Here is a 55912-nt window from a genome sequence, read left to right on the forward strand (position 1 = left end):
TGGGGTGGCGGGTGGCCTGGGTGGTGGGTGGCCTGGGTGGTCGGTGGCCTGGGTGGTCGGTGAGGCCGGCGGCTGTTGCGGGGGCGCGGCGGTGGGCCGGTTCGCTCTGGGTCTGCGCCCGGCCCGGGATGCGTGTACGTCCTCGGCCCGCGTCGGCATCGTTCTCCGCGGGCGATCGCCGGCCGGTGTCGGGGCCGTCGGTCATGCGGAGCGGGCGCGTCCTCGACGACGTGCTCGGCATGGCCACGGGGTGGCGCGACCGTGCCCGGAGCCCGGGCCGGGCCGGGCCGGGCCGGGCCGGGCTACGGCATGGTGCGTGGCGCGTTCGTTCAGGCCGTGCCGCCCGGGCACGGCAGTTTCCCGCGTTCTCGGGGGTTCCCCGGCGTTCCCGGGCAGTCCCCCGCGCTCCCGGGCAGTCCCGCCTTCCCCGGTATCCCGCGTTATGGGGCATCCCGCGTTCCGGGCTGCCAGGTGTTCTGCCCCGGCAGGGACTCGTCCGTCGTCCCGTCGCCGGCCATGGTTGCGGCGCTGGGCGTCACACCGGGGTCGGCGCACAAGCCGCAGGGCGCATGCCGACGCGGCGGGGAAAACCTTCGCAGTATCCGGCGTTCGGGCCGTGCGGGGTTTGCGGGAGCGGGCCGCAGACGGCGGGCGGGCCTCTGCGGCATCCGGCGTTCCGGCCGGGGGCTGTGGGCGGGGGCGGGTGCGGGGTTGGGAGTGGGGTGAGGGGTGGGTTTGGGTGGGGCGGCGGGATGCGGGTTGAGGGTGGGTGCGCGTGTGATTGTCGTGCGGTGGCTGTGGCGGGATTGCGGTTGCCGGGGGCGGTTGTGAGGGGGCGGTTGTGGGGCCGTGGCCGCGGGGCGGGGGCGTTGCGGGGGTGGTCCTGGCGGGCGGCGCGGCGTTCAGTGCTGAGTCCGGTGGCGTCCTGGTCATCACGTGTGCGGTGCTGCGCCGGCCCGCCGCCGTGTCCGGCCATGGTCCCGGGGGGCCGCGCCGCGGCCGGCCGGGGTCCGGGCGGTCCGCCGGGCGCCGCGCTTCAGGGGTCGGGGGCTGCCGGGGCGGCAGGGGCCCGGCGTCTGAAGGCGCGGGTGGTTGCGGCGCTGCGCCGGCCCGTGCCGCCCGCAGGCACAGGCCGCCCCGGGCCTGCCCGCCGGGCCTCCTCCCCCGCCCGGCGGAAAAGGGCCGGAAGAGGGACGCGGAAGAGGGGTGTTCGGTGCTGCCGGGCGCTGCCGCCGCGCCCCCCTGCGGGGCCGGGCGGTGCCCTACGGGCGGGGCCGTCCGCCCGTAGGGCACCGCGGCGGGCAGCGGCCCGACCCCCGTAGGCGGCAGGCCACGCGCGGGCGCGAAAGAGACCGCGCGGCGCAGGGAGACCGACAGAGACGGGGAGAGCGGGCGGAGCACGGGCCGGGCCGCCGCACGAGGCGGCGCTTGCGGGCGGGCCGTCGGCCGGCCCGGGGGCTCCGGCGTCAGGTCCCGTGGCCCGCAGCGGGCGCGGGAAGGTGCTCCAGGCCCAGTTCGCGCAGGATCCGGGCCAGGTCGGCGGGGGCCGCTGCCAGACGCACCAAGGTTCCCGCGTCGTCGAGTTCAGCGACGTGCCAACTTCTGCGGACGTTCTCCTCGCCCCGGGCGCGCCGCACGTTCACCGCGGTGAGCCGCTCCACCGGGATGCGTCTGGCCGCGGTGCGCCCGGGGCCGGCGTGGGGTACCACCGCGGGAGGACCGTCGCCCAGGACGACGTGGGTGCCGAAGAAGTACGGGTTGTAGTCGGTCTGGTCCAGGAAACGGGCGGCCAAAAACGTCTCCCCGCACACCGGCGGCACCGGGACCCTTCCCCCCTCCCCCGGGCTACGGACCCGTGTGGCGCGCCAGGCGAGGGCGGACAGGACCAGGGTGAGGAGCAGGCCCGCCGCCCACCAGGCGGCCGGCGCGCGGGAGGAGAACAGGGTGGTCGGGTGGAGGTAGCACAGCGGCAGCAGCCACGCGGCGGTGGCCAGGAGCACGCCCGCGAACGGCAGGGCCGAGGGGAGCACTTCGTCCCCGGCCAGCCGGCGCCCGCGCCGGCGCACCAGGAGCAGGGCGCCCGGGTATCCCGCGCCCAGGGCCAGCCCGGCCGCGATGACGGCCACGTCACCGGGAGGCGTCATGTGCTCGCGCCACAGATGCCCGTCCCCCGCGACCTCCCTGACCTCCCCCCGCCACACGGTCACCTCGACCCGGTGGCCGGCCGTGAACCCCTGGGCGCCTTCGTAGGAGACCTGGACCCGCCGCACCGGCCGGCTGCCGGTGAAGTACAGCCAGCTGGCCCGCTTCCCGCCGTGCGGGTCGCTCCGCGCGATGACCGCCGGCACGGTGGTCAGACACCCGCCCCGCGCCGCGGCGGGCACCCCCTGGGCACACGGCACCGCCGCCTCCCACGCCCGCCGCTGCGCGTCGGTGCCCGGCACGAACGACGCGGCCAGACCCGCACCCGCGAGCAGCAGCACGAACAACGCCAGCAGCAGGCGCCGGCCCCGCCCGGCGGTGCGATAGGACACCACCGGCAGATGCGCCGATCGCGGCGTGCCGTACCGGCGGTGCAGCGCCCGCAGCTGTTCCACCTGCCTGTCGAACGCCGGGTCGTCCTCCCGGGCACTCTGCGGCAGCGGCAGGTGCACCGTGCCCCCGCCGCGCAACACCACATCCAGACGGCGCACATGACCGTGACGCACCCGCTGCAGACGCACCTGCAGATCCGCCACCTCACTCCACGGCACACTACGGCGGCGCAGCATCCGCGCGTGGACCCCGACCGCGTCGGCACGCACCCGGGCCGCCACCCACGGCAGCAGCAGCAGACCCAGCCCGATCACGCAGAAACCAGCGGCCAGCCACACCACGAACCACCCGCCCCGTTCCATGGGCAACAACCCGGCCGGCACCGCCCAGACACCCGTCACGACACCGAACACAGCGAAAAACCGGCCCGGACGGCTGGTGAACGGACGACAGGTCATCTCGGGCGCTTCACTCATGGAAACGATCCTGACACCGGGCCGCCACCGGAACAGGTACGCGCTACAGCAGCATCCAGGACACGGTCATTGCCGTGAAACGGAAAACAACCCCCCACCCACCAAGCCCAAAACAAGGCAAGGACTGCCATGAACCACCACCCGCACGAACACCCGCCCGGATACCGTCCAGCCCCGGGCACACGAAACCAACGAACCCCGAAGCGCGCCAGGAGAGCTGGACACCCGCAGGACACCGGAAACCGCCACGGGGACGGAGGACGGAGGACGGAGGACGCGTAGCGGACGACGGAGGGAAACGGCGACCGGAGACCGGAGACCGGAGACGCGTAGCGAGCAGCCCGGCGGCGGAGGACGCGCAGCGGACAACGAATGGCGACGGAGACCGACGAGGGCAGCGAGCGACGGGGCACGGCGAGCGACGGGCGGCGAGCGACGGGCACCGGGGACCCGGAGGACAGGCAGGGGGCCGGAGACCGGAGACCGGAGGCCGCCGGGGAGCGGAGACCGCCGGGAGGCGGCGCCCCCCCAGAGGCGGCCACCCCGCAGGGGCGGAGACCACCCGGAAGGGGGCGGAGACCGGAAGCCGGAAGACGGGCGGGAGCCCGGGAAGCGCCGAAGGCAGAAGACCGGAGGACACCGGGCACCAGGCCCCGGGACCAGAGAGGGCGGAGGACGCGTGGCGGACACCGGACGGCGGGCGGCAGACGGCAGATGGTGGAGGACGGGGCCGGAGGACACAGGACGCCGGAGACCGAGGAACGGGCAGCGGACACCGGAGGACACCGGAGGACGCCGGGGAAAGCCGACGGCGAAGGGCGCCCGGGCACCAGGCCCCGGGACCAGAGAGGGCGGAGGACGCGTGGCGGACAGCCGGCGCCGGTTCCCACTCCGGCCCTCAACGATGAACCACGACCACACATCCGCCGGCCCGATGACTCCTCACCACCCGGGGACGCCCCCTTCCCGGCCTACGCCCCCGGCCCTCCCCCACGTACCGTTCACAACCAGCCCACCCCCCGGCCCACCAACCCGAAAAACCGCCCACCCCCCGGGGGCGCAGCAGCCGGTACTGCACCTGCGGCTTCCAAAACTCGCCGGTCTCCGCGCCGGAACCCGTTCGTGCGGGCCCACGGGAAGGGCCCATGCTGCAGCAGGTCGCCGAGAGTGTACTGATCCACCAGAGTGAGTTGCTCGAGAACAACACCGTTGTCGTGCACGGCAGGGACGGCGTGCTACTCGTAGACGTCGGGATCACCGGCGCCGAAATGACCTGCCTGGCGAACGACCTACGTGAGCTGGGCCAGCCCGTGGTGGCAGGCTTCTCCACGCATCCAGATTGGGATCACCTGCTCTGGCATGCCGAACTCGGCCAAGCACCTCGTTACGGAACAGCCCGCTGCGCAGCCTTCATGCAGGACGTGTTGTCGAACGCCGACTGGAAGGCCGGCGTCGCCGAGAGCCTGCCGCCGTCGCAGCCACTTGTGGCCGGTAGCGCGAGAGATACCCATCTCAGCAGCTACATGGGCCACGGGACGCCCCCGACGGACACGTTCGACCAACAGCCGCCTGCCGTGAACGGTCAGCCGGGCATTACGGTGGGACACGAAGACCTCCCTGCAGTGCAGTCCTAGACAGCTCCACCACAGCGGAGGTCTTCGCCATTCATCAAGCCCCCAGTGTCAACAACGCTCGTGACCAATACATCTAGGGGGTGTCCGTAAAGTCGGTTGGTCGTCAGCCCGTTCGTGGTGCGCCGTCATGGAGTGACTGATCGAGCCTGGGGCGTGATCGGACCGTTGCTGGCTCCGCCTCGGACGGGTCGTCCAGTGCGGGACCGGCGCCAGGTTCTCGACGGGATCCTGTGGAAGCTGTCCACGGGTGCCGCCTGGCGGGACCTGCCGGAACGGTACAGGCCGTGGAAGACGGTCTGCGAACGGATCCGCCGCTGGTTGGCGGACGGAACCTGGGACCGGCTCCTGGCCCATGTCCAGCAGCACTCCGACGCGGTCGGCGAGGTCGACTGGTCGATCGTGTGCGTCGACTCGACGATCGTGCGTGCCCACCAGCACGCGGCCGGGGCCCGAAAAAGGGGGGCCTGGACCGGCGAAGCCCTCGGCCGGTTCCGCGGCGGGCTGAGCACGAAGATCCACCTCGCCCGCGACGGGCAGGGCCGACCGCTCGCGTTCACCATCACGGGCGGAAACGTCAACGACTGCACGCAGTTCGAGCCGGTCATGGCCCGCATCGCCATCAAGCGGAGCGGGCCCAAACGGCCTCGCACCCGGCCTGACCGGGTGGCCGGCGACAAGGGCTGCTCCTCCCGCACGATCCGGGCCTACCTGCGCAGACGCGGCATCGCGTGCACCATTCCCGAACGCATCGACCAGATCAGCGGACGCCGACGACGCGGCGAGACACTCTGCCACCTCGACCGCACCGTCTACCGCCGCCGCAACGTCGTCGAACGCTGCTTCAACCGGCTCAAGCAGCACAAAGCTCTCGCCACCCGCTACGACAAACGAGCCCGCCACTACAAAGCCCTGGCCACCCTCGCCTGCCTACGACTCTGGCTCCCCACCGACATGGCGGACACGCCCTCGAACGGCTGATCAGACCACCGGCGGCCCTGCCTCGATACGGTGCAGTACTGGAGGCAGGCGGTCCAGGTCGGGGCCGGTCTGGACCTGCCGCTCGTCCCACCAGGTGGCGCCGGCGTCGTGCAGCGGACCGATCACGTCCCTGGCCTTGGCCACGTCCGAGGGCGTGGCACCGCCGAGCACGAACTCGAAGGGGCGCTCGGCTCCAGTCGCACGTTGCTTGCGCACAAAGCCGACCAGATCCCGCACCTCGGCCACATCCGGCACATGACCATGCCTGGCCGTCTCGAAGAGCGGCACCGCGCCGTCCCACCGCGCTGCCCGCCGCATGGGCGGACGACGCGGCCAGAACCCCCCGATCCACACCGGTGGACCGGGCCGCTGCACAGTGGCGGGCAGCAGTGCCACGTCTTGGACCTCGTAGTGTCGGCCGTTGTGGTCCACCGGCTCGCCGGACCAGAAGCGACTCAACAGCTCCAGTCCCTCATCCAGCCGCTCGGCGAGGAGACGTGGCTCGGCAGCGTCGCCGAAGCTGCGGTATTCATCCTCAATCGGCCCGCCCAGACCCGCTGCAAAGATCACCCGGCCGCCGCTGAGGTGGTCCAGGGTGGCCACCTGACGAGCGAGCTGCTGCGGACGATAACGGGGGACCGGCGTCAGCAGGGTGCCCAGCCGGATCCGGGAGGTCGCCAGCGCGGCCGCGGTCAACAGCATCCAAGGGTCTCCGAAGGGACGCCCCTGATGTTGTCGATGCAGTACATGGTCCCAGACGAAGAGCCCGTCCCAGCCAGCCTGTTCCGCCGCAGCCGCCACGGTCGCCACGTTACGAGGGTCCGCAAAGTCACCGAAGTTGGGGATGTTGATGGAGAAGCGCATCCCAGCAGGATGCGCAGCCAGCCGCGAAGGAGCAATCAGATTCCTAGCCAGACGGCTTCACGGCAGGCCGCTACCTGGGGAATTACGTGACCACACCCCTGGGGAATTACGAGACCGTCGACACACCTGCCCCGTAGTCGTACTCCAGCAGTCGTCGCAGCTCGTACAGATGAAAGGTCTCCCATGCGGGTGGGCCCGCAGTGCCTTCGTTGCACCAGTTGCTGTAAGAGTTCCTACTGAGGTTGAACTCGTGGAGTCGTAGAGGCTGACGGTTCGTCGCCTCTGCGGTATCACCGAGGCATGCGGTATCCACAAGGGGGCGGGCTGACCGCCGAGCGACAGATGTTCCGCGAGGAGTTACGGCTGTAGGCGGCCGAGTGGTTCGCCCAGGGCGAGGCGAACTCGGTGATCGCCAGGGACCTGCGGGTCAGCGTCCGCTCCGTGCAGCGATGGCGGCAGACGTGGGACGAGGACGGCCCGCGGGCTCTGCGGTCACAGGGGCCGGCGTCGCTGCCGAGACTGAACGAGAAGCAGTTCGCCCAGCTGGAGGCCGGGCTGGCCAAGGGGCCTGCCGCACACGGCTGGGAGGACCAGCGATGGACGCTCGCGCGGATCAAGACGGTGATCGGACGGCGCTTCCATCTGACCTACACCATCCAGGGCGTGCGGAAACTGCTGGTACGCAACGGCTGGTCCTGCCAGATCCCGGCCCGACGCGCCATGGAGCGGGACGACGACGCGGTGGCCGGCTGGGTCAAGGAGGTGTGGCCGTGCGCGGAAGACTCGCGGCGGCCCGTGGAGCCTGGCTCGTCTTCGAGGACGAAGCCGGATTCTCCATGACGCCGCCGCAGGCGAAGACTTGGTCACAGCGCGGTCGTACCCCGGTGGTGCGGGTACGGGGCCGTTCCCGCAGACGCGTGTCCATTGCCGCGCTGACCTGCTACAAACCTGACCAGCAGACCCGGCTGATCTAACGGTGCCACGCCGGGACGACGGCCGCCGCGACGGACGCAAGAGCTTTTCCTGGCGCGACTACCGGGACCTGCTGATCGCCGCCCACCAACAGCTCAGGGGCCCGATCGTGCTCATCTGGGACAACCTCAACGTCCACAAAGCCGCCGACCTGCGAACGTTCGCCCAGGACCAGGACTGGCTGACCATCCACTACCCGCCGCCCTACGCACCCGACCTCAACCCCGTGGAAGGGATCTGGTCACTGCTGCGGCACGGCTGGCTCTCCAACGTCGCCTTCAGCACACCCGAACACCTCCTCCAGCGCATCCGCCGCGGCCTACGGCACATCCAATACCGCAGCGACCTCATAGACGGCTGCCTCGCCGAGACCGGTCTGATCACCCGACCCACCTGAACAGCCATGCGACATCACGAGTTCAACCGCAGTAGCCAGTGGTTGGTGATGGCGATGAGGTGCGTGGGCGATGGGCTCGAACGTCCACAGGGCGTCCATCGGGATCGCGAGCTGTCATCGTTCACTGCGTGGGCAGTGTCTCGATCTGTCCGACCGGCCACCCGGCGCCCAGAATTTGTTTGCGGACCTCACATAGTTGCGCGTGTGTTCCCACGCGCAGCCCCCATCCGGCATTGCTGAGGGGATCGAGATCAGTGGTGGGGGCGGTAGTGGTTTCGACGATCATCAGGTGGTCATCGCCGCCGACATCGATGACTGCGATCCGAGGATCCAAAGGGCGCCGCCAGGTCCCGTTGAAGATTGCCGCCGATCCCGTGGCTTGCGTCCCATCACCGGCAACTCCGCCGGCAGGCACAGCCACTGTTCGCCCGTCAGATCCCCACGAGCCATCCGAAGATCGTTCCCCAGGTCGAGCGAGGCCGGCAGGCCCGCGAGCACTTCGAGGAGACCAGCCCCGTCGCCCCGGCGATCCCCGCAATCGACCGGTCGGTGGAGTTCCTGGACCTGGTCACCGCCTGCCACTCCTTCGTCGCGGCGGCCGGCCGCGTCGTCCCCGGGCTGCGCGACCGCCAGCTCGGCGAGGACGAACGCACCATCGTCCACGAGAACGTCGCCCGCGTGAGGGGGGTGTTGACTGAACTAAGACCCGAATTTCCGCAGGTCAGTGACCTATTGAAAAGGTCTGCGTCAGTTGGTGCATGAGTGATGCTGACGGGCTGGTCCGTAACCCGGCGTCCTTCGTCGTGCCGCAGACCGGTCGACTGGAGGAGACCGGCGAAGTAGCTGAGCCGTACCGGCTGCTCGACTCCGAGGAACGGCTTGTCGTGCCGGCGGCGGTGTTCTTCGCCGACCTGCAGGCGGCATCGACGCCGTCGACGACGATCCGTTCGTACGGCATGGGCTTGCTGCGGTGGTACCGCTTCTTGTGGGCCGTGGATGTGCCCTGGAACCAGGCGATCAGGGTCGAAGCCCGGGACTTCTCCCGCCGGTTCCAGCTCGCTGGCAATCCCCTGCGCGTGCACTGGCGGCATCAGCGTAAGGCCACCGAGGCGGACGCCGTGCTTGCCCAACGCGGTCCGCGCCGCGCCGAACCAGGTACGCCGAACCCGGTGACCGGCAGGCCCGCGCCGAGCCGGAAGTACGCGGCCTCCACCAAGGCTCACAGCGAGACGGTGCTTCGGGCCTTCTACGACTTCCACCTCGAGGAGGGCACGGGGCCGATCGTCAATCCCTTCCCGTTGGACCGCTCCCGGCGCGCTGGCCGGGCCCACGCCCACCACAACCCGATGGATTCCTTCCGCTCCGAGCGGCAGGGCCGTTACCGGCCGAAAGTCCCCAAGCGCATCCCGCGGCGGACCCCGGACGAGCTGTTCAACGCCCTGTTCGCAGCGCTGAAGGACAACCGCGACCGGGCCCTGCTCGCTTCCTGGGTCTCCACCGGCGCCCGCGCCGAGGAACTCCTCACCAGCCGGGAGAAGGACGCCCTTCCCGGCCAGCAGCTCATCGGCGTGACGCGCAAGGGAACCCGCGCCTACCAGCAGCTTCCCGCCTCCACCGACGCGTTCGTCTGGCTGCGGCTGGCCCAGGAGGAAGCCTGGAGCAAGGGGACACCCCGCGGACGCAACCACACCCTGTGGTGGACACTGCGGCGTCCATGGCGGCCCGTGAACTACCACGCCGCCCGGGCCATGCTGAACCGCGCCAACGGCCTGCTCGGGTCGAACTGGACCCTGCACGACCTGCGGCACACCGCGGCCTATCGGATGGCCCGCGACCCGCAGATGTCGCTGACGGACGTGCAATGGGTCCTCGGACACGCACACCTGTCCACCACCGAGATCTATCTGGCCGCGAGCCAGGAGAAGGTCATCGAGCAGGTCCTCGCCCACCATGCCCGCCGGGAACGGCAGCCAGTGCAGCCGCCGACGCCGGCCCCCGGCCACAACGCCGCCAGTCTCGACGTGCTCTCCGGGCAGGCGGGATGACGACGACTACGACGACCGCGACGCCAGCCACCTCGCAGGGGAAGGTCATGGCGTTTCACGGGGCGGCACACAAAGCACTTCGGGAGACCTTCCCGCCCCGGTTGGTGCCGGACGCCTGGACGGCCACCGCCGAGTCCCGCGACCAGGTCATGGACCGGCTCCGCGATCTGTCCGCCGACTCTTCGAAGCACACCTGCTACCACCGGATACGCGGGGCCGAGCAGATCTTGCGCTGGCTGGAGACCTTCCCCGGGGCGACCTGGCAGCAGAGGTGGCGGAACAGCACGGCGGACGACCAGCTACGAGGCTGGATCGGCCTGCCCAGGGCCTGGCACGCCGACCACGGCGTCGGCGTCGCCTCCTACCTCCCCTCGGGGGCTCTGCACCTGATCTGCGGAGACGTGATCCGCCCCCGTCCGGACTGGCTGATGCACCTGCACTCGACCAACTTCCGCTCCCGGATCGAAGCGACCCGGGACCAGGACGGCTACGCAGAACTTGCGGCAGTCGCAGGTCCCGCATGGTCAGCCAGGGTGGGGCGGCCGGCATGTCACCAGATCGCGGTGCTGCTGGCAGCCAAGGGTCGCCGCATCCGCGACATCACCGTCGGTGACTGCCTTGGACTGCGAGCCACCGAATCCCGCGTCTACTCATGCGGCGGCACCGGTCGGTCGCTGTTCTACAGCTGGCTGAAGGGGCTCGGGCACTTGCCGCCGGACGCCCCGCACACCCTGCGGGACGTCACCCGGCACTCGGGACAGGTCAGCGTCGCGGACCTGGTGGGCCGCTACCACTTGCAGAACACCGCCGTCCGCGATCTGCTGGTCGACTACCTCGCCGAGCGCCGGCCCGCCCTGGACTTCTCCTCTCTGGAGAATCTGTCGCGGATCCTGGTCCCGGCACTTCTGGAGAACCTCGAAGACCTCCGGCCCGGCATCGACTCCCTCCGCCTCTCCGCGGAGACCGCAGCGGCCCGGAAAGAGCGCGTCCGCACTCGACCGCAAGCGCCAGCCGGATGGCACCTACGCCACCAGCCTGCGGCTGAACTACCTCGACTTCCTGACCGCGGTCCGTGCCTGCTACCTCGACATCACCCAGTGGGCCGTGGAAGAACCGGCCCGCCCTGTCCTTGAGGGAGGAAACGTTGCCGCGCAGGCGCTGCTATCCCGCCGACCTGGGAGGACGAATGGGCCCTGACCGAGCCCATGTTGCCGACACCGGCCTGCGAAACGAAGGCGGGCGGCCGTCCCGAGAAGCATCCTCGCCGGGAGATCGTGGACGCGATCCGCTATGTCGTGGAAACTGGCTGCAAGTGGCGGGCCCTGTCCAAGGACTTCCCGTCCTGGCGCACGTGTTACGGGTTCATGGCCCGCTGGGCCGCCTGCGGCGTCGTCGGCCAGATCCGTGACCAGCTCCGCAAGCGGATCCGCCGTGAGATGGGCCGGGCGCCTGGAGCGGTCGCCACCGTCATCGACTTCCAGTCGATCAAGGTCGCCGAGACCGTCGGCCAAGGACTCCCGCGGCTACGACGCCGGGAAGAAGATCAACGGCCGCAAGCGGCACCTGGTCGTGGATACCAAGGGCCTGCCGCTGTTCGTCGTGATCACTCCGGCCAGCTTGAGTTCGGCCGTCAGGCGCAGCAGGGCCACTGCGCCATCTTCGGCGGGCGTGGCCAGGAGCTGTTCGAGGAGGTCGGCGCATTCCTGAACGGTGCGGGCGGCTACGAGGGCGGGCAGGGCGGCCTCGATGTGGCGCTGGCAGTCGGCCTGGTAGAGGGCGGCGAACAGGCGCACGAGGTCGGTGACCGGGCGGTGTTGCAGGGCAGTGTGGACCATTTCGGTCGCGGTGGCCGGGCGGTGTTCGCTCAACCCGCTGATCTGCGCCGCCAGCACCGGCACCGGCACGGGATGCGTCCAGGGCGCGGGCGACGTCCGGGATCGGAGTGTGGCCTTCCGGCGCAGGCTGGTAGGCGTTGTTGCGGGCGAACGGCCAGGAGCCGAGGCTGTTGCGGCACAGGTTCTGCGGGCGAGGGCGGCGCTTGGCCTGCAGGCGCCGGGCGAGCTGGTCGAAGACGGCGTCCAAGTCGAGGAACTCGTTCGGGGAAGCGACGCCGCTTCGCAGCAGCTCGAGGAGTTCGCCGGTGAAGGCGGTGTGGGGCTCGCCGGGCGGGGACAGTGCCACAGCGGTCTCCGCCGCGGCCGCCATCAAATAGGTGCCGTCGATCTCAGCGAGTGCCGCGACCGACTCGGACTGCACACCGAAGGCACGGGCGCTGTAGCAGCAGTCGAGGATCACGATCCGGCGAGCGGCACCGCTCGTCTCGATGGACCGCTTGATCCACTCATAGGGTACGGCCGTGTCGAAGACGGAGTCCCGGTCACTGTCGGGGACAGCCAGGTGGGCGGTGAGACTCTGATGACCCTGGACGCCGTGGCCGCCGCCTACCGGCTGAAAATGGACTCCCAGGCCCACGAGGACACCTTCAACGCCGCCCGGCCCGAGGACGAAAAAAGTCACTGTATGGAAGGCAACGTGGATTCCGGTTGTCTCGCACGGCGCGGCAGACAGCACCTCAGGCCTGTACCTCGAAACGGTGACCGGTCACCTGGGCCGCTGGTCCCGCTACAACGAGGCTCCCGGCAACGTATTCGACACGCTCGTTACCTATCTCGAAGAGACTGCTGACGCGCTGGAAACCCCGGCACTGGCCACCGGAGACAGGCCCGGCCTGATCGGCGGGGCGCTGGTGTGGCGCAGAAGGGTGAGCCCCTCACTGAAGGACCAGTGGCGCCCCTTGGTCGGCTGACCACGCAAGGGAAGGGGGCCAGCCCGTCGGCCAGCCCCCCTTCCTGCTTCACATGTCGGCACTCACGTCACATCAGCCGATCTCGCGCCAAGCGCAAGTCGTCGTTGCCGACGTGCAGTGCTCGAAACCGGGAGGACTTACGAGAAACCCGTCACCGTCCAGCATCCGCCACGATGGGGCCGGAAACTTGCTGAACGCTTGCTGGTTCTGCCCTCCCGGTCACGTGCGCTGCGGCGTCGGTTCCACTTCGGCCTCGCGGTGGCCGCTGTTCCCGGGCTCGCGCGGCAGCACGCGGAGGTACAGCATCGCGGCTGCTGCCACCACTGCCGGCAGTGCCAGCAGCCACGTGCTGAACAGCAGGACCAGCAGTGTGAAGGCCACTGCGATCACTGCCAGCCACCACAGCGGTCGCCGACGCGGCAGAAGGGCAACGGCTGCGGCCATCCCCGCGGCGGTGACTGTGGCCAGGAACGCCGAGGTGATCTGCATCAGCAGGTCGAGTTCGGTTCCTGCCGCCGCGACCACCATGAGCAGGGCGCCGGTGAGGACGGCCTGGACCAGGAGGCTGCGCCGCGGCACACGGCCAGTTCCGGTGCCCTTGGCCAGCCATCCGGGCAATGCGCCGTCCCGTCCCAGGGCGGCGCCGAGGCGGGCTGCGCCGGCGACGAAGGTGTTGATGGCGCCGAAGGTCAGGCACACCGCCGCTGCCGCGGTCACGGTCCGGGCGCCCGGACCCACGCCCTGCTCGATCAGCAGCATCAGCGGAACGCTAGACCGGTCGGAGGTCTCGCCGAGCACCCCGACGGTCACCGTGGCCAACGTCAGGTAGAGGGTCCCGACGACGGCCAGGGTGGTGACCGTGGCGATCCGCAGGTGTCGCTGTGGGCGTGCGAATTCGGCCGAGAGGTGGCTGGCGGCCTCCCAGCCGCTGAAGGCGTAGAAGAGCACGACCGCAGCGGTGCCGACGGAGGTCCAGCCCTGCGGCATGAACGGGGAGAAGTTGCTCGACGACATGTCCGGTGCGGCGGTGACGATGGCGATGACCAGCAGGAGGACGAGCACGGTACACAGCAGCACCTGGATCCGTCCGGAGAGGTGCAGGCCCACGTAGTTGGCCGCGAAGGCGGCCGCGAGCAGGATGGTGGTTCCAAGCAGGGCGATCCCCCTCCCCAAGCCCAGCGCCTCGGCGACGTACTGTCCACCGATCATGGCGCCCGCCAGCACGCCTACGGGGACGGCGGCGTAGAACCACCATCCGACGCAGGCGGCGGCCCGTGCGCCGAAGGCCCGGGCCACGAACGTCGCGACACCGCCGCCGTCCGGATATCGGGCGCCCAGTGCCGCGAAGGACAGGGCCACGGGAACGCTCAGGAGCAGCAGCCCTGCCCAGGCGATCACCGAGGCAGGACCGGCCACGGCGGCTGCGAGAGCTGGCAGGGCGAGCACCCCCGGCCCCAGCACCCCGCCTATGTAGAGGGCCGTTCCCTCGCTCAACCCGAGTTTCGCTCCCTGCACGTTACTCCTCCCCTGTCATCGAATGCCGATGGAGATTCGGCAAGCAAGCCCTGACGTTAGGTTGTTGAGCGCCTTGTACGATCGACTGCCGAACTAACGCCGGAGGATGGGGAGTGCGGTACGTCGTGGACGAACTTGATTCGGCGATCGTGGCCCGGCTCCAGGCAGACGCACGGCAGACCAACAGGGAACTGGCCCGTTCGCTGGGGGTCGCACCGTCGACCTGTCTGGAGCGTGTCCGCCTGCTGCGCAAGAGGGGCGTGATCAACGAGTACACGGTGCAGGTGGACCTGCCGTCCCTCAACCGCAACGTGCAGGCACTGGTCGCACTCCAGGTACGCCCGCTGAACCGACAGGTGATTGAAGAGGTTCGGCGCTCGATGGACGCGCTGGACGAGGTGCTCGCCGTCTATGTTCTGACCGGCGGTGACGACTTGATCATTCATGTCGCCGTCCCGGACGTGGACCAGCTGCACAGCTTCCTCATCGACCGGCTCAGCGACCGGCGGGAGATCGTCAGCTTCCGCAGCTCGGTGATCTTCCAGCACGACCGGAAATTGGTCGTCCCACCGCTGCCGTGACACGTCGGAAGACACGCGGGAACACGGGAACCGGGGGGCGTGCGGGGCGCAGGGAGAAGACGGACCCGTACGCGACAGCTGCTCAGGGCGTGTTGCTGTGGGCGGACCGGGGTCTTGTCACTGCTTGACGGCGTGCAGGACGTACAGGCCACGAGGGCCGGCGGCGTGGCGCCGTACGTCAAGTCCGGCCGCGTGGCACTGATCGGTGAGCCACTGGGGAGACACACGGAGCTTGGGGTAGCTGCTGGTCTTCAGCTTCCAGCTGTCGGCATGGCGGGTGTGGACCAGGTCGTGAACCAGGACGGTGTCCTCGCCCTGGTAGTCGAGGAAGCAGGTGAGGATCCGGTCACCGGTGCTGCGGACCGGGATGAACCGCTCCGGACCGTGGAGTTCGCGGGTCAGGTCCCGGTAAGTGGCCACGAAGCTCCCCCCGGGGTGCAGTGCCTTGGCCACGTCCGTGATCAGTTTCTGCACGTCCTGGCTGCTGGGCAGGTGCGGGAGGGTGTCGCCCATGCACGCGACGACGGCGAGAGAGTCCGGGGAGGCGAGACCGGGCAGGGCCTCGCGGATGTCCTGGTGCACGGTGCGGACGGCCTGGTGGTGCCCGGAGCGCATGGCGAACTCCATCAGTTCTTCCAGGAGACGGGCGCTGGTGTCCACCGCGGTCACGGAAGCGAAACCGAGAGACGCCAGGGCGAGAGTCTGCGGGCCCGGGCCGCAGCCGAGGTCCACGGCGGCGGCTCCCTCCAGTACTGGTGCTGTCAGCCCCAACTCGCGGAAGAGGTCGGCTTGTGCCGCCGCTGCTTCCTCGATGTCGCCGCCAAGCATCCAGGTGTAGTGCTCGGCGAGCAGGCTTTCGTAATGATCGGCAGCGGTGGCCATACATGGCCTTTCATGAAACGGGTCGATCAGGTCGTGGAAGCTGGGTTCTCGTCCGTGTTCTGGAGAGCGGACACACCGTGCACGGCGGACTCGCCCGTCAGAACCCAGGCGGTGAGATCGCGGAGGTACACGTTGGCCAGGGCGTCCTCCAAAGCGCCCCCGAGAGCAGCCCGGTACATGGGCGTCACCGCCGCGTAACGCTGCCTGCCCGCCGACGTGATGCTGGTGGTGACCGTCCGCCCGTCATCGGCCCCGGACGATCGCTTCGCAAGTCCTCGCCCCTCCAACCGGCCGACCAGCCGCGTCACTGTGCTGTCCTTGAGCCCGATCCGATCGGCCAACTCCCCCATCCGCAGGGCGGGACCGGTCTCCGTACGACTCAGCGCACACAAGGCCCGGTATTCCGACAGCGGCAAGCCGTGCTCACGCTGCAAGGTATCGTCCAACTGCTTCTCCACACGCCCCAGCAGCCGCACCGCCATGCACCATCGGTCGTCCTGTGCATCGTCGGCGGGACGCGGCTCTCGGGAACTCTGTGGCTCAGACATCACGTCGCCACCCTATTTGCTTGGCGAAGCAAATACCAGCGACGTACTGTGCCGCGAAAGCCCAAACAACCCGCACAAGGATGCTCGATGAGCCACGCAACGGTGAACGGAGCCACGCTCCACTACGACGACCACGGTCCCGTGACCGGGCCGGCGGTTCTACTGATCCACGGGCACCCCTTCAACCGCACACTGTGGGCAGCGCAGAGCAAAGCCCTGGCCGCGGCCGGATACCGGGTCATTACCCCGGACCTGCGCGGATACGGCGACAGCGACGTCACTCCCGGAACGGTGTATCTGTCCGACTTCGCAGACGACCTCATCGGCCTCTTGGACCTGCTCACCATCGATCAGGCCGTGATCGGCGGCGTCTCGATGGGAGGGCAGATCGCCATGGAGATGCACCGCCGCTACGCCCGCCGCATACGTGCTCTCGTCCTGTCCGACACCTCGGCCCCCGCCGAGACACCCGACGGCAAGACATTCCGCAACCACCTGGCCGACCGCTTGCTCGCCGACGGCATGGCCGACTATGCGGACGACGTTATCGACAAGATGCTGGCCGCCTACAACGTCACCGCACTGCCAGCCGTCGCCACGCACGTCCTCGGCATGATGCGCGCCACCGACCCCCGTGGTGCCGCGGCCGCCCTGCGAGGCCGGGCCGAGCGCCCCGACTACCGCGACACGCTCGCCGCCGTGCGATGCCCGGTGCTGATCGTCGTCGGCGCCGATGACGTCTACACACCGGTCACCGACGCCGAAGCCATCAGCCGCCTCGCCCCGCACTCCGTACTGGACGTCATCGACGGTGCCGGGCACCTTCCGGGCGCTGAGCAGCCAGAATGCTTCAACCGCGTCCTGCTGGACTTCCTCCGGACACAGGCTCCTGGCCCGGCCTGACCGGAGGCCCCCGTTCCCCGCCACGCACCAGGAACATTGCACCGGAACTTTACGACGCCTGACCTGGGACTTGACCGCTTGGGATTGCTTTTCAGCGAAACTGCCGGGCCTCAACTCTTTCCTGGCCGGCCCCGGCGACTGTGCGGTCACCGCCGACTGCCGCCGGGTGCGGGCAGGCTGGTGACCTCGGCAATCGCCTCCGCTGAGGGATGGAAGTACTTCCGCACGTTCTCCGGCTTCTTGTGGCGGGACTTCGCCATGAGCATGGGAAGGCCGGCCCCGCCCTCGCCGAGGCGGGTGAGACCGGAGTGCCGGAACTCGTGCAGGTCCCAGCCCGTGCCCGCTACTCCGCCAACCGCAGTGTGAGCATCCAGCAGGGCGCGGGCCTGACCGTACGACAGCCGGACGAGCCCGGTGTCCGGGCAGACATCCCGCGCCGCAACGACCTTGCCGGGGCCCGGCTTGCGGTGGGTGACGAACACCGGCCCACGGGTCCGGCCCTTGATCAGCCGGGGCAGCAGGCGGGCGGTGCCGGCGTCCCAGAACACGGGCTCCAGCACGAACTCCTCGCGGCGCCGCGCCGCCGGGTGCGCGGCCGGGCCCCCTTGGCCATCACCGGGGCCCGCCGCCCGGCCAGGTCCAGCTCCTCGATGTTGACGCCGAGGATCTCCTCCGACCGTGCGACCGTCTCGTACAGCATCCGCCACAGCGTCTTCTCCCGCAGGTGCACGTCGCGGCGGGCGATCAGCCGGTCGGTGGCCATCTTCGCGCGGGCCGGGGTTTTTGAGTTCGGCGGGGCAACCGCTCCGCCCAGCCCGGCACACGCGGGCTGTCGTAACCGCGCTCGGCGCATCAGCCCAGCCAGGAGAGCACCGCCGACCGGCGGGCATTCCACGTGTTCACCGCCGAGCTGCCCCACGACAGCTCCAGGGTGCTGCCGTCTTCATCGTCGGCGACCACCGCCAGCGGCCGGTCCTCGCCGAGATGTTCGGCGGTCTTGCCGACCCCGATGCCGTACGAGCGGAGGGTATTCGGGTTGTCGAGAGAACCGAGGAACACGTCCGCCGCCGTGCGGACGGTCAACGCCTTCCCAGCGGGCAGCTGTACGACCGCAGGCACGGTCTCCTCCTTGCCGCAGATAATGGGGCCGCTTCGCGCACGGCCCCGCGGACGTCGTCACAGGCCACGCTCAGCGACGCTACAGGTAATAGGGCGTTATCTGTGGAACGACTTCAAACAGCGCCGTTCCCCGATACTCCGTCAGCCGCCAACCAGGGCCGACGAGCACTTAGCAGCACGATCTGGCACGGATGTTCCTCAGCCCCCGGCCCCGACTGACGTACCGGAACGACCACGCTGTCGGCCGGTCCCGCGGCGGATCGACCGCGAGAACTGGCCATGAGTCACGGCAAGCACCGTTGCCGCACCAAGGCCTCGCCGCAGGCCGGGCCGCGCACCCGGGCCGGCTGCCGGCCTGAGGGACGGCTGCCGCCCGGAAGCCGGATGAGGTGCCGGCCCGGACGCCGTCGGCGGGTGTCAGATCCACGAGACGGCTTCGGTGAGCTCGTCGTCGTAGAAGCCGAAGAAGAAGCCCATGGTGATCCGGTCGGAGCCGGAGACCTTCTCGATGGAGTGGTAGTAGGTGGGGTTGAGCAGGTAGACGTCCCCGGCCCGCGGCTTGAACTCGTGCGCGGGAGCGTCGCCCGTCACCGACTCGTCGTAGCCGAGACCGCCGACGATCTTGTAGCCGGTGTCCTCCTCCGACCACCGCTTGTGGTGGATGCGCAGCTCACCGCCCTCTTCGCACTCCTGGATGCACACCACGCAGCTGAGCTGGTGGCGCAGCCCGGCCAGGGCCAGCCCGGTGCCCGCGGCGTCGCGCATGATGTTGTCGTTGTGCAGCGGGGTGCGGATGCCGTCCGCGTAGATCCGTACGTTCTGCTGTGAGTAGCTGCGGCCGTCGGCCTCGGACTCGGTGTCGAACCGCTGCAGGCCCAGCACTTCGGCCAGCCGCCGGCGGGTCAGCGTGCCGAGGTCGACGCCGATGGACTCGGTGAACTCGTTGGCCTTCCGCGCCTCGGCGAAGTACGTGTCCGGCTCGTGCAGATGCTTGGCCAGGTACGGGCCGATGGTGGTGAGGGTGCCGTTGCTGTAGCGCGTGGTCGACGCCCGGCCGAAGACCGGCGCCAGCCGCTTCCGGTTCTCGTCGAACACGGACTCCGGCAGCAGATTGCGCAGCACCACGACGGCGACCGTGCCGTCGGCCAGGCGTCTGAGCAGGTCCGCGCCGTCCGTGTACCCGGCTGCCCCGTCGTTCTCGCCGCTCCCGTCGCGATCGACATCGATGACGATGCGACCCCATTGTTCGCTCACCTCAGTACCTCCTGTCGGTGTGGCTCATCAAGGGGCCGGCCTCCGGTCGTCCCGGATCGGAATATTGCCACATCTGTCAAATCTTGGCAAGTTACTGATGTCGACTTTCGTAGCGCGGGGTAACTGCAATAGACGAGGTGAATCCATGCTTGACGTGGCATCGAGTGGCCCTCGTGGTGGCGGCCAGGCGTGTTGTCGGGTGTGGAACGGAAACAGGACATTGCCAAGAATTGCCAGACGTTGCTACCGTCGGTGCATCAGTCGGGATGACGCGCCATCCGGAGACGACCGGCCACTGCCGCACCCGGAGCGAGTTGCTCTGCCGCCCAACGCAAGCTCGAACCAGTGAATGGGGTAGTTGTGTCTCTGTTGGCCGAAGCCATCACCCTGAGAGAGCGCGAGATCCGCTTCGGCGGCGTGCGCTACGGGTTCGCCGTCGGACACGGTCCGACCTCGCTGAGCGCCCTGACCCACAGACTTGCGGGTCTCGACGCCGACCGGTTCGTGATCGTCGCCGACGCCGGCCTGACCGAGGACCAGATCGGCGAGATCGCCCGGTGTGCCGGCGAGACCGCCGCGACCACCGTGCTGTCCGTCCCCGCGGACGAGAAGACCAAGAGCCTCGGCGCGGTCGACTCCCTCGCCGAGCAGCTGATCCCGACCGGCGTCACCCGGCGCTCCGTGGTCATGGCGCTGGGCGGCGGCCTGGTCGGCAACATGGCCGGTCTGCTCAGCGCCCTGGTCTTCCGGGGCCTGCGCCTCGTCCACGTCCCGACCACCCTGCTGGCCATGTCCGACTCGGTGCTCTCGCTGAAGCAGGCCGTCAACTCCAGCGTCGGCAAGAACCACCTGGGCACCTTCCACGCCCCGGTCTTCGTCTGGAACCACCTGGACTTCCTGCGCACGCTGCCCGCGGACGAGGTCCGCTCGGCGCTCTGCGAAATGATCAAGAACGTGCTGGGCATCGTGCCGGACCGGTACGCGGAGGTGGCCGCCCGGCTGCGCGCCGACGCCGAGTACACCCCGGAGGACATCGCCTTCTTCATCGACCTGTGCGTGGACGCGAAGTCCGCCGTCATGTGCGAGGACGCGCACGAGCGCGGCGACGCCCTCGTCCTGGAGTACGGCCACACCATCGGCCACGCCGCCGAACTCCTCACCGGCGGGGAGCTGCGACACGGCTACGCCATCGGCCTGGGCATGCTCGCGGCGGCCCGGATCGCCCGCGAGCTGGGCCTGCTGAGCGCGGCGGACGAAGCCGCGCACCGCGAGCTGCTCGTACTCAACGGCGCGCCCACCGTGCTGCCCGCCGGGGTCGACCCGGAGGAGGTGCTGCGCACCGTCGCGCTGGACAACAAGCGCGGATACGTCAGGGGCACGGCAGGCAGCCGCGACCTCATCCTGCTGGAGGGGCTCGGCAAACCGCACCGTCCGGGCGGCGCCCTGATCACCCAGGTGCCCGAGGCCGTCGTCCGGCTCGGCATCGAGTCCATCACTTCCGAGGTGGCGTGACATGGCGACGATCGTCCGCGGCGAGCGGTCCCCGTTCGGCCCGATCATCAACGACACCAGCGGCCTGGCGACGACCCACGCCCAGGTCGGCGGCGAGGGCGTGTGCCGCTGGAAGATGCTGATGAACGGCATGCACCTGGAAGGCGAGTGGAACTGCGTCGAGTACGTGGTCCTCACGCCCGGCGCCTCCGTCGGTGAGCACGTGCACATGCGCACCGAGGAGATCTACTACATCATCCGCGGCCGGGCCGTGGTCACCATGAACGACGTCGAACTCCACGCGGGACCCGGCGACCTGATCACGACACCGATCGGGGCGGCGCACTCCATCGCCAACCGCACCGACGAGGAGATGCACTTCTTCGTCATCGAGGTGTTCCCCAACGAGGGACCGGCGGCCGAACCGGCCCAGCTGCACGTACCATCCCTGCTGCCGGAAGCCGGCGCCGCGCGCCGCGCGACCGTCGACCTTCGCCCGTACTTCACCGGCGACTGGCACTCCCTCACCCTGCTGGACCTCCCGGGCGGCGACACCGTCAGAGAGGAGGCGCAGGACGGCCACACGCAGGTGGTCCATGTGCTGGACGGCAGCGTCGAGTTCGAGGTGGAGGGCGCCCGGCACACCGGAGGCCCCGGCCTGTCGCTCGCGATCCCGCCCCGCACCCCCTGGACGGTGCGCTCGGCCGGCCCCGTCTCCCTGATCAGCACCCGGGTGGGTGTCCGATGAACCTGGGACTCGACGGCAGACGCGTACTCGTCACCGGGGCGGCCGGCGGAATCGGCGCGTCGGCAGCGATGGCCTTCGCGGCCGAAGGAGCCCGCCTGGGCCTGGTGGACCGGGACGCCGAGGGCCTGTCCGCGGTCGCGGACGCGATCCGCGACAAGGGCGGGGAGGTCCGGGTGTCGACCGCCGACCTCTCCACCGCCGAGGGCGTGCGGAGCGGCATCACCGGCCTCCTCGACGGCTGGAACGGCGCGTGCGACGTGCTGGTCAACAACGTCGGGCAGTGCCTGGCCCGGTCCTTCGACGAACTCACCGACGCCGACTACCTGGCGACCTTCGAGATCAACTTCCTCAGCGCGGTACGGGCGATCCGCCTGGTGCTGCCGGGCATGCGCGAGCAGGGCCACGGCAGTGTGGTGACCAACACCTCCGACCTGGCCCGCCAGCCCGAACCCGGGCTGGTCGACTACCAGGCGTCCAAGGTGGCCCTGGTCAGCCTGACCAAGAGCCTCGCGCTGTCCGAGGGCCCCGGCATCCGGGTCAACGCGGTGGCCCCCGGCCCCGTGTGGACCCCCCTGTGGACCCGTCCGGGCGGCTTCGCCGACACCCTGGGCGATCTGCACGGCCGGGACGCCGAGGCGGCGGTCCGGCACGAACTCAGCCGCCGCCAGCTGCCCCTGGGGCGGATGGGAGAACCGGACGAGGTCGCCCGGGTGATCACGTTCCTGGCCTCGGACGCCGCCGCCTTCGTCACCGGCAGCGTCTGGGGTGTCGACGGCGGCACCATCCGCGGCCTGTTCTGATCCCGGCCCGTCCAGTGCCGGTCCCGGCCCGTCCCCGATTCCCACGACCCGGAAAGCAGGGCTCTGCCATGACACTCGCGCTGCACGGCGGAGACCCGGTGCGCACCGCATCCTGGCCGATTTGGCCACAGCCCGCCCCGGAGGCCGGCCGGCAACTCGCCGACGTGCTGGCCTCCGGGCGCTGGTCGATCAGCGGTCCGTACCGGGGCGCGGACACCCGGGAGCGGACCTTCGCCCGCAGGTTCGCGGAGTACAACGGGACCGGGCACTGCGTACCGGCGGCCAGCGGCACCGCCGCGCTGATGATCGCTCTGGAGGCGTGCGGGATCGGCGCGGGTGACGAGGTGATCGTGCCGGGGATCTCCTGGGTGGCGACCGCCTCGACCGTGCTCGCCGTGAACGCGGTCCCGGTCTTCGCCGAGGTCGACCCGGACACCCTGTGCCTCGACCCGGCGGCGGCGGAGGCCGCCATCACCCCCGCCACCAGGGCGATCATCGTCGTCCACCTGTACTCGGCCCTGGCCGACATGGACGCGCTGCGCGCCCTCGCCCGGCGTCACGACCTCACCCTCATCGAGGACGCCGCGCAGGCCCACGGCGCGGTCCACCGGGGTGCGAAGGCCGGGACCATGGGCCGGGCCGGGGCGTTCAGCATGCACCACACCAAGGTGCTGACCTGCGGAGAAGGCGGAGCCGCGATCACCGCCGATCCCCAGCTGGCGCTGCGGATGGCGGAACTGCGCGCCGACGGCCGGCACCAGCCGGAGCAGCCGCCGCCGCTGAACGAGATGGAACTCGTCACCACCGGCACGGTCATGGGCAGCAACCGCGCGCTGTCGGAGTTCCACGCGGCGCTGCTCATCGCCCAGCTCGGCCGGCTGGACCAGCAGAACGAACAGCGTGCCGTCCAGGCCGCCGCACTGGAGAAGTCGCTGGCCGATCTCGGGTTCGCCACCCAGCGGACCTCCGAGGGCACGGAGCGCAGGACGTACTTCGGGTTCGTGATCCGGCTGCCGGAGGAGTTCGACGGCATCGACAGCGCGGCCGCCGCGGCCGCGGTGAGCGCGGAGCTGAGCCTTCCGGTCAAGCCGGTCTACCCGGCGATCCCCGCGAGCCCGCTGTACCGGCCGGACAGCCGCCGCAGGTTCGACCTCGGCGACCGACACCGCGGGCGGATCGACCGCGCCCGGCACCGGCTGCCCGTCAGCGAGCGCGCCGCCGCCCGTCATCTGACCTTCCACCACAGCGCGCTGCTCGGCGAGCGGTCCGATGTGGACGACATCGCCGCCGCCCTCGGCAAGCTGCGGGACCACCGCGCCGACCTCGGCTGAGGAGAGAACCCATGAACGCCACACCCGCCGGCCCGTCCGTCGTCATCGTCGACGGCTACTCCAACTCGGGGGCCTACACCGGCGAATACGCCGCCCTCGGAGTCGGCGCCCTGCACGTGCAGAGCACGGCGGAGTTCCTGCCCAAGATGGTCCCGCCGGACCTGTCCGCCTACCGGGAGACCTTCGTCTGCGAGGGCCCGGACGCGGTCGAGGACCTGGTGGAACGGCTGCGCCCGTACGCCCCGATCGCGGTGTCCGCCGGCCAGGAGCCCGGCGTTCCGCTGGCGGACCTGCTGAGCGAACGGCTCGGGGTGGCGACCAACGGCACCGCGGGATCCCGCGCCCGGCGGGACAAGTTCACCATGATCGAGACGGTGCGGGCCGCCGGACTGCACTGCGCCGAGCAGTTCGTCGGCTCCGATCCCGCCGGGATCACCGCCTGGGCCCGTGAGCGGGGCAGCTACCCCGTGGTCGTCAAACCGCGCTCCTCGTCCTCCTCGGACAACGTGTTCGTCTGCCGCACCGAGGCGGAGGTGACGCGGGCCGCCCGCAGCGTGCTGGCCGGCATCACCATGTACGACGAGCGCAACACCGACGTCCTCGTCCAGTCCCATCTGGACGGCACGGAGTACATCGTGGACACCGTCAGCGCGCACGGCCGGCACGCCGTGTGCGGGGTGTGGCGCTATGACAAGAACCTGCTGCCCTCCGGCAGGCCGCTCTACGACCTGGACGTACTCCAGGACCCGGACGCCCCGCACGTGCGCGAACTGATCGCCTACGTCCTGCGGGTGCTGGACGCCCTCGGCATCCGGCACGGTCCCGGCCACGCCGAGGTGATCATGACGGACTCGGGCCCGGCCCTGGTGGAACTGGGCGCCCGGCTCAACGGGAACATGAACCCCGGCCACCACGAGGCGTTCAGCGGAACCAACCCGGCGCGGCTGGCCGCCCTCGCCTACGCGCGGCCCGCCGAGTTCACCGCCCGCCACGGCGGAACCGTCTACGCCAAGTCCTGCGAGGCGGTCGTCCACAACGCCGCCACCAGCCGCGAGGGCCTCGTCACCGGGATCGACACCGCGGTGCTCGACAAGATCGCCTCGCTGCCCACGGTCCGGGAGGTGGTCGTCCGGCGTCCGGCGGGGACCCGGCTGGTGCCCACCGTCGACCTGATGACCAGTCCGCTGCGGGTGTTCCACACCGCCCGCTCACAACGCGACATCCTCGCCGACTACCGGGTCGTCGGGCAGCTGACGGACGACGTCTTCCGGCTGGCCGGACCGGCCGGCTGAACCGCGGCAACACAGGGGGAAACATGAACGACACCAGCAGGTCCCTGCTCTTCTGGGGCGGGTCCGCCCCGATGGGACTCGGCCGCGACGTCGGCACCCGGCTGCTCCGGCAGGCCGCCGCCCGCGAGGTCGACACCCGGGTCACCGTCGAATTCCCGGACGTGCCCGCACTGGCGGCACTCGCCGGCGCCGTGGACCGTACCGAGGTCGAGGACCCGGCCGCGGCCCTCGCCTGGGCCCGGGGGCGCCGCTTCGACGTGGTCCTCGGTGTCCGGGAGCAGGTGCAGGTCGCCCTCGCCGAGGTCGCCCGGGCCGTGGGCGCGCCGGGAAATCCGCCGGAGGCCGTGCGCACCGTCCGCAACAAGGACCGCTGCCGGCAGGCCCTGCGCGAAGCCGGTCTGCCGCAGCCGGAGTTCCGGCTGTGCGCGGATCCCGCCTCGGCGCGGGCGTTCCTCGACGCCACGGACGGGCCGTGGATCGTGAAGCCGCGGGATGCCTCCGGCAGCCTCGGCGTCCGGAAGGTCACGGCGCCGGAGGAGCTGGCGGAGGCGGTTGAGGCGGTCCGGGCGGCTGCGGCAGTCCAGGCGGGCTCCCCCGGCACCCCGGGCACTCCGGCCGACGCGGCCGCCGCCGGAACCGCAGCGTCCGCCGCTGCACCGCCCGGCGGGCCGGAGTTCATCGTCGAGCAGTTCGTCCAGGGCCCCGAGTACAGCGTCGAGGGCGTGTTCCTGGGCGGTGAGCCCCGGGTGCTGGCCGTGACCGAGAAGAAGCTGCTGCCGCCGCCGAACTTCGTAGAGGCCGGGCATGTGCTGCCCGCCGCCCTCCCCGCCGGGCTCCAGCGGGCGTTCGAAGAAGACGTGACCAGGGCACTGAAGGCGCTGGGCCTGCGGTTCGGCGTCTTCCACGTCGAGCTGTGGTCCACGGAGGACGGCCCGGTGCTCGGCGAGGTCCACGTACGCAACGGCGGCGACTGGATCCACCTCATGCTGGAGTACGCGATTCCGGGGCTGGACCTCTTCGGCCTGGTGATCGACGACGCCCTCGGCACGGACCCCGGCGCGCACGCGCCGGCGCCCACCCGGGCGGCAGCCGTCCGCTTCCTCGCAGCCCCGCCGGGCCGGGTGACCCGGATCACCGGGTGGGAGGACGTACTGCGGCACCCGGCGGTGCTGAAGGCGGACCTGACCGTGGCGCCGGGGGACCTCGTCGGGGAGATCCGCGAGTCCTACGACCGGGCCGGATACCTCGTGGTCGGCGCCGAGTCCCCGCAGCGGGCGGCGGAACTCGCCGACCGGCTGGCCGCCCGGGTCCGCTTCGAGACGGCCCCGCCGGCGACCGCGGCCCCCGTGACGGCCCGTACGGCGGTCCCCACAGCGGCCCGTGAGGCGGCCCGAGCGGCGGGCCTCGCAGGGCAGAGGGCCGGGGCATGAGCCACCGGTCCTTCACCGCCCGGCTGTCCGCCGACCATCTGGCCGGCAACCTCGGCCAGTACATGATCCTTCCCGTGCTGGGGGTCTTCCTGGCCGCCCAGGTCGGCGGCGAATGGATCGTCGGCGCCGGGCTCTTCCTGTACAGCGCATCCGCCGGGGTCTCCGCGCTGCTGGTCAACCGCTGGCTGCCGAGGTTCGGCATCGTCGGCTCCATGACCGGCAGCACGGTGCTGTCCGCGCTGGGCTTCGGCCTGATGCCGTACAGCCACGACGCCGCGGTCCAGATGCTGCTGATCCTCCTCAGCGGCTTCGGCGGCAGCGTCCACTTCCTGCTGTCCCGGGTTCTCGTCGCCGAGGTGGTCCCCGACGCCGTCGGGCGGCACCGGGTGTACTCGGTGCTCCAGATCGCGGTGAACCTGGCCGCGGCCCTCGGCCCGTTCCTCGCCGGACTGCTGTACTCCTCGGCCGACCCCCGCATGCTGCTCACCGCCGTCGCCGGCTGCTACCTCCTCGCGGGCCTGTCCCTGCAGTCCGGCATCCCGAGGGACCTGCGGCCCACGGCGACGTCCAGCCGCTGGCCCGTCAGCCGGGACCTGCTCCGGCTCGCCCGGGAGGACCCCGCGATCCGCCGGACGGTGGCGATCTGCGTCCTCGGCGCCTTCGTCTACGGCCAGCTGTACTCGGCGTTCGCCCTGTTCGTCGCCCGGGACGTCGGCTCGGTGCTGGTGCGGGCCGCGCTGATCGCCGCGCCCGCCCTGGCCATCGTCGTCTTCCAGACGGCGGTCACCGCGGCCACGGGGAAGCTGCTGGCCCGGGGCACCGGCCCGTTCACGCTGCTGCTGTACGGGGCCGTGCTGTTCAGCGCCTCCATGGTGGTGCTCGGCGTGGGACTGCCGGTGGTGCTCGGCGCCGCCCTGGCCGTCGCCCTGTTCTCCACCGCCGAAATGCTGTTCACCCCCATGGTGAGCACGGCCTTCGCCGGGCTGCCGATCACGTCCACGCTGGAGGCCTTCAATCTGCGCCAGGTCAGCTGGACCGCCGGTGAGGCGATCGGCTCCCTGGCCGGCGGCACCCTGTTTCTGGCCCTGGACCGGGCGGGGCTCGGGCACACGTACTGGCTCGGCGTGGCCCTGGGCACCGGCGCCCTCCTCCACGTACTCGCCCGCCGCGCCCCCGGGCGCGCCACGGCCGTCGCCGCCACCCGAGAGCCGGCCGCCTGAGGCCGGGAGAGACAAGGACCCACCATGTGCCGACTCATCCTCGCCTCCGGGGATTTCGCCGTGCCGGACATCACCGCCGCCGCCGTGGACATGAGCTGCGGCCGGACCGCCGATCACGACAACCCGACCAAGGTGCACGCGCACGGCTGGGGGGCGGTCTGGCGCGAACCCGGCCGGGGGCTGCGGGCGCACGCCGACGCCCGGCCGCTGGCCGACAGCCTGCACGCCTCCCCGCTGCCGGAGGCCAAGACCGACTTCCTGGCCGTCCACACCCGCAACGCAAGCTTGGAATCCCAGCGCGGGCTGCGCTTCACCCACCCGCTGACCAGGGACGACGGCTGGTACTTCATGCACAACGGCTATCTGCCGACCGCGTACCAGGGGCTCGGCCTGGCCGCCTCCGAGTTCGACTCGCGGGAGTACTTCGACTACCTGGTCCCCGACGGCGCCGCCGGCCTGGACCCGGCGGAGGCGCTCGGCAAGCTGGACGCGCTGCCGCCCGGCGGCAACTCCGGCAACGCCATCGCGGTGCACGCCGCGGGCGCGTACCTGGTGCACTGGAGCGCGCCCGCCGTGGCCACCCCCGTGTTCTTCACCATGCAGCGCCTCCGTCTGCCCGGTCTGGAGGTCGTTGCCTCCGAGGTGGTGCCCGGGCTCGCTCCGGCCCGGCAGTGGGAGCCGCTGCCGGCCGGCACCGTCCTGCACTTCCCGTTCCCGAAGGAGGCGTGACATGTCCGCAACCGTGGAAACGCACCGGCCGCTGCCGCAGAGCGCGTACCGGCAGGTGCTCCGGCAGGCCGACGCGCACGGCGTCGAACTGATCCGCTTCCTGTGGGTCGACCACAACGGCATCCTCCGCGGCAAGGCGGTGACCCGCGCGCACCTGGAATTCCGGATGGAATCGGGCATCGGGCTGGCCAAGTCCCGGCAGGCGGCCGGGCTCATGGACACCGGAGTGCCGGTGCCCGGCTTCAACGCGGTCGGCGAGGTCCGACTGGTGCCCGACCCGGACACCTTCATCGCGCTACCGCACGCCCCCGGGCAGGGCGCCATGCTGTGCGACCTCGTCCAGCTGGACGGCGAGCCCTGGGACGCCTGCCCGCGCACCTTCCTGAAATCCGCGCTGGTGGCTGCGGGCAAACTGGAGGTCGTGGCCTCCTACGAACCGGAGTTCACGCTCTGCTCCGCCCGGCCGGAGCCCGGTGGCCTGAAGGTCCTGGACGACAGCCTGTGCTTCGACAACGCCGGGTTCGACGCCGCCGGCGACTATGTGATGCAGCTGCTTCAGGGACTACGGGGGCAGGGCGTCGACGTGGAGGTCTACCACCCCGAATTCGGTGCCGGGCAGCACGAGATGACCCTGCGGCACGGCCCGGCCCTGCGGGCGGCCGACCTCTCCGTGTGGCAGAAGGCGATCACCAGGGGGCTGGCCTCCTCGCTGGGCCTGTGGGCGACATTCGCCCCCACCCCCGCCCCCGGCTTCCGGGGCAACGGCAACCATCTGCACCTGTCGATGTGGCGGGACTGCCCCGGCCGCGGCAGGGAGAACGTCTTCGCCGACGATGCCGACGGGCTCGGCCTGTCCGAGACCGCCTATCACTTCATCGGCGGCGTCCTCCGGCACCTGCCCGCACTGCTGGCCCTGACCTGCCCGAGTGTCAACAGTTACCAGCGGCTCCAGCCGGGCATGTGGTCCGGCGCGCACGCCTGCTACGGCCAGGACAACCGGGAGGCCGCCGTACGCATACCGAGCAGGCTGCGCGGCGCCGCCGCCGCGTCGACCAACGTAGAGCTCAAGGCGGTCGACTCCACCGCCAATCCGTACCTCGCCATGGGCGCGGTGATCTACGCGGGCCTGGACGGCATCGCCTCCCGGACCGACCCCGGCCCCCAGCTCGCACAGGACCCGAACGGCCTGACCGACGCGGAACGGGACCGCCTGGGACTGGGCCTGCCCCGGTCCCTGGAAGAGGCCCTGGAGGCGCTGCGCCGGGACGACTACCTGATGGACGTCCTGGGTCCGCTGCGCCGCGAGGTGTATCCCGCGCTCAAGGAGGACGAGATCCGCGCGGTCAAGGAGATGGCGGACGACCTGGCCTTCCTGACGTACGCGACGCGGTACTGAGAGGAGGCACGGCGGGGCGGCGAGGGGCGGGCGCCCGGTGACCACCGCTCAGGTCCCGGCTTCGCCCGTGCGTCCGCTGCGCGCCAGGCTCATCCCGTCCGGCAGCACGATGGAGCCGAACAGCTGCTTGATTCCGTCGCCGCTCTCGGCGTTCACCGTGATGACGGTGGCGGACCGGCGGTTCGCGGTCAGCTCCGGGCGCAGGTCGACGGGCACGGCCGCCGCTACTCCGGCCGGACCACAGGCCGCGCAGCGGGCGCGAAGGCCGAGGGGCTGATGCCGGGCCAGGCCGGGGCAGCTCGGTCCACACCGACCCTGGCTTGCGTACGGGGGGGTCGGCACGCTGAGCGCCTTGGCGAGTCGGGGCACGAGGCGAAAGCGTGCGGTGTGGTACTGGATGGCCACTTTGCCCTTGCCGGTCCGGCACGGAGAGCCCGCGGGGGCGGCGCAGGTGGGCATCGGGCAGTCGTGCGATTCCGCGCGCTTGAAGTCGTCGGGTGTTTCAGACATCCAGTCGTTTGCAACGACTCATGAAACATGATCGCCGCACGTGGACCGCCGGGCGACCGGGTGTTTCACGAGCGACCACCCATGAAACGGCCGAGCAGAACGGGCACACGTCAATAGCCTGCCCCCAAGTGAGCGTTTGAGAGGTGCCGTGCCGGTGGGGACGGCGGCGTCGTCCGACCGCCGCGGTTCCGCACCGGCCGGAGCGGAACCGAGGGTCATTCGAGGGTGCAACGGGCGTCCGCGGGCGGGGAGGTGAGGTTCACGAGGTAGTCGGCGACGGTGTCGTCGACGCACGCGTTGCCGGCGAGCAGGGCGGCGCCGTGCTGCTCGCCCTCGACGGTGAGCAGGCTGCCTTCCAGCGCCTCGGCCAGGCGGGTGCCTTCCTCGTACGGGGTCACGGGGTCGCCGGTGACGGCGACGGTCAACGTGTCGGGCAGGCCCTCGATGTCCGTGGCGTAGGGGTAGCCCAGGGTCGGCTCCACCCGCCACGCCTCACACATGTTCCGGGTGTCGTCCAGCGGCCGGCCGGTGTCGAGGAACGGGGCGGCTTCGGTCATCCTGCGCCTGAGCTGCGACTCCTGTTCCGGGGTGTGCCGTTCCTCGTCCAGGCAGTTGATGACCTCGGTGGCTTCGAGGGCATTGCTGTAGGTGCCGTCGGCATACCGCTGGTCGTAGGCGTCCTGCAGTCCCATCAGGGCGTCGCCGCGTCCGTTCCGCACCTCGCGGATGCCCTCGATGATCGTGGGCCGGCTCGCCTCCGAGTACAGCCCGGCGACGACCCCGCCGATCGCGTCGGAGAAGCTGAGGACTCGCCCGTCCCCGGCCGGGACCGGCTCGTCGATCAGGGGCTGGACGATCTCCTGGAACCGTTCGGTCACCGCCCCGGGGTCGGAACCGAGCGGGCAGTCCGGCTTTTCCGTGCACGAAGCGCCCATCAGCTCGAACGAGCGCTGCAGGCCGGTGTACTGCTGCTCACGCCGCTCCATGGTGCCCGCGTAGGGGTCCATCGGCCCGTCGAGAACGAGCGCGCGGACGTTCTCGGGGAACATCTCGGCGTAGACCGCTCCCAGCCGCGTGCCGTAACTCGCGCCGAGGTAGCTCAGCTTGTCGTCGCCCAGCACCGCCCGCAGCACGTCCATGTCACGCGCGGCGTCCCGGGTGCCCACGTGGGAGAGGAACTCCTCGCTCCCGGTGCGCTCGGCGCACTGCTGCATCCACTGCCGCGTCTCCTCCTCCGTCCAGCTGCCGACGGTGATCTTCTCCGACATCTCGTCGTTCTCGCGTTCGGCGTCGGTGTAGCAGTCCAGCGCGGGGGTGGACGCGCCGACGCCGCGCGGGTCGATGCCGATCAGGTCGAACTGCTCCAGGACCGGGCTGTCGGGCGCCATCGCAGCGATCAGCGGGGCGAAGCTCATGCCCGCGAATCCCGGGCCGCCCGGATTGGTCATCAACGACCCGACCGGCTTCCCGCCCTTCGCAGGCACCCGCAGCAGCGCGATCGACACCGTCTCGCCACCCGGGTCCTCATAGTCCATCGGCGCCTCCATGCGGGCGCACTCGAACCGCTCGTTCGCGAACAGCTCCGCATCGGTCTCGTTGGTCGCATAGGGCTCGCACGGCTCGAAGGTCAGCTCCTGCTCGTAGAAACGCCGCAGCTCCTGCGAGGACACCTGCGAGGACACCTGCGACGACTCGTCCGCAGACTCGTCCGCGCTCGATGGCGTGCAGGCACCGAGCATTCCCACCAGCAGCAGCGTCACGCCGAACGCTGCCGTTCGACGGACGCGGGCATGGATGCGCATGCTTCTCCTTAAACGGCGAGTGCGGGAGAACGGCCTCCCGGCCGCCGAGGGGTTACGTAAATCCATGATCCGCAGGCGCCGGGACCGTCACGAGTGACGTCCGTCACCAGTGCGAGTGACGGATGTAATGGGGGAGCGATGACAGCGCGCACGACTCGGCCCCTGAGTCGACACGCCGGATACAGGGCTCCGGCCGTGTCCCGGCACCGCTGTCCTCGCATCGTGAAGGCCGACGGTCACCGTTCCGTGTACTGGCGGCGCCCTCGGCCGTACGCCGCACCGCCCGGTCCCGCGCCTACTGCCGGGAAAGCCTCAACCCTGCTTCTGTGAGGATGAAGCCTTGGCGCGGGAGTGGAAGTCACCCCAGCCACGCAGGGTTCGCTGCCAACCGCAGCCGGGGTGACGCTTATGCCGCTACCTCTCCGAGGGAGAGGAGCGGGAGCTTGGTCGAAGCGGCGGCTGCGGTCAGCGCCTGAGCGCTCCGGCGGCTCTGGTAGGGCTTGGCGTAGCCGTCGAGTTCACCCACGGAGACCCAGGCGCAGGCGGAGAGCTCTCCCCCGGTATCGGACGGGATCGCCACGGCCTTCGCCTCCTCCTCGGTGAGAACGCCTCCGTCGCAGACGACGTACAGCCCCTCGATGGAGCCGGTTTCCGGATTGGCCGGCACCTGGTCGAGGGCCGGGAAGTGCGTGACCTCGCGGACGAGGCCCGTCTCCTCCTTCAGCTCGCGAGACGCGGCTTCAGCGATGGACCCGCCTGCGTCGGCCGATCCGCCGGGGAGAATCCATCCGTCCTTGCAGGTCAGGTGGACCGGAAGGGTGCGCCTCCCGCTGTCCCGGACGAGGACGACGGCCCCCAGGCGTCGGGGCGGAGGGTTGGTGTAGTCGGTGGGCCGGTGCCCCACGAGGCACCCCTTCAGGGCTGGCAGCTCGGTGTCGTTGACGCCAGGATCGGAAACGGGCAGGCCACCAGAACTGCCCGGATCACGACGACGAGGATTCACTGGAGAACAGGACCTCTCCTTTCGGCTCGTTGAGCCAGGGACGCTCCTAGAGCGCGCCGGAGGCCACCGCGCGATCGCGCAGGGTGCGCAGGCTGATACGTGCTCCTGCCTCGTCTTCGATGTGCCATTCGTTCATGCCCTGGCAGGTCTTGGTGCCGCGGGCGACAGCGCCGGCTTCGTCGACCCGGCCGTAGGGGGTGCCGCCGGTCGCAGTGAGGATGATGCCGCCGTCTTCGTCGATGGTGGCCCAGTGATCTGTGGAGCGGTAGGTGAGCACAATCCGTGTGCCGGCGGTGAGGACTTGGGCGGCGACCATGCGGGCGACATCGGTGCGGCGGCGCCCGGCCACCTGCCGACGCCGCGTGGCAACCTGACGGGGCCGGGCCGACGGCTGGGCCCCGCCTTCCGGCTCGCTGGCTGGGGTGATGGGCAGGCCGAGGCGCTCAGGGTTCCAGATGTGTTCGAACAGACACAGATACAGCTCCTGGCGGGTCTGGACGAGTGAGGTCATCGTCTCCCTGGGGCCGAACGCCCTGAGGAGTTTTTCGAGCTTGTGGGTTTTGACGAACTCGCGCAGCAGCGGGTTTCGCTCACCGTAGCCGGGGGCGATGATGCCCAGCAGAACGTTGCTGCGGGCGTAGTAGGCGGCCTTGTCATGCAGGGGCAGGTCGTTGATGGATGAGTTCTCGCGGCCCATCAGCAGGCCCAGACCGCCCAGTTGGTTGCGGCGGCTGCGGAAGACCACGGGGTCGGGGATTTCCGCCTTCACGCGGTGGTGGTGGTTGGCCCACAGATGCTCGATGTGGAACCGGTCCCGGTCGAGGTAGGCGAGCACGTCGTGGGGGCGCTGGCAAGCCTCTTCGACGTAGGCGGTGGCCCGGGCCAGCAGATAGCGGATCTGGTGGGCGTTGTTGCCGCGCAGCCCGAGCGTGACCGCGTCGCGGATCGAGCCTGCGTCCTGGGTGACGAGGTCGCCGAGCACGGCGGCGACGTCGGCCACGGTGCGGCATTTGCGCAGGACGGGGACGAGCGTGTCGTGGGCAAGGGCGTCTGCGTCGGCGGACTGAACGGGCAGATCCTGCAGGACCCTCAGGGCATACCAGCGGTCCATGTAATCGGCGACGAGGCGGCCCTTGTCCTTGGCATCCGAGGGCCGGTCGTCGGGGCCGATGGCAGCGAGGACGGCGACGGCCTGGCAGGTGAGTCCGTTTCGTTCGTTGAAGAGCACCGTCTCCAGGCGGTCGCCGCCAGTCTTGAGCGCGCGGCCGGCGGCGAGGAAGGGCCTGAACAGTCTGGCCGACTTCAGCAGATCCTGCACGAAGTGCACGAAATTGTCGGGGCGTTCGGGTACCAGGCGCAGGTGGGCGGCGTTCTGGCGGACCCATACATTGAGGTTGCTGTCGATCTGCCGACGGTCCTCGTCCTGGCCCTCGCGTGCGCAGCGGGCCAACAGGAAGGCCTTGATGAAGCGGGATGCGGCTGCATGGTCTTCCCGGTCGACAGCCAGTTCCCGCAGCATCTCGTGCCATTGGGTGTTCAGCTGGTCCTCGTTCGCTCCGACGTGAGAAAGCAGATGGCTCTTGAGGAGGTCCACGGCGGTCAGGCGGGCACCGCGGTCGTTCATCGTCTCGAACATCCGGTAACCGTGGTCGGCACTGGCCGCGCGGATCCCGACCAGGACCACCCGGTCCAGCAGCCACTCGGTGAACCGCGTCAGGTTCTCCGCGTCGAGTTCTTCCGCGAGCTGGGACTCGACCTGCCGGCTGCGCGCCCACAGATTGCGGCGGGAGAGCGAATCCCCCACGCCTGTTTCGTAGGTGCGAGCGTCGGCGACCGCATGCAGGACGGGTTCGTGATCGGTGATGCCGAGCGAGAAGTGCTCCCCGTCCGTCGTGATCACCCGGTTGAGCCGGTCGACGGCCCGGGTGTCTGCGCGCTCCTGTGCCGCAAGCCGCAGATGCAGGAAGAGCAGGTGCAGCGTGACGAACCGCTGCTGCCCGTCGACGAGGTAGCGCCGGTTCCTGGAGGGCTCGTAGTAGACGAACGGCCCCAGGAAGTACTGCGGTGCCGTGTGCGGCCGACGCAGGTAGGACGGATTGGCGGACCAGTTCCTGAACGATCCGCACAGGTCCCGCAGCAGCGTGCGGACTTCGCCCTCGCCCCAGGTGTAGTCGCGCTGGTAGTAGTCGATCTCGTAGGTCACATCACGGAACAGTTCCTTCAGGCTGAAGCCCTGGGACCTGATCTCGTCCGAACCCATGACACCACTCCCCACCTGCCCGGTTGTCTGCTCATGTTCCCAACTCCCCCAGGTTGCGTACAGACAGCGTGCACGCGGAGAGGCCACAGGGGGGGGCGAAGCGGTCCGCTCTGGTTTTGTACGTGGGAGCTGACATCACTTGTCGCTCAGAGCGGGGAACGCCCGGTTTCGCCGTAGGACGATGTCTCTGGGTTCTGACAACACCCGGGGGCTTGCGGTGGGAGAATTGACGTGCTCTGCGGGATGAGGCAGCGATGGTGCCACCGAAATCCAAGGTCGACTTGTACACGGCGATCCGCCGTGATGCCCGGGCAGGGGTGTCGTACCGGGCGTTGATGCGCGAGTACGGAGTCGGATTCCGTACGGTGAAAGCCGCGTTGGAGTCGGTCTGGCCGGAGCCGCGCAAGAAGCCGAGACCTCGCGGGACCCGACTGGACCCCTACAAGCCGTTGATCGACCAGATGCTCCGGGTGGATCTGGACGCGCCACGCAAGCAGCGTCACACCGTCAAGCGGATCTTCGACCGGCTCCTGGACGAGCATGGGGCGGAGGCGGTGACCTATCCGATGGTGCGTGCCTATGTCGCCGACCGGCGACCCCAGATCGCCGTTGAGGCCGGCCGCGGGGTCGTGCACGCGTTCATTCCGCAGTCCCACCGGCCGGGGGCCGAAGCGGAGGTGGACTTCGGCGATGTGAAGGTACGCCTGGCCGGTGAGCAGGTCACTTGCTTCGTGTTCGCGATGCGGCTGTCGTATTCGGGCAAGGCCGTGCACCGCGTCTTCGCCTCTTGCGGCCAGGAGGCGTTCCTGGAGGGCCACGTCCACGCTCTGAGCATGCTGGGCGGAGTGCCGACCGGCAAGGTCCGTTATGACAACCTCCGCTCCGCGGTCTCCCGGGTGTTGAGCTCACGGTCCCGGGCGGAGAACGAGCGGTGGACCGCGTTCCGGTCGCACTACGGCATCGATGCCGCGTATTGCCTGCCCGGCATCGAGGGCGCCCACGAGAAGGGCGGCGTCGAGGGACGGATCGGCTGGTTCCGCCGCAATCACATGGTCCCCGTCCCGGAGGTCGCCTCCCTCGCAGAGCTGAACGCAATGATCGAGCAGTGGGATGAGGAAGACGAGCGGCGCCGGATCGGCTCCCGGCCGCGGCCGGTGAACGAGTACTTCGCCGTCGAACGGCCCCTACTGAAGCCGTTACCGGACGAACCCTTCGAGACTGGCCGTTTGTTCAGCCTGCGGGTCGACCGCTTCAGCCAGATCAGTGTCCGCACCAACCGCTACTCGGTGCCGGTGCGGTTCATCGGGCGGACCGTTCGGGCGATGCTGCATGCATCAGAGCTGCTGGTCTACGACGGACAGACCGAGATCGCCCGCCACGAACGACTCATCGCCAAAGGCCAGGCCCGCCTGGATCTGGACCACTACCTCGAAGCCCTCGTCCGCAAGCCGGGAGCGTTTCCCGGGGCCACAGCCCTCGAACAGGCCCGTTCCGCAGGGAAGTTCACACCGGTCCACGACGCCTGGTGGGAGGCAGCGAAGGCTGCCCACGGCGAGAGGGACGGCACCCGGGCTCTGATCGAGGTCCTGCTGATGGGCCGCCACGTCCCCCACGAACACCTGGTCGCCGGGCTTGCCTCCGCGGTCGGGGCCGGTGCGCTGACCGCGGACGCCGTCGCCCTGGAGGCACGGAAGGCGGCCGAAGCCGACGAGGTCGCGGCTCCGGTTGTCCCTGCGGAGCCGGAACGGACGAACGTGACCTCGCTGACCGAACGGCGGCTGGCCCAGCTGCCGCCCGACACCCGGCCGCTGCCCTCGGTCGCGGCCTACGACCAGCTGCTGCAAGCCCGGCAACAGGCCGACCACCCCGCCATCCAGGGAGAGATGCCGTGACACTCAAACGCCACCGCGGGCTGACCGAACAGGCCGCCACCGCCGCCGTGGACCAGGCATGCCGCATGCTCAGGCTGCCGACCCTCCGGGCCCAGTTCTCCGAACTGGCCGAAGCAGCCGCCCGCGACCAGATGTCCTATCGCGGCTTCCTCGCCGAACTGCTGATGGCCGAGTGCGACGACCGGGCCCGCCGCCGCTCCGAACGCAGGATCAAGGCAGCACAGTTCCCGCGGGAGAAGTCCCTGCGGGCCTTCGACTTCGACGCCAACGGGAACATCGACGCCGCGGTCATCCACACCTTGGCGACCTGCGAATGGGTCAAGAAAGGACTGCCACTCTGCCTGATCGGCGACTCCGGCACCGGCAAGTCCCATCTGCTGATCGCGCTCGGCACCGAAGCCGCCATGGCCGGCTTCCGGGTCCGCTACACACTCGCCACCAAGCTGGTCAACGAGCTGGTCGAAGCTGCGGACGAGAAGATCCTGACCAAGACCATCGCCCGCTACGGGCGCGTCGATCTTCTTTGCATAGACGAGCTGGGCTACATGGAGCTGGACCGCAGGGGCGCTGAGCTGCTGTTCCAGGTGCTGACGGAGCGGGAGGAGAAGAACAGCGTCGCCATCGCTTCCAACGAGTCGTTTGGAGGGTGGACGAGGACGTTCACGGACCCGCGGCTCTGCGCGGCCATCGTCGACCGCCTCACCTTCGGCGGGAACATCATCGAGACAGGCACGGAGTCCTACCGACTCGCCAGCACCAGGGCGGCCCGGGCACAGGACGCTCCCGCAGGCTGACCAGCATCAATCTCATTGTCGTCACGACGATGGCAGAAACTCTCCCCTGCGGAGACAGAGCCGGGATCAAAGCACCTCCCAGCCACTAGGGTCTGGGCATGGTCAAGCACGTGCCGTTCACCGGCGGCGAGAAGGAAAGCCTGCACACCGCCCTGGACCGACACCGCGACGCGGTCCTATGGAAACTCGAGGGCCTTGATGACGACCAACTGCGCCGCCCGGTGACTCCATCGGGCACGAGCCTGATCGGGCTGCTCAAGCACCTCGCCGGCGCCGAACTCGGCTGGTTCTGCCTGACGTTCGGCCGCGAGTGCGATCCCCTTCCCTTTGAAGTCGAAGGCGACGAGGCGTCCGACTGGCACGTGGCTGCTGACGAGCGGGCCAAAGACATCATGGACTTCTATGCCCGCGCCCGGGCTGCCGCCGACGAGGCGATCGAGAGCCTCGACATCGACGCCACCGGCACCGCCTTCGCGTTCTTCGACGGCACCACCGTTTCACTGCGCTGGGCACTGATCCACATGCTCGAAGAAGTCGCCCGACACGCGGGTCATGCCGACATCCTGCGCGAGTCCGTCGACGGCTTCACCGGAGATCACAACTGGGGCTGACGCAACTACCGACCGGGGCTTCGCCCCGATCGGCTTCTGACTCAAGACGTCCGCAGGGCCCGCTCCCTCAACGACACATCCGCTGCCACGGTCGCTCGGCTGTTCCAGCGTTGTCAGTTCTGATCGACATTTCCGAGCCGTTTGATCGCTAAGTGCTGCCAAGAACCGTCGACAAACGTTGCCCGCTCCCGCTTACGAAACCACCGCTCACACCGGAGCGCGGTCAACGGCTGTGGCTTGCCGGTGCCGGGGCTGTACATCCGTGGCCCGCCCGGGAATTCGTCGGCTTCGGGGATCCCCATCGGTGAGCGGCGGCGGCCGGTGACCTGTCCGGTGAGGGCGCGGACGCCGTCTGCCAGGCGGTGCAGGGGTTTCTGCGGACGTCGTGGTGCGGACGGTGGCGTCTACGAGTTGTCGCAGCTCGTGGCTGAGGTCGGCGATCGCTTCCCGTTGGCGTTGAAGGTCTTTGGCTGCCGGACCGTGCGGGGTGGTGATCGGGGCGGTGAGGGGCGAGTTCATCAGGCTTCTCTGTGTGCGTGGTCGCGGATCGCGGTGCGGTGGGTGGTCAGCGTGCGGTCTGGGGCGGGGCGGTGTCGCGGACGAAGACGGGTTTGAGGTGTGTCTCGGGCAGCGCGTCGGGCAGTTGTTCCCAATCAAGGACGTGGGAGACGACGCGTTCGGGGGTGACGGTGCCGGAGGCGGCGAGGTCGAGGGCGTCGGGAAGGTGGGCGCGGACGTTGTCGCGGGCGACGCGCAGGGTGACGCCGATGAGGTACATGTCAAGCAGTGGCGGTTCGCCGGGGCGGAAGTGGTTGCCTGCCGATTCGCAGATGCCTTCGGGGGCAAGGGACTTGACGGCGAGGGCGAGCTGGTCGACGCGGCCGGTGGCCTCGACCGCGAGGTCGAAGCCGTGGCGGATCGGTTGGATCGCTTCAGCGGTCCGGGCGCCGTAGCTTCCGGCGAGCTTGCGGTGTTCGGGGTCGGGGTCGACGTAGAGGACGTCGGAGGCGCCCAGGGCTCGGGCGATGTCGCATACGTACAGGCCGATGCTGCCGCGGGCGACGACCAGCACCCGGGCGCCGGGGCAGGCCTTGAGGTGCGGTGCGACCAGGCGCCAGGACAGCGACCAGTTGTCGCTGGCCGAGGCCATGGCGACCGGGTCCAGGCCGGCGGGCAGCGGGACCAGCATGGCGTCGGCGTACGGGACGTGGACGAGGTCGGAGAAGAGGCCGCCCCAGTTGCCGCCGATCGGCGCGCCGTACATCGCCATATGGGGCACAGGAGTGCAGTGGGCGGTCAGTCCGGTGTGGCAGTTGTCGCAGGTGCCGCAGTTGATGGACCAGGGCACGACCACCGGGTCGCCGGGCACGACGGCCGTGACGGCGTCGCCGGTCTCGACGACCCGGGCCACGCACTCGTGGCCGAGGGCGAACGGCGGATCGATGAAGCCGTGTCCGGCCAGAATCGCGGTGTCGACATCGCAAGAGGTCGCGGCCACCGGGGCGACGATCGCCTCACGGCCGGACTGGAGTTGAGGGTCGGAGGCCTCGGCGCCATTCGACCGAGTTCCGGGCGACGTAGTCAGTTCACGCATCGGCCTGCTCCTTGTCCTGCTGAGCCAGGGCGACGAGGTCGGCGTAGCGGATGACGGAGCCGCCCGCGCCCCAGGTGCCGTCCGGCTGTTCATGGACCAGCACCCACACCCGCAGCGCATCGTCGGCAGCGAGCCCGGCGGCGGACAGAACCGTCTTCGTCGCGTCCTCCACCAGTCCGGCCTTGCGCCGCTCGGACAGCGCGCCCTGCGGCACCGTTACCTCCACGAGCAGACGGGGCGCGTCGTCCTCGGCAGTGGTCTGGTGCCTTCGGGCAGCTCGACGAGGTAGCTCCACGCCTGGGCGCAGTCTGCTATAACGGCTGTCATATCCGGAGGGTGAAGCCGGGGCGGTGGCCTGTTGCCTCCCGTTCAGGTGCGGCTGGGTCCGGTCTCGGTACTGGTGGGCTCGCGTACTCACCTGTCGCCAGTTCTCCGTGGAGCCCAGCCTGCCGGTGACCGTGTGTAGTCACCGGGGGCGTATCGGCATCCAGGATGCCGGTGATCACCAGACCGGCTGATGGCAGAGATCAAGGCGGAGGCGGGGTCGCACTGCTCGTCACCTGCCTTTGCGCACTTGGCGGGTGATCTGCCGGCCTTCGGCGGGAGTTAGGGGGCCGGTGCTGTCGGCGGGTGCGGTGCCGATCGCGACGGCGAGGGCGCGGCCATGCAGGTCGACCGCCGATTCGCTCAGGTCGGTGAGTTCGGCAATTGCGGTCCGGGCTCGTGTGCATGCGCTGAGGCCTGTGACCAATGCGCTCAGCAGAGCCGGCCACCACAGCGTCCCGAGTAGGGCACCGGTCTGCGGCTCCGGCACCGGAGGACCGGCAGCCGTGGGACGAGCCGGTCTTCGGCGCACTTCTCATGGTGTGCCGCCTGGGGGCTGAAGGTTCGCGCGCCCCAGCGACCAACCGTTCTTTCCTCGCGGGTCTTCCCTCACTGTTCACGTCCTGCCGGTCGTTCCGGAGGGTTCCCGGTGCGGAAGCAACTCTCCCCGGAGCGGTCCGCTCAGGTCGGTATCTGGACGTGGACGGTCTTGCCGGGCGCGGGGCCGGGTGTGATCGTCAGTTCGCAGCCGAGGCGGCGGATCATGTTCAGGCCGAAGCCGCCGCTGCCGTGGGTGAGGTCGGGTGTGCGCACCCGCGGGGCAGCGGGGCTGCGGTCACTGACCGAGGCGATCACCGCGTCCGGCTCGGCGGACAGTTCGAGTGTGTAGCGCCCACCGCCGTGGCGCAGGGCGTTGGTGACGAGTTCGGAGACCACCAGCACCACGGCATCCACCTGGGCATGTGCGGACCGGGTGACGTGTTCGGCGAAGGAACGGGCGGCTTCGCGGGCCCGGTGGATGCTCTCTGCGCTGGAGCCGCGCACCATGACCGGCCTGGGAGACGTTGCGGTGATCGTCGCATTGTCCATGCTTGACACCCCCGTCTGTCATTGCTTCCGAGCGCTCTGCCCGCTGTCGTGTCATCGTGCCCGCCCGAGCAGTTTCCACACCCGCCCGGTTCAGACTCTTGACGGCACGCCTGGTGAATCCTTGCACCAGTACGCACAGAAAATCTGTCATGGCGGGAGTAGACATTCGCATCTGCGGGGCTTAACGTCTTGTTGTAGCCGAAGAAGTCAGTGAGGCGCGGCAGAGACGAACTGCTGCGCAAGCAGGAACGGCAGGAATGCGGCACGGCAGCGGGGTGGCGGGGCCAGGGATACGTCGGGGCCCCTTCGTCGGCTGCCGGGCCGGGCGGCCCGCCGGGGCCGCCGAACGGTACGGAGTACCTGCCGTGGCAAGCAGGACTGAAGGAAGAGAAGGAGGGCAGACGCCATCAGGATCGCCCGGGTGAGCAGGCAGCCGCCCCCGGGTACCGCAGACCCCGGAACGGAAGGTGGTCCCACGGTTACGCAGCAGCGATCCCCGCACGCACCCTCGTCCCCCCGGGCAGCGTGCGGAAACAGAAGGCCGGCCCCGCAGTAGGCCGGCAGATGGTGCAGTTCCTCGGGGCTCTGGTGCCGCACGGCACCAGAGCCCCTCGACGCGTGTCCCCTACCGAGGTACATATGACCGCAGACAAACCACTGGACCGTATTGATGACGACGACTACCCGGCCTACACCATGGGACGAGCAGCCGAAATACTCGGCACCAGCCCCGCGTTCCTGCGCGCCATCGGTGAAGCCCGCCTGATCACGCCCCTGCGCTCCGAGGGCGGCCATCGCCGCTACTCGCGCTACCAACTGCGCATCGCCGCCCGCGCCCGCGAACTCGTCGACCAGGGAACCCCCGTCGAAGCCGCCTGCCGCATCGTCATCCTCGAAGACCAACTCGAAGAAGCCCGCCGCATCAACAACCAACTGCGCAGCACGGACTCTGCCCGTAGGGCCGATGCCTGAGACACCGATCCATGCCTGGATCCTTCGGTCCCGGTGCGTGCGCGTTCAGTAGCCACCTGCCGGAAAGGAGCCGTCTGGCCCCGGGGCGGCTCTGCTCTCTGCTCTTTCCCACCGCACAAAGAGGTTGTCGTACTCCCCTCGCCCGCGGCGGTGGTGATGACCTTGAGCGGGGTGCAGCGTCCATCGCAGATCAGGCGCTTGCTACCCGTCGTCCGTCGGTCGACCGGCGACGAACCAGTGTCGGCGCCCCCTTTTCCGCGCGGATGTGGGGGCCGCCGTCCACGCACGCGCGGGACGAGTCGCGTTCGCCCGCCGCGTTCCGGCCTGCTGCCACCGCTCCAGGCGCCGCCAACAGGTCTGCCCGGAACCGAATCCCGGCTCCAGCGGCAGGAGTTGCCAGGTCCATGTCGTTGTGCAGGACGTACAGGATGCCCTGCGGACACAGCCGGTCCGCCACCGGCCGTGCGCCCGGCGACTTCTCCGGCCAGGGCGGCAGCAGCGGCTCGGTCAGCGCCCACAAGTCGTCGTCCACGATCCATGGCCGGGTGCTCAGATCCTCCCGAACGGGGGGATCGGCACATCGGTCACGCCGGACCAGGGCACTGCAACAAGATCAAATTACGAGCTCGCAGGAAACACGGTCTGATACTGCAACGGTCTCCGGCGTGACTGGCTGCCAGGCTGTTCGCCGGCCTGGGCTCAGACGGGGATCTTGGTGATGTCAGGGCGTAACGGAGAGGCTAGCGAGGTGCCGCGAGTACGTCCCGGAGTACGCTCGCGAGCGTGACGCGGGCCAGCTCGTGTCTCACGGTCTCCTCGATGCGCTCGTAGATGCTCTGCATTGCCGGCTGGATGCCGTGACCCACCACGCATCCCTGGTCCGGGGTGGTGCGGTGCATTGCGAACAGCGGGCCGGGTTCCACTGCCTCGTACACGTCGAGCAGGGTCATCGACTCCAGCTCGCGTGCCAGCGACCAGCCCGCGCCCACGCCCCGCCGGGACTCCACGAGCCCGGCCCTGCGCAGCTCGCCGAGCAGCCGTCTGATCACCACGGGGTTGGTGTTCGCGCTGGTCGCGATCTGCTCGGAGGTGGCGACCTCATGGCCCTGGCGCTGGTATAGGCCGATCCAGGCCAGCGCGTGGGCGGCGATGGTCAGCCTGCTGTTGGCGCTCATGTGACTCCTCCTCTCGGCCACAACGCTTCATATTACGGCAGTCGTAACAGTGAAGGTTGCACCGGGCTGTCGTAACAATTAACGTTGCGACTGCCGGAAAGGGCCAATCAACGAGGTGAGAAGAATGAGCAAGCCACTCACGGGCAAGGTCGCCCTGGTCACCGGGGGATCGCGCGGACTGGGAGCCGCGACCGTACGGCTGCTGGCCGAGCAGGGCGCCGACGTCGCCTTCACCTACGTCAGCTCCGAGAAGCAGGCGCAGGCCGTCGTCGACGAGGTGCACGGCACGGGAGCCAAGGCCGTCGCCTTCAAGTCCGACCAGGCGGACACGAGCCGGGCGCCGGCGCTGATCGACGACGTGGTCGCGCACTTCGACGGCCTGGACATCCTCGTCAACAACGCGGCGATCTCGGTGGAGCAGGGCCGCACGGTGGACGACCCGGACGCCGACACCGCCGCACTGGACCGGATGCACGCCACCAACTACCTCGGCGTGATCGCCGTCATCCGGGCCGCCTCCCGAGTGCTGCGCACGGGCGGCCGCATCATCACGGTGAGTTCCGGACTGGGCTCCCGGGTCGGCGTCCCGGGCGTTGCCGACTACTCGGCGACCAAGTCAGGCATCGAGCGGTACACCATGGGGGTCGCACGGGACCTCGGGCCCCGCGACATCACGGCCAACGTCGTGGAAGCCGGACTGATGGACAGCGGCATGCAACCGCCGGACCCCGACACCCTCAAGGCCCTGCTCAGCTCGCTGTCCCTGCAACGCATGGGGCACCCCGACGAAATCGCCGCGGCGATCGCCTTCCTGGCGAGCCCCGCCGCGTCGTACGTCACGGGCGCGGTACTGGACGCCCACGGCGGCTACAACGCCTGAACCCCAACCCCTGCCCCGCGCCCCGAAGGACATCGCGTCTTCGGGGCGCGCACCGCCAACGAACCGCGGGTGCGTGGAGACGCCTCAAGAAGCCCGGACCGTGATCGTGCTACGAACTCTTGGCGGCCCTGCCGGGCGATTGTGCTGGGCCGGCGACGACTGGGGGCGAGGTCGCGTAGGCGCCCCGGACGCTGTACGGCGAACTGGTGGTCGAGCAGATGTCCCCACCGGTCCGCAGCTGCCGGCTACCACAACGCGCCGGCCGGCGTCCGGTCGGTCTGCTTCCGTGATCACACCGAACACACCAAGACCGCCCCCTGTACGGTCCGAGGCCGGCGGGCGGACTCAGCCCGCGGCATCCTCCCGCGGACCGGAAACGCAGGCCAGGATGTGAGGGACGGCTTCGCGCAGACTGGCGAAGTGACGATGCGCGCCCTCCACCCCGGCAGCGGCGTTCACGCTCCACACCGTCATCCCGGCGCTCAGCCCGGACCGCACTCCGGACGGGGCGTCCTCGACGACCAGGCAGTCTGCCGGCCGGGCGCCCAGCCGGGCGGCGGCCCGCAGATAGGGCGCGGGCGAGGGCTTGCCCTCTTCCGCAGCGGCCGCGTCCACGATCACCTCCGGCACCGGCAGGCCAGTTCGCGCGAAACGCCCGTGCACCCGGTGTTCGTAGTTCGAGGTCACCAGCGCCCAAGCCCCCGGAGGCAGGCCGTACAGCAGCTCCGACGCCCCGTCGAAAGCCGCATACACGCCGGACCGAACGTCCTCGTCCTCCAACTCGTGCAGCAAGGCCAGGCACTCGCCCGGATCACGGCCGGCAGCGACCTGAGCGAACGTCTCCACCGGCCGCGTCCGCAAAGCCACCCGGTAGACCTCGTCCGCATCCAGCCCGTACCGCACCGCCCAGGTTCTCCAGACCCGGCGCTGGTTACTCACCGCGTCGATCAGCGTGCCGTCAACATCGAACAGCACGTACTTCCTGGGGCCCGGCCGCCCAGATCCACTCACCACGCACCGGATCATGCCAGGCGGCCCGCAGACGGTCACGGGACAGCGTCCGGACAAGCACGGACTCGCCCACCGGGTACCGCGCTTACAGGTGCACGCAGCACTGCGCAACGCCTCATGACCACACCAACCATGCCTCGGCCGGTTAACAACCTGTCCAGCTCACGGCGGGGGTCCCCGGCGCGTCCGCGGATCGCGGTGGGACGGCGCCCGGCAGGGGCAGGAAGGGTGACATCGCTGCGGTCGCCTCCGGTGAGGAGGACGGCGAGGAGCGGGGTCCGCGTTCGCCGGTGATCAGCTGCTGCTCGAACCCTGTCCGTTCCCGGCCGACTGGCAACTGGCTCGTCTGGAGCCGCCATCCATGGCCCGCAGGTGGCTGGAGCCGGCCACGGCCCGGACCCGGCCCAGCCCGGGCGGCAGCATCCCGCACAGCGCGACCGGGCTCTTCACCGAAAAAAACGGCCTGCCTGCGGCACCCAGCGGTACGGGCAGCCCTTGCCCTCGACCGGTCAGGTCAGTGGCGCACCACGACCTGATCCGGTCAGCGCACCCGCGCGCCCACACCGAGCGCCGCCAGCAGGATGGGCAGGGAGCGGCGCAGCTCCCGTCCTCCGTAGGCGGGGTGATGGGTTCCGGTGTGGAAATGGGTGGTCAGCGGGATACCGGCGGCGTGGAACCGTGCCGCCGTGGCACGGTTCACCTCGTTGATCATTGCTTCGGGATCCTCCGGGTCCCCAGGTTGGCCCGGCGGGTCGAGGGGACCGGGGTTGCCGTCCCCCGCAGAGAGGTAGACGGGTGTTCCGCGCAGTCGGTGTGCGAGGTGATACGGGTCGTGGGCGCGCCAGATGTGCCGCTGCGCCACCGGATCTCCCCACAGGGGGCCGAGGTCCACACCCGTGAGGTCTTTGAACCCCGTGAACATCGGCAGCAGCCTCGGGTGGAGCGGATGGACCACCCCGCTGAAGCTCGCGGCGGCACGGAACAGGTCCGGCCGGCGTGCGGCGTAGGAGATCGCGCCGAAGCCCCCCATCGACATTCCCGCCACGGCCCGGGCCCCACCCGCCCCGTAGCCGTACTCCAGCAGGCGTCGCAGCTCGTACAGATGAAAGGTCTCCCATGCGGGTGGGCCCGCGGTGCCTTCGTTCCACCAGTTGCTGTAAAACCCGGCGAAACCGCCGTCCGGCATCACGACCAGCACATCCCGCAGCGCCGGCCACTCCGCCACGTCGGTGTCGCGGCTCCACGCCTGGTGGTCGTCCGTGATGCCGTGCAGCAGGTACAGCACCGGCCAGCGTTCGCCCGCTCGCCGCCTCTCCCAGCCGTCCGGCGTGAGCAGCCGCACCTTCGCCCGGCCCCCCAGGGCGGGCGACTCCAGGGTGAGGTCGGTCATGCGCCGGGCGACTCGCTGCTCCCCGGCGACGCGGGCGCCGGCGCTCGTACGCCCGGCAGCGGCGGCCGAGGGAACGAGGGCGGTCAGCGGGGCCGCCACCCCGAGCAGCCCCATCGTGGTCAACAGCCGGCGTCTGGTCACTTCCCGGGCTTTCCCCATGAACGTGATGCTAGGGACAAGGGAAAGGGCGGGGCATCCGCCGCCAGTCGTTCGCGGCTCCTTCCGCAGAACTATGGGGTGCTCCTCCCACCGAAGGAGCAAATGACGCCCCCGTCGCCGTGTCCGGTGCGGCCGCGGCCCTGCTGACCTGGGCCGCATGCCCCTGCGACGAGGGGGTCATCGAGCAGTCCGACGCCTTCGTGTTCGGCGCGCGCGACATCGCCCCGATCGGCTGCGCCGCGATGGCCTTCACCTTCGGCACCGTCGTGGGACTCCTGGTGCGCCGGACCCGGCGCCCGGCGCCTGGATCACCGAGACGAGCCCCTGCGCACCGCGGACGGCGAGACGCTCAGCGGGGCCGCGTTCAACGCCTGCCCCGGCAGTCCGCCCAAGGCTGGGGGCGTCGGCACGTTCGGCGACTCGGCGGTGTGCCTCGCCGGGCAAGACCTCCATGTCGGCGTCCCCTGCCACCCCGGCAGCCGCTGCTGGACGTTCCCGTGGCTGGAGACCGCGATCTGCCTGGTATTCGGCGCGGCCCTCAGCGCCTTCGGCATGCGGCGAATCCGGCGCCGGGTGAGTTCACCCCCGTCCCGGCCGGCACCGGTCCGGGCGCCGCCGGGTATTTCTCCGGCGGCGTCCTCTTATCCGGCCCAACGCGCCTTTGCCGGCCGTCCATCCGGGGCCCCGGCTGTGCGCCCCGGGATGGTGTGTCAGATCTTGGCGAGCCGGTCCACCAGCAGCTCCACCCTCAACCCGGTGTCCCCCGGCGGCAGGCGTCCCGCTCGGGTCAGGGTGACCAGCCCGTGCACGGCCGCCCAGAACACCTCGGTGAAGAGTCCCGGGTGGACGCCGTCCCCGGCGACCTCGCCAAGGCATTCCAGCAGGGCGGCGAAGGCGTCCTTCAGCGGCTCCGGGGTGTCCTCGTGTGCGAACGCCAGGCCGCCGTCGAGCTGGAACATGGCGTCGTAGACCGCCGGATTGCGCTCGGCGAAGTCGAGGTAGGTGCGGGCGAGGGCGGTGACCCGGGTGCGGGGCCCGTCCGCGGCGGAGGTCGCGGCCCGCAGCGCCGCGGCCATCTCAGCGGCGCCTTCGAGGGCGACCGCGCCGATGATCTCGCGCTTGCCGCGGAAGTGGCTGTAGAGGACGGGCTGGCTGTATTCGATGCGCTCGGCGAGCCGGCGGGTGGTGACCGCGTCCCAGCCCTGCTGTTCGGCGAGTTCGCGGGCTGTCGCCACGATGAGGCGCTCGCGCTCCGCCCGTTCGCGCTGCTTGCGTTCCTGTACCGACATGACGTGACCCTAGCATCGCTAGACAAGCGAGCAACAGCAGGTCTAGCGTTGCCACTTCATCTAGCAACACTAGATTCCAGGAGGGGCCAGCATGCTCACCGCACTCCAGGTCTTCACGACCGTGGCCGTCGGCCTGATGGTGGGGGTGGAGTTCTCCGTCGCCTTCGTCATCAACCGGATCCTCGACGCACTCCCCGGCGACAGCGGCCAACTCGGCCGCGCCCACGGAGGCCGGATGCTCGGCGCCGTGATGCCGGTCTGGTACATCGGCTCGCTCGTCCTCGTCGCGGTCTGGGCCGTCGCCGGACGGCACCACGGCGGCGCTGGCCTCGTCGTCACGGCCGGCGCGCTGCTGATCCTCAGCGTGATCATGTCGCTGCTGCTGCTCGTCCCGATCAACAACCGGGGCAAGACGTGGACCCCCGAGAACCGGCCCGCCGACTGGAAGCAGCAGATGAACCGCTGGGACCGCCTCCACCACGTCCGCGTCGCCGTCATCATCGCGGCCTTCGCCCTGCTGGTCACCGCCCTCACCTGACCGGACAGGCCTGGCGCGGGCGCCCCAGTCACGCCGTGACCGCACACGGGGCGCCTGCGGAGGCGGAGGCCCGTCCCGCCGGGCCTCCCCGGTCCCGCTCCGGCACACGCGGATACGACACACGGGGCGCCTGCGGAGGCGGAGGCCCGTCCCGCCGGGCCTCTCCGGTCCCGCTCCGGCACACGCGGATACGACGCCCATGGGCCGCCCGCCGGAGCCACTGGCCATTTCAGCGTGACCACTGGCCGGGGGGCGGTGGTGGGGTGAGGGCGAGGTCCGCAACGGCACAGGGCTCTCGTGCCGATGAGCCGTCCGGCGTAGCGCTGAGGCTGTTCGCGCTACGGCAGCCTGCACGGCCGGCATCCGCCAGGCCGGCCGCGTCAGCGGGTCCCCGGGGGCTCGCCGGTCCCCCCGGCGGGTTGTGCTGCGGCCTTCAGCAGGCGGGCGGCCAGTTCCGTAACAACCGGCAGGTCCGGGTCAGATGCCTCGCCCGGCTGGTGTCGCGTGCCGGCGGGTGCTGCCGCGCGACCGGCAGCGCCTCCGGCACGGGCGCGAAGCGCCACGTCAACGCGGCACTTCCTCCCCTCGCCGGTCATCGCCGGCAGTGGCGGGGACGGCGTTGTCGATGAGGACGGCGGCGATGGCGGCGGCGGTGGGAAAGGCGTCGTCGTCGAGGACCCGGGTGCGGGTCGCGGCGCCGTCGATGAGCAGCGCGAGTTGCTCGCCGAGCTGTTCGGGGTCGGCGGCACCGGCTTCGCGGGCGGTGTCGGTGAGCCGCGCGGCGACGGCCTTCTTGTAGTCGCGTGCGTACTGGGATGCGGGGTGCTGAGGGTCGTGGAGTTCGACGGCGGCGGCGATGTAGGGGCACAGGGGGGTGGAGGGGGGAATGTCGAAGGCGGCGAGGAGCCGTTCGCGGGGGGTGAGGTCGGTGCGGTCGAACACGCCCGACAGAACGGCGGGGTCGAACCGTCGCAGGTACTCGGTGACCAGTTCGTCCTTGCCGGTGAAGTGCTGGTAGGCCGTGCGCTTGGACACCTGGGCCGCCGCGCAGAGCTGGTCCATGCCGGTGCGGTTGATGCCCTGCTCGCGGAACAGCTGCCGGGACGCGCCGAGGATGCGCTCGCGGGCACCGCGGCCGCGGCGGCGGCCCTTGGGGCCCTTCTCCAACTCCGTCATGGGGCGATGGTACCCCAGCCGGGTAACGACCGGTGTACATAGCTTGCCCCCCGGCCGCCCGCCCAGTACCGTAAGCACACAGGACGGTGTACTTAGCACTGTCGCCCCAGGTGCGCACGGCACCACCGACCCAAGGGAATGACCATGGGAAAGCTCGACGGCAAGGTCGCGGTCATCACCGGCGGCACCACCGGCCTGGCGCTGGCCGGCGCGAAGCTGTTCGTCGACGAGGGAGCGCACGTCTTCATCACCGGCCGCCGCCAGGACGTCCTGGACGAGGCCGTGACGCGGATCGGCCGCAACGTCACCGGCGTCCAGGGCGACGCCGCCGACCTGGACGACCTGGACCGCCTGTACGACACCGTCAAGCGGGAGAAGGGAAGCCTCGACGTGCTGTGGGCCTGCGCCGGAGGGGGCGAGCCCGCCCCGCTCGGCGAGATCACCGAGGCCCATTTCGACGCCGCGTTCCACCTCAACGCCCGCGGCACCCTGTTCACCGTCCAGAAGGCTCTCCCGCTCTTCAACGACGGCGGCTCCATCCTCATGACCGGCTCCAACGCCTCCCTCGGCGCCTTTCCCGGCTGGAGCGTCTACGCCGGCAGCAAGGCCGTCCAGCAGGCATGGGCCCGCGTCTGGCTCAACGAGCTCAAGGACCGCCGCATCCGCGTCAACGTCCTGACCCCCGGCCAGGTCGCCACCGCCAAGCAGGAAGAACTCTTCGACGAGGCCACCAAGCGCCGGTTCGAGTCCCTCATCCCCCGCGGCCTCATGGGCCGTCCCGAGGAAATCGCCACCACTGCCCTCTTCCTCGCCTCCGACGACTCCAGCTACGTCAACGGCATGGAACTCGTCGCCGACGGCGGCACCACCGCCATCTGACCGGACAACACACCACCAGGACAGGACATCTCATGGGCAGCATCAGCATCATCGGCACCGGGAACATGGCCCGCACCATCGGCGCGCGGGCGGTGGCGGGCGGCAACACCGTCGAGATCATGGGCCGCGATCAGTCCAAGGCCGCCGGCCTGGCCAAGGCTCTCGGCGGCGGCACCACGACGGGGGAATGGGGCGCCGCCCCGGCCGGGGACATCGTCGTCGTGGCCCTGTTGCACGACGGTGTCGTGCCTGCCGTCACCCAGTACGGAGACGCCCTCGCGGGCAAGGTCATCGTCGACATCAGCAATCCCTTCAACTCCGCGTTCGACGGGCTGGCCCACCGCGAGGAGACCTCGGTCGCGCAGGAAGCCGACAGGGCGGCCCCGGCCGGCGCCCACGTGGTGAAGGCGTTCAACACCGTCTTCCGTCACGTCCTGGAGAAGGGACGGCCCGACATCTTCATCGCCGGCGACGATGCGCAGGCCAAGGCGAGTGTGGAGGCGTTCATCGCAAGCCTCGGGCTGCGCGCGCTCGACGTGGGCGGCCTGAAAATGGCGCACTGGCTGGAAGGGGTGGGCGTGGTCACGGTGGGCCTCGCCAACCACGGGGTGGGAGATCTGAACTTTTCCCTCGGCGTCACCGGACTTCCCGCCTGAGCACACGGTTTCCGGGTCACCGGAAGGAGGGCCCCGGGGTGTCCCGGCGGACACACCCGGGGCCGCGTTCCGGATCAGCCGAGCTTGAGCAGCAGGTCGGCGAGTTCGGCCGGCATGGTGATCATGCAGTCGTGGCCGGTCGGCAGTTCCCACACCTGCGCCGGGGTGCCGTTCGGCTGTGTCGCGGGGACGGAACGCCGGGGGAAGCCCGCCGGCTTGACCGTGCAGTGGATGTGCGTGCGCGCAATGGCGCGCATGGCCGGGTTGTCCATGCGGACCCGTTCCTGGAGGCAGCGCACCGGCTGGTCCGAGAGCATCGTGCGCAGCCAGGCCACGTCCGCCGGGTCGGTGACCCCGAACAGGCCGTACGGCGGGGGCAGCTCGCGGAGCGGTGGGATCCGCCAGCCGGTGCCGGATGCCAGGGTCCGGTCGATCAGGTCCTGGGTGGCGGGTTGCACATCGGCAGCGCTCTCTCCGTCCTCCGGGACCATGGCGTCGAGGTAGACCAGGTGCGCGATGCGATCCGGTATGCGGTTGGCCACGGACGAGATGACGAGTCCGGCGTAGCTGTGGCCCACGAGGATCACGTCGGTGAGGTCTTCCCCGGTGATCAGGTCGGCGATGTCCTGAACGTGCGTGTGCAGCCCGACCTCGGGACCGAGCAGGTGGGCCTTGTCGCCGTAGCCGGTCAGCGTCGGCCCCAGCGCCCGGTGTCCGGCCGCTGAGAGCAGCGGGGTCACCCGCTCCCAGCACTCTCCGCTGTGCCAGGCACCGTGTACCAGCAGATATGTCGACATGATGCGTGCTCCGTTCGGGCGTTCCACGTGGATGTTCGGCACCGTGGGCCGGCGTGGCATGGCTGGTCACCGGCGTCCCGATCTGACATCATGAAGAAACGGGACGTCGTACCGTTTGAAGATACGGGACACTGTCCCGCTTAACAAGCGCGGAAGGCGAGGGACAGGGTGAGCGACAGCAGTCGGGACGCGGGGCGGAACACCCGGTCGAAACGGGCGGACGCCCGGCGCAACGAGAAGACCCTGCTCGACGCGGCCGCCGCCGTCTTCGTCACCTCGGGCGTGGAGGCACCGATCCGCGACATCGCCGTCAAGGCCGGTGTCGGGACAGCCACCATCTACCGCCACTTCCCGACCCGGGCGGACCTCATCGTCGCCGTGTACCGCCACCAGGTCGAGGCACTCGCGCAGGCCGGTCCCGAACTCCTGGCGACCTGCGCGACCCCGCATGCCGCGCTGGGGCGATGGATCGACCTCTTCGCCGACTTCCTGGTCACGAAGCTCGGGCTCGCCGCCGTACTGAAGTCCGACGACCCCTGTTTCGACCCCCTGCACTCCTTCTTCCTGGAGCGGATCGTGCCGGTGTGCACCCAGCTCCTCGACGCGGCCGCCGCTTCGGGGGAGATCCGCCCCGGCCAGGACGCCGACGAGTTCATGCGCGGCGTCGCCGGCCTGTGCGCGGGGGCCGAGAAGAATCCCCGCTACGACTCCCGCCGGATGGTCCAGCTCCTCGTCGCAGGGCTGCGCCGGGCGCCCTGACCACGACGGCAGTGAGCGCAGGGCCCCGTAGGCCAACGCCGGCGCGAACGTCCCGCGCCGATCACCCTCCTGCCCGGCTCCGACACCGGCGCCCGGGGCCCGGTGAAGCAGTGCCCCCGGGCGACGCTCCGGCGCGGTGCGTGCCGTGACAGCGGAAGTTGTGCTCCCGGGCGGCGCACCGTAGAACTGGGCCTCATGTCTGATCAGAGGCCGGCCCGCCATCCGGTGCCAAGGCCCGGTTACGGTCCACCCGGCGGCTACGGGCCGCCGCGCCCCCGGGAGGTCGGTGCCGGGTACCGGCGTTGGACCGGCGTCCTGCTCTGGCTCGCGATCACGGTCGCGGGGCTCATGGCGGTCGCCTTCGTGGCCGGCATCGTCCTCCTGATGAAGGCGGACGCAAACACGGACGACGCCGCCTACGGCTATCTCGCGCTCTTCCTCTGGTTCGGGATCGCCGCCGCGGCCCCGGTGCTGCTGGCGCTCGGGATCCCCGCCCTCGTCATGACACGGCGCGTACGGCGGCAGCGGCGACTGGGCCACCATGCCGGGTACCGGTGACTCGGAGCCGGCGCACAGTGATCGAGCGGGGGCCACGGTGCCGGCGCACTGATCCCGGATGCCGGAGACGACCGTGATGCCGCGCTGCGCCGGCTTGGTGTGACCGTGCGCGGAGAGCCGGCCCCCGCCGGGCCCGTCGTCAGTCCGGCAGGCGCACCAGCGGCAGGTAGACGGTGTCGAGGATGTCGTCGATCGCGGCGTCCGGGATCGGTGTTCCGCCGAGGATGAACTCGCTGCGCAGCAGGTCGAGCGCGACCGTCATGGTGCGCGTGCCGCGCAGCTCGGGGCGGACCTCGCCGCGCTCGATCCCGCGGCGGTAGATCTCGTCCATGGCCTGCGGCCCGGAGTCCGCGAGCTGTCTGCGTGCCTCGGCCGCGAGTTCCTGGTTCTTCATGATCTCGGCGAGCACGCCGCGCAGCAGCTCGCCGTACTCGGAGTCCATCACGTCGGCCGTCGAACGCAGCATCGCGCGCATGTCGGAGGCGAAGGAGCCGGTGTCGGGCACCGTGAGCAGGGACCGGACCAGGCGGGCGTGTGTGTACACCACGAGTTCCCCGACGGTGCCCCACCGGCGGTACAAGGCGGCTTTGCTGGTACGGGCCCGCTCGGCGATCCAGTCCATGGACAGCGACGCGTAGCCGCGCTCGACGAGGCCCGCACGTGTCGCAGCCAGGATCGCGGCCTCCAGTTCGGCGCCGCGCCTGCGCGGCCCCCGGCGGTGGTCCGTCACCCTCTCGGCCATGCGTGCTCCCGGTCGGCCATGCGTGCTCCCGCTCGTTGGTTGCGCTTCGTGGGGTCAGACGTTACCGTCCAATTAGAGAACAGCTAGTTCTCTAATTGAGAGATTTCGAGGTGCTCCGTGCACGAGGCCGTCTCCTTCCCGCAGACCCGCACCTGCCCGCTACGGCCGCCCCATGGCTACGCCGAGCTGACCGCACAGGGTCCGCTGCACCGCGTCGAGTTCGTGGACGGCAGGACCGGCTGGGTGGTCACCCGGCACGAGGAGGCCCGCGCGCTGCTGAGCGACCCCCGGCTCTCGTCCGACCGGGCCGACCCCGGCTTCCCGAAGATCTCGCCGCGCGCGCTGGTCGTCCGCGGGCAGCCCCCGTCCTTCATCGGCATGGACCCGCCGGAACACGGCCGCCACCGGCGCATGGCGATCTCCGAGTTCACCGTCCGACGGATCAACGCGCTGCGCCCGCGGATCGAGGAGATCGCGGAGCAGGCCGCCGGCCGGCTGCGCGCGGCCGGTCCCCCCGCCGACGTGGTCGCCCACTACGCGTTGCCGATCCCGTCCCTGGTGATCTGCGAAGTGCTCGGCGTGCCTTACTCCGATCACGAGTTCTTCGAGGACACCAGCCGCCGGATCGCGCGGGCCGGATCCGACGAGGAGACCGCCGCCTCGGTCAGGGAGCTCGCCCAGTACCTGGACTCGCTGGTCGAAGCCGCGACCAAGCGCCCCGGCCCCGGCCTGATCGGCAAAATGGTCCGCGAAGAACTCGCCCGCGGCGAGATCACCCGCGAGTCCCTCGTCAGCACGGCGATGCTGCTGCTCGCCGCGGGACACGAGACCACGGCGAACATGATCGGCCTCGGCATCGCGACCCTCCTCGAACACCCGGACCAGCTCGCCGAGTTCCGCGCCGACCCGGACGTCGTCCCCGGCGCCGTCGAAGAGATGCTGCGTTACGCCTCCGTCGCCGACACCACGGGACTCCGCGTGGCCACGGAGGACATCGAGATCGCCGGCCGGCTCATCCGCGCCGGCGAAGGGGTGGCGATCCCGAACGGGCCGGCGAACTTCGACCCCGCGGTGTTCCCCGACCCGGACACCTTCGACATCCACCG

General features: G+C 70.2%; 49 protein-coding genes and 9 pseudogenes (1 of these 58 cut by a window edge). 31 read left to right on the plus strand and 27 right to left on the minus strand.

All coding sequences use genetic code 11. The features are described 5' to 3' along the window. Window positions 1–1466: 1466 nt before the first annotated feature. Complete coding sequence (locus tag GCU69_RS16105; RefSeq protein WP_156206435.1) at window positions 1467–3011, minus strand: PH domain-containing protein; 1545 nt, start codon at window positions 3009–3011, stop codon at window positions 1467–1469. Window positions 3012–4156: 1145 nt separating this feature from the next. On the opposite strand from GCU69_RS16105, the pseudogene GCU69_RS33775 reads away from it, so the two are divergent. Next, window positions 4157–4471 (plus strand): annotated as a pseudogene (locus GCU69_RS33775) (MBL fold metallo-hydrolase); the annotation flags it as partial. Here GCU69_RS33775 and GCU69_RS16115 read toward each other — a convergent pair. Next, window positions 4454–4618: pseudogene (locus tag GCU69_RS16115) on the minus strand (helix-turn-helix domain-containing protein); the annotation flags it as partial. The pseudogenes GCU69_RS33775 and GCU69_RS16115 overlap by 18 nt on opposite strands. Before the next feature lie 144 nt (window positions 4619–4762). On the opposite strand from GCU69_RS16115, the gene GCU69_RS16120 reads away from it, so the two are divergent. Next, a complete protein-coding gene (locus GCU69_RS16120; RefSeq protein ID WP_170315872.1) occupies window positions 4763–5623 on the plus strand; it encodes an IS5 family transposase in 861 nt (286 codons plus the stop codon). On the opposite strand, the gene GCU69_RS16125 is transcribed toward GCU69_RS16120, so the two are convergent. After that, the gene (locus tag GCU69_RS16125) at window positions 5624–6487 is read right to left on the minus strand and encodes an LLM class flavin-dependent oxidoreductase (protein ID WP_098752764.1); all 864 of its coding nucleotides are present in this window, start codon (window positions 6485–6487) and stop codon (window positions 5624–5626) included. A gap of 300 nt (window positions 6488–6787) precedes the next feature. Between GCU69_RS16125 and GCU69_RS34960 the strand changes: the two are divergent. Next, window positions 6788–7856: pseudogene (locus GCU69_RS34960) on the plus strand (IS630 family transposase). A 121-nt stretch (window positions 7857–7977) separates the two neighbouring features. On the opposite strand, the gene GCU69_RS33785 reads toward GCU69_RS34960, so the two are convergent. Then, the gene (locus tag GCU69_RS33785) at window positions 7978–8142 is read right to left on the minus strand and encodes a hypothetical protein (protein ID WP_235978512.1); all 165 of its coding nucleotides are present in this window, start codon (window positions 8140–8142) and stop codon (window positions 7978–7980) included. Window positions 8143–8321: 179 nt separating this feature from the next. Between GCU69_RS33785 and GCU69_RS16145 the strand changes: the two are divergent. The 4 genes and pseudogenes from GCU69_RS16145 to GCU69_RS16160 form a co-directional block, all read left to right on the plus strand. Continuing rightward, window positions 8322–8549 (plus strand): annotated as a pseudogene (locus GCU69_RS16145) (DUF6192 family protein); the annotation flags it as partial. Window positions 8550–8614: 65 nt separating this feature from the next. After that, the gene (locus tag GCU69_RS16150) at window positions 8615–9901 is read left to right on the plus strand and encodes a tyrosine-type recombinase/integrase (protein ID WP_156206437.1); all 1287 of its coding nucleotides are present in this window, start codon (window positions 8615–8617) and stop codon (window positions 9899–9901) included. 47 nt (window positions 9902–9948) lie between these two features. Further along, window positions 9949–11034 (plus strand): hypothetical protein, encoded by a 1086-nt coding sequence (locus GCU69_RS16155; protein WP_156206438.1) that lies wholly within the window; start codon window positions 9949–9951, stop codon window positions 11032–11034. A gap of 11 nt (window positions 11035–11045) precedes the next feature. Next, window positions 11046–11539 (plus strand): annotated as a pseudogene (locus GCU69_RS16160) (IS5 family transposase); the annotation flags it as partial. Here the strand turns inward: GCU69_RS16160 and GCU69_RS32670 are convergent. Further along, on the minus strand, window positions 11425–11805 hold the full coding sequence (locus tag GCU69_RS32670; RefSeq protein WP_170315863.1) for a hypothetical protein: 381 nt from the start codon (window positions 11803–11805) through the stop codon (window positions 11425–11427). The pseudogene GCU69_RS16160 and the gene GCU69_RS32670 sit on opposite strands and share 115 nt — an antisense overlap. On the opposite strand from GCU69_RS32670, the gene GCU69_RS16165 reads away from it, so the two are divergent. After that, a complete protein-coding gene (locus tag GCU69_RS16165) occupies window positions 11726–12586 on the plus strand; it encodes a hypothetical protein (protein ID WP_156206439.1) in 861 nt (286 codons plus the stop codon). The two genes, GCU69_RS32670 and GCU69_RS16165, sit on opposite strands and share 80 nt — an antisense overlap. Further along, window positions 12495–12707 carry a hypothetical protein gene (locus tag GCU69_RS32675; RefSeq protein WP_170315864.1) on the plus strand — a complete coding sequence of 71 codons (213 nt, stop codon included), beginning with the start codon at window positions 12495–12497 and terminating at the stop codon, window positions 12705–12707. The genes GCU69_RS16165 and GCU69_RS32675 overlap by 92 nt, the downstream gene beginning before the upstream one ends. Window positions 12708–12926: 219 nt before the next feature. On the opposite strand, the gene GCU69_RS16170 is transcribed toward GCU69_RS32675, so the two are convergent. Further along, window positions 12927–14201 (minus strand): APC family permease, encoded by a 1275-nt coding sequence (locus GCU69_RS16170; protein ID WP_235978513.1) that lies wholly within the window; start codon window positions 14199–14201, stop codon window positions 12927–12929. A gap of 146 nt (window positions 14202–14347) precedes the next feature. On the opposite strand from GCU69_RS16170, the gene GCU69_RS16175 reads away from it, so the two are divergent. Next, window positions 14348–14803, plus strand: a complete 456-nt coding sequence (locus GCU69_RS16175) for an Lrp/AsnC family transcriptional regulator (protein WP_098752767.1) — start codon at window positions 14348–14350, stop codon at window positions 14801–14803. A 117-nt stretch (window positions 14804–14920) separates the two neighbouring features. On the opposite strand, the gene GCU69_RS16180 is transcribed toward GCU69_RS16175, so the two are convergent. Together GCU69_RS16180 and GCU69_RS16185 are read right to left on the minus strand one after the other, a co-directional pair. Continuing rightward, the gene (locus GCU69_RS16180; protein WP_156206441.1) at window positions 14921–15685 is read right to left on the minus strand and encodes a class I SAM-dependent methyltransferase; all 765 of its coding nucleotides are present in this window, start codon (window positions 15683–15685) and stop codon (window positions 14921–14923) included. Window positions 15686–15711: 26 nt separating this feature from the next. Next, a complete protein-coding gene (locus GCU69_RS16185; RefSeq protein WP_098752758.1) occupies window positions 15712–16167 on the minus strand; it encodes a MarR family winged helix-turn-helix transcriptional regulator in 456 nt (151 codons plus the stop codon). A gap of 153 nt (window positions 16168–16320) precedes the next feature. Between GCU69_RS16185 and GCU69_RS16190 the strand changes: the two genes are divergently transcribed. After that, complete coding sequence (locus GCU69_RS16190) at window positions 16321–17136, plus strand: alpha/beta fold hydrolase (protein ID WP_156206442.1); 816 nt, start codon at window positions 16321–16323, stop codon at window positions 17134–17136. 146 nt (window positions 17137–17282) lie between these two features. Here the strand turns inward: GCU69_RS16190 and GCU69_RS33235 are convergent. Further along, window positions 17283–18255: pseudogene (locus tag GCU69_RS33235) on the minus strand (tyrosine-type recombinase/integrase). Between the two features lie 417 nt (window positions 18256–18672). Beyond that, window positions 18673–19509: a 2OG-Fe(II)-dependent halogenase WelO5 family protein gene (locus GCU69_RS16200; protein ID WP_098752756.1), complete on the minus strand. Its 837-nt coding sequence runs from the start codon at window positions 19507–19509 to the stop codon at window positions 18673–18675. A 360-nt stretch (window positions 19510–19869) separates the two neighbouring features. On the opposite strand from GCU69_RS16200, the gene GCU69_RS16205 reads away from it, so the two are divergent. The 9 genes from GCU69_RS16205 (at window position 19870) to GCU69_RS16245 (ending at window position 29946) form a co-directional block, all read left to right on the plus strand. Next, the gene (locus tag GCU69_RS16205) at window positions 19870–21021 is read left to right on the plus strand and encodes a 2-deoxy-scyllo-inosose synthase (RefSeq protein ID WP_218037936.1); all 1152 of its coding nucleotides are present in this window, start codon (window positions 19870–19872) and stop codon (window positions 21019–21021) included. Window position 21022: 1 nt separating this feature from the next. After that, window positions 21023–21748: a cupin domain-containing protein gene (locus GCU69_RS16210; RefSeq protein WP_156206444.1), complete on the plus strand. Its 726-nt coding sequence runs from the start codon at window positions 21023–21025 to the stop codon at window positions 21746–21748. After that, window positions 21745–22548: an SDR family NAD(P)-dependent oxidoreductase gene (locus GCU69_RS16215; protein WP_156206445.1), complete on the plus strand. Its 804-nt coding sequence runs from the start codon at window positions 21745–21747 to the stop codon at window positions 22546–22548. The genes GCU69_RS16210 and GCU69_RS16215 overlap by 4 nt, the downstream gene beginning before the upstream one ends. A 68-nt stretch (window positions 22549–22616) precedes the next feature. Further along, window positions 22617–23879 (plus strand): DegT/DnrJ/EryC1/StrS family aminotransferase, encoded by a 1263-nt coding sequence (locus GCU69_RS16220; RefSeq protein ID WP_098752752.1) that lies wholly within the window; start codon window positions 22617–22619, stop codon window positions 23877–23879. An 11-nt stretch (window positions 23880–23890) separates the two neighbouring features. Then, window positions 23891–25171: an ATP-grasp domain-containing protein gene (locus tag GCU69_RS16225; RefSeq protein WP_156206446.1), complete on the plus strand. Its 1281-nt coding sequence runs from the start codon at window positions 23891–23893 to the stop codon at window positions 25169–25171. 23 nt (window positions 25172–25194) lie between these two features. Continuing rightward, window positions 25195–26601 carry an ATP-grasp domain-containing protein gene (locus GCU69_RS16230; RefSeq protein WP_156206447.1) on the plus strand — a complete coding sequence of 469 codons (1407 nt, stop codon included), beginning with the start codon at window positions 25195–25197 and terminating at the stop codon, window positions 26599–26601. Further along, entirely contained in the window at window positions 26598–27821 is a 1224-nt protein-coding gene (locus tag GCU69_RS16235; protein WP_098752749.1) for an MFS transporter, read from the plus strand. The genes GCU69_RS16230 and GCU69_RS16235 overlap by 4 nt, the downstream gene beginning before the upstream one ends. A gap of 24 nt (window positions 27822–27845) precedes the next feature. Further along, entirely contained in the window at window positions 27846–28550 is a 705-nt protein-coding gene (locus GCU69_RS16240; protein WP_098752748.1) for a class II glutamine amidotransferase, read from the plus strand. A gap of 1 nt (window position 28551) precedes the next feature. Further along, window positions 28552–29946 (plus strand): glutamine synthetase family protein, encoded by a 1395-nt coding sequence (locus GCU69_RS16245; protein WP_156206448.1) that lies wholly within the window; start codon window positions 28552–28554, stop codon window positions 29944–29946. Between the two features lie 48 nt (window positions 29947–29994). Here the strand turns inward: GCU69_RS16245 and GCU69_RS16250 are convergent, their stop codons facing one another. The 5 genes and pseudogenes from GCU69_RS16250 to GCU69_RS16265 form a co-directional block, all read right to left on the minus strand. After that, window positions 29995–30162, minus strand: coding sequence for a hypothetical protein (locus GCU69_RS16250; protein ID WP_156206449.1), 168 nt, complete (start codon window positions 30160–30162; stop codon window positions 29995–29997). Between the two features lie 174 nt (window positions 30163–30336). After that, window positions 30337–30456 (minus strand): annotated as a pseudogene (locus GCU69_RS34965) (zinc finger domain-containing protein); the annotation flags it as partial. Between the two features lie 215 nt (window positions 30457–30671). Then, window positions 30672–32258, minus strand: coding sequence for an alpha/beta hydrolase (locus GCU69_RS16255; protein WP_156206450.1), 1587 nt, complete (start codon window positions 32256–32258; stop codon window positions 30672–30674). A gap of 406 nt (window positions 32259–32664) precedes the next feature. Then, a complete protein-coding gene (locus tag GCU69_RS16260; RefSeq protein ID WP_170315867.1) occupies window positions 32665–33162 on the minus strand; it encodes an NUDIX domain-containing protein in 498 nt (165 codons plus the stop codon). Between the two features lie 145 nt (window positions 33163–33307). Continuing rightward, entirely contained in the window at window positions 33308–35521 is a 2214-nt protein-coding gene (locus tag GCU69_RS16265; protein ID WP_156206452.1) for a DUF262 domain-containing protein, read from the minus strand. A gap of 254 nt (window positions 35522–35775) precedes the next feature. Here GCU69_RS16265 and istA point away from each other — a divergent pair, with 254 nt between their 5' ends. The 3 genes from istA to GCU69_RS16280 all read left to right on the plus strand — a co-directional run bounded on the left by istA (window position 35776) and on the right by GCU69_RS16280 (window position 38818). Beyond that, window positions 35776–37413, plus strand: coding sequence for an IS21 family transposase (gene istA, locus GCU69_RS16270; RefSeq protein ID WP_156206453.1), 1638 nt, complete (start codon window positions 35776–35778; stop codon window positions 37411–37413). After that, window positions 37410–38207 (plus strand): IS21-like element helper ATPase IstB, encoded by a 798-nt coding sequence (gene istB, locus GCU69_RS16275; RefSeq protein WP_156206454.1) that lies wholly within the window; start codon window positions 37410–37412, stop codon window positions 38205–38207. The genes istA and istB overlap by 4 nt, the downstream gene beginning before the upstream one ends. Before the next feature lie 98 nt (window positions 38208–38305). Beyond that, on the plus strand, window positions 38306–38818 hold the full coding sequence (locus GCU69_RS16280) for a DinB family protein (RefSeq protein ID WP_156206455.1): 513 nt from the start codon (window positions 38306–38308) through the stop codon (window positions 38816–38818). Between the two features lie 565 nt (window positions 38819–39383). Here GCU69_RS16280 and GCU69_RS16285 read toward each other — a convergent pair. From GCU69_RS16285 to GCU69_RS16300, 4 genes and pseudogenes are all read right to left on the minus strand, one after another. Next, window positions 39384–40412 (minus strand): annotated as a pseudogene (locus GCU69_RS16285) (zinc-dependent alcohol dehydrogenase). Beyond that, window positions 40405–40715, minus strand: a pseudogene (locus tag GCU69_RS16290) (tautomerase family protein); the annotation flags it as partial. The pseudogenes GCU69_RS16285 and GCU69_RS16290, both read right to left, overlap by 8 nt. A gap of 253 nt (window positions 40716–40968) precedes the next feature. Further along, window positions 40969–41226, minus strand: a complete 258-nt coding sequence (locus GCU69_RS16295; RefSeq protein ID WP_156206457.1) for a hypothetical protein — start codon at window positions 41224–41226, stop codon at window positions 40969–40971. Window positions 41227–41417: 191 nt separating this feature from the next. Continuing rightward, window positions 41418–41825 (minus strand): ATP-binding protein, encoded by a 408-nt coding sequence (locus GCU69_RS16300; RefSeq protein ID WP_156206458.1) that lies wholly within the window; start codon window positions 41823–41825, stop codon window positions 41418–41420. A 639-nt stretch (window positions 41826–42464) separates the two neighbouring features. Here GCU69_RS16300 and GCU69_RS16305 point away from each other — a divergent pair. After that, window positions 42465–42797: a MerR family transcriptional regulator gene (locus GCU69_RS16305; RefSeq protein ID WP_098752766.1), complete on the plus strand. Its 333-nt coding sequence runs from the start codon at window positions 42465–42467 to the stop codon at window positions 42795–42797. A 190-nt stretch (window positions 42798–42987) separates the two neighbouring features. Here GCU69_RS16305 and GCU69_RS16310 read toward each other — a convergent pair whose 3' ends face one another. Continuing rightward, a complete protein-coding gene (locus GCU69_RS16310) occupies window positions 42988–43329 on the minus strand; it encodes a transposase (protein ID WP_156206459.1) in 342 nt (113 codons plus the stop codon). Window positions 43330–43537: 208 nt separating this feature from the next. Then, window positions 43538–43972 (minus strand): Rrf2 family transcriptional regulator, encoded by a 435-nt coding sequence (locus tag GCU69_RS16315; RefSeq protein WP_098752737.1) that lies wholly within the window; start codon window positions 43970–43972, stop codon window positions 43538–43540. Between the two features lie 124 nt (window positions 43973–44096). Here GCU69_RS16315 and GCU69_RS16320 point away from each other — a divergent pair, with 124 nt between their 5' ends. After that, complete coding sequence (locus GCU69_RS16320; RefSeq protein WP_156206460.1) at window positions 44097–44852, plus strand: SDR family NAD(P)-dependent oxidoreductase; 756 nt, start codon at window positions 44097–44099, stop codon at window positions 44850–44852. A 345-nt stretch (window positions 44853–45197) separates the two neighbouring features. Here GCU69_RS16320 and GCU69_RS16325 read toward each other — a convergent pair whose 3' ends face one another. The 3 genes from GCU69_RS16325 to GCU69_RS16335 all read right to left on the minus strand — a co-directional run bounded on the left by GCU69_RS16325 (window position 45198) and on the right by GCU69_RS16335 (window position 48701). After that, window positions 45198–45878, minus strand: coding sequence for an HAD family hydrolase (locus GCU69_RS16325; RefSeq protein WP_156206513.1), 681 nt, complete (start codon window positions 45876–45878; stop codon window positions 45198–45200). A gap of 526 nt (window positions 45879–46404) precedes the next feature. Next, window positions 46405–47412 carry an alpha/beta hydrolase gene (locus GCU69_RS16330; protein WP_156206461.1) on the minus strand — a complete coding sequence of 336 codons (1008 nt, stop codon included), beginning with the start codon at window positions 47410–47412 and terminating at the stop codon, window positions 46405–46407. 710 nt (window positions 47413–48122) lie between these two features. Next, window positions 48123–48701 (minus strand): TetR/AcrR family transcriptional regulator, encoded by a 579-nt coding sequence (locus tag GCU69_RS16335; RefSeq protein WP_156206462.1) that lies wholly within the window; start codon window positions 48699–48701, stop codon window positions 48123–48125. A 91-nt stretch (window positions 48702–48792) separates the two neighbouring features. Between GCU69_RS16335 and GCU69_RS16340 the strand changes: the two genes are divergently transcribed. Then, window positions 48793–49239, plus strand: a complete 447-nt coding sequence (locus GCU69_RS16340) for a DUF1772 domain-containing protein (protein WP_156206463.1) — start codon at window positions 48793–48795, stop codon at window positions 49237–49239. Window positions 49240–49803: 564 nt separating this feature from the next. Here GCU69_RS16340 and GCU69_RS16345 read toward each other — a convergent pair. Next, on the minus strand, window positions 49804–50415 hold the full coding sequence (locus GCU69_RS16345; RefSeq protein WP_156206464.1) for a TetR/AcrR family transcriptional regulator: 612 nt from the start codon (window positions 50413–50415) through the stop codon (window positions 49804–49806). 144 nt (window positions 50416–50559) lie between these two features. Here GCU69_RS16345 and GCU69_RS16350 point away from each other — a divergent pair, with 144 nt between their 5' ends. Then, window positions 50560–51294 (plus strand): SDR family NAD(P)-dependent oxidoreductase, encoded by a 735-nt coding sequence (locus GCU69_RS16350; protein ID WP_156206465.1) that lies wholly within the window; start codon window positions 50560–50562, stop codon window positions 51292–51294. 32 nt (window positions 51295–51326) lie between these two features. Then, window positions 51327–51950, plus strand: a complete 624-nt coding sequence (locus tag GCU69_RS16355; RefSeq protein WP_156206466.1) for an NADPH-dependent F420 reductase — start codon at window positions 51327–51329, stop codon at window positions 51948–51950. A gap of 74 nt (window positions 51951–52024) precedes the next feature. Here GCU69_RS16355 and GCU69_RS16360 read toward each other — a convergent pair whose 3' ends face one another. Beyond that, window positions 52025–52747, minus strand: coding sequence for an alpha/beta fold hydrolase (locus GCU69_RS16360; protein ID WP_098750830.1), 723 nt, complete (start codon window positions 52745–52747; stop codon window positions 52025–52027). Window positions 52748–52915: 168 nt separating this feature from the next. Between GCU69_RS16360 and GCU69_RS16365 the strand changes: the two genes are divergently transcribed. Together GCU69_RS16365 and GCU69_RS33795 are read left to right on the plus strand one after the other, a co-directional pair. Continuing rightward, window positions 52916–53506: a TetR/AcrR family transcriptional regulator gene (locus GCU69_RS16365; RefSeq protein WP_156206467.1), complete on the plus strand. Its 591-nt coding sequence runs from the start codon at window positions 52916–52918 to the stop codon at window positions 53504–53506. A 195-nt stretch (window positions 53507–53701) separates the two neighbouring features. Further along, the gene (locus GCU69_RS33795) at window positions 53702–54064 is read left to right on the plus strand and encodes a hypothetical protein (protein WP_235978514.1); all 363 of its coding nucleotides are present in this window, start codon (window positions 53702–53704) and stop codon (window positions 54062–54064) included. A gap of 139 nt (window positions 54065–54203) precedes the next feature. Here GCU69_RS33795 and GCU69_RS16375 read toward each other — a convergent pair whose 3' ends face one another. After that, a complete protein-coding gene (locus GCU69_RS16375; RefSeq protein ID WP_098750827.1) occupies window positions 54204–54806 on the minus strand; it encodes a TetR/AcrR family transcriptional regulator in 603 nt (200 codons plus the stop codon). A gap of 117 nt (window positions 54807–54923) precedes the next feature. On the opposite strand from GCU69_RS16375, the gene GCU69_RS16380 reads away from it, so the two are divergent. Next, window positions 54924–55912: the 5' portion of a cytochrome P450 gene (locus tag GCU69_RS16380; RefSeq protein ID WP_235978515.1), read on the plus strand. The gene runs 202 nt beyond the window's last position; only the first 989 of its 1191 coding nucleotides appear in the window; it begins with the start codon at window positions 54924–54926; the stop codon falls past the right edge of the window.

This window comes from Streptomyces lycii, from assembly GCF_009735685.1.
Taxonomy (GTDB): Bacteria; Actinomycetota; Actinomycetes; order Streptomycetales; family Streptomycetaceae; genus Streptomyces; species Streptomyces lycii.

Coding starts and splice junctions, on each gene's coding strand:
- GCU69_RS16150 (WP_156206437.1), top strand. CDS start 8,615: ATGAGTGATGCTGACGGGCTGGTCCGTAACCCGGCGTCCTTCGTCGTG.
- istA (WP_156206453.1), top strand. CDS start 35,776: ATGGTGCCACCGAAATCCAAGGTCGACTTGTACACGGCGATCCGCCGT.
- GCU69_RS33795 (WP_235978514.1), top strand. CDS start 53,702: ATGTCTGATCAGAGGCCGGCCCGCCATCCGGTGCCAAGGCCCGGTTAC.
- GCU69_RS16240 (WP_098752748.1), top strand. CDS start 27,846: ATGTGCCGACTCATCCTCGCCTCCGGGGATTTCGCCGTGCCGGACATC.
- GCU69_RS16230 (WP_156206447.1), top strand. CDS start 25,195: ATGAACGACACCAGCAGGTCCCTGCTCTTCTGGGGCGGGTCCGCCCCG.
- GCU69_RS16355 (WP_156206466.1), top strand. CDS start 51,327: ATGGGCAGCATCAGCATCATCGGCACCGGGAACATGGCCCGCACCATC.
- GCU69_RS16350 (WP_156206465.1), top strand. CDS start 50,560: ATGGGAAAGCTCGACGGCAAGGTCGCGGTCATCACCGGCGGCACCACC.
- GCU69_RS16345 (WP_156206464.1), bottom strand. CDS start 50,415: ATGACGGAGTTGGAGAAGGGCCCCAAGGGCCGCCGCCGCGGCCGCGGT.
- GCU69_RS16235 (WP_098752749.1), top strand. CDS start 26,598: ATGAGCCACCGGTCCTTCACCGCCCGGCTGTCCGCCGACCATCTGGCC.
- GCU69_RS16360 (WP_098750830.1), bottom strand. CDS start 52,747: ATGTCGACATATCTGCTGGTACACGGTGCCTGGCACAGCGGAGAGTGC.
- GCU69_RS16105 (WP_156206435.1), bottom strand. CDS start 3,011: ATGAGTGAAGCGCCCGAGATGACCTGTCGTCCGTTCACCAGCCGTCCG.
- GCU69_RS16280 (WP_156206455.1), top strand. CDS start 38,306: ATGGTCAAGCACGTGCCGTTCACCGGCGGCGAGAAGGAAAGCCTGCAC.
- GCU69_RS16125 (WP_098752764.1), bottom strand. CDS start 6,487: ATGCGCTTCTCCATCAACATCCCCAACTTCGGTGACTTTGCGGACCCT.
- GCU69_RS16320 (WP_156206460.1), top strand. CDS start 44,097: ATGAGCAAGCCACTCACGGGCAAGGTCGCCCTGGTCACCGGGGGATCG.
- GCU69_RS16265 (WP_156206452.1), bottom strand. CDS start 35,521: ATGGGTTCGGACGAGATCAGGTCCCAGGGCTTCAGCCTGAAGGAACTG.
- GCU69_RS16315 (WP_098752737.1), bottom strand. CDS start 43,972: ATGAGCGCCAACAGCAGGCTGACCATCGCCGCCCACGCGCTGGCCTGG.
- GCU69_RS16325 (WP_156206513.1), bottom strand. CDS start 45,878: ATGATCCGGTGCGTGGTGAGTGGATCTGGGCGGCCGGGCCCCAGGAAG.
- GCU69_RS16190 (WP_156206442.1), top strand. CDS start 16,321: ATGAGCCACGCAACGGTGAACGGAGCCACGCTCCACTACGACGACCAC.
- GCU69_RS16375 (WP_098750827.1), bottom strand. CDS start 54,806: ATGGCCGAGAGGGTGACGGACCACCGCCGGGGGCCGCGCAGGCGCGGC.
- GCU69_RS16215 (WP_156206445.1), top strand. CDS start 21,745: ATGAACCTGGGACTCGACGGCAGACGCGTACTCGTCACCGGGGCGGCC.
- GCU69_RS16340 (WP_156206463.1), top strand. CDS start 48,793: ATGCTCACCGCACTCCAGGTCTTCACGACCGTGGCCGTCGGCCTGATG.
- GCU69_RS16210 (WP_156206444.1), top strand. CDS start 21,023: ATGGCGACGATCGTCCGCGGCGAGCGGTCCCCGTTCGGCCCGATCATC.
- GCU69_RS16300 (WP_156206458.1), bottom strand. CDS start 41,825: ATGGACAATGCGACGATCACCGCAACGTCTCCCAGGCCGGTCATGGTG.
- GCU69_RS16220 (WP_098752752.1), top strand. CDS start 22,617: ATGACACTCGCGCTGCACGGCGGAGACCCGGTGCGCACCGCATCCTGG.
- GCU69_RS16330 (WP_156206461.1), bottom strand. CDS start 47,412: ATGGGGAAAGCCCGGGAAGTGACCAGACGCCGGCTGTTGACCACGATG.
- GCU69_RS16155 (WP_156206438.1), top strand. CDS start 9,949: ATGGCGTTTCACGGGGCGGCACACAAAGCACTTCGGGAGACCTTCCCG.
- GCU69_RS16245 (WP_156206448.1), top strand. CDS start 28,552: ATGTCCGCAACCGTGGAAACGCACCGGCCGCTGCCGCAGAGCGCGTAC.
- GCU69_RS16225 (WP_156206446.1), top strand. CDS start 23,891: ATGAACGCCACACCCGCCGGCCCGTCCGTCGTCATCGTCGACGGCTAC.
- GCU69_RS33785 (WP_235978512.1), bottom strand. CDS start 8,142: ATGATCGTCGAAACCACTACCGCCCCCACCACTGATCTCGATCCCCTC.
- GCU69_RS16305 (WP_098752766.1), top strand. CDS start 42,465: ATGACCGCAGACAAACCACTGGACCGTATTGATGACGACGACTACCCG.
- GCU69_RS16180 (WP_156206441.1), bottom strand. CDS start 15,685: ATGGCCACCGCTGCCGATCATTACGAAAGCCTGCTCGCCGAGCACTAC.
- GCU69_RS16185 (WP_098752758.1), bottom strand. CDS start 16,167: ATGGCGGTGCGGCTGCTGGGGCGTGTGGAGAAGCAGTTGGACGATACC.
- GCU69_RS16335 (WP_156206462.1), bottom strand. CDS start 48,701: ATGTCGGTACAGGAACGCAAGCAGCGCGAACGGGCGGAGCGCGAGCGC.
- GCU69_RS16255 (WP_156206450.1), bottom strand. CDS start 32,258: ATGCGCATCCATGCCCGCGTCCGTCGAACGGCAGCGTTCGGCGTGACG.